A 51,879-nucleotide genomic window follows, 5' to 3' on the forward strand; every position below is an offset into this window, starting at 1 on the left:
CACAGCGGGCCACACCGGATTCACCGGCACCTCGATCGTCCTCGACCCGACGACCGACTCCTTCCTCATCGTGCTCGGCAACTCCGTGCACCCGGTACGCAGTTGGCGATCCGGCTCCGCTCCCCGGGTCGCCGCGGGGAACAACATGGCGCGCGCCGTCGCGGTGCGCCCCGCGCACGGCCGCACCGCCTGGTTCTCCGGCACGACGAGCGCCGCCACGGCCACCCTGACCCTGCCGGACCTGCGTCTCGCCTCGCCCGGCGCCCGGCTGACGTGCGCCCTGTGGTGGGACACCGAACCCCACTCCGACCTCCTCTTCCTGGAGGTCTCGACGGACGGCGGTTCGACCTGGAAGGCGCTCCCCTTCACCACGGACCGGACCGAGGAGCACCCGACGGGCGCGGTGGACGGCTACGCCGGCCGCGTCTGGCACCGCCTCACCGCGGACCTCGGCGGCTTCGGGACGGCCCTCACCCGCGTACGTTGGCGGTACACGACGGACCAGTTGTACGTGGGCCGCGGGGTCTACGTGGACGGCGTACGGGTCACCGACGGCCACCGGGTCGTCTTCGACGAGGCCCGCCCGGCCGACTCGTCCCGCATCGAGGCGGTGGGCTGGACGGCGTCCCGGGACTGAGAGCCTGTCCCGTCCGGGGGCGGGGTCAGCGGCCGAGCACCGCCATCGCCGCGTTGTGCCCGGGGATGCCGCTGACCCCGCCGCCGCGCACCGCTCCGGCGCCGCAGAGCGACACGTTGGCGTGCGCGGTCTCCACGCCCCAGCGGCCGGCGCCGTCCTCGGCGTAGGGGAAGGCGAGGGGGCGGTGGAAGATGTTGCCGCCCGGCAGCCCCAGATCGCGCTCCAGGTCGAGCGGGGTCCTCGCCTCGACGCAGGGGCGGCCGTCGGCGTCCTCGGCGAGGCAGTCCGCGAGCGGCTCGGCGAGATGGGCGTCGAGTTGCGCCAGGGTGGCCGCCAGGAGGTCGGCGCGGGCGGTGTCGTTGTCCGCGGTGAACAGGCGCGCGGGTGTGTGCAGTCCGAAGAGGGTGAGGGTCTGGCAGCCGCGTGCCGCGAGGTCCGGGGCGAGGATCGTCGGGTCGGTCAGGGAGTGGCAGTAGAGCTCGGAGGGTGGCGCGCTCGGCAGGGAGCCGGCGGCGGCCTCGGCGTACGCGGCCGCCAACTGCCCGTACCCCTCGGCGACATGGAACGTCCCGGCGAACGCCTCGCGCGGATCGACGGACGTGTCCTTCAGCCGCGGCAACCGGTCGAGCAGCATGTTGACCTTGAACTGGGCGCCCTCGGCGGGAGCGGGCCCGGGCTCGCCGAGGAGCCGGGCGAGCTCCTGCGGGGAAGCGTTGACGAGGACGTTCCGGGCGGCGACGGTGCCGTCGCCGTCCTCGGTCCTGTACGTCACCTCCGCGCGCTCCCCGTCGGTCTCGATCCGGGTCGCCTCGTGCCCGGTGACGAGGTCGGCGCCGGCCGCGCGGGCCGCCGCCGCGAGGGCGTCGGTGAGCGCGCCCATGCCTCCGACGGGTACGTCCCAGTCGCCCGTGCCGTTGCCGATCACGTGGTAGAGGAAGCAGCGGTTCTGGGCGAGCGAGGGGTCGTGGGCGTCGGCGAACGTGCCGATCAGCGCGTCGGTGAGGACGACACCGCGCACCAGATCGTCCGCGAAGCACTCCTCGACGGCGACGCCGATGGGCTCCTCGAAGAGCAGCCGCCAGGCCGCGTCGTCCCCGACGCGCTCCCGCAGCGCGGCTCGGGTCGGCAGCGGTTCGGTGAGTGTGGGGAAGACGCGTTCGGCGGCGTGCCGCGTGGTCGCGTAGAACCGGCTCCACGCCTCGTACTCGCGCTCGCTCCCCGTCAGCCGGGCGAACGCCTCGCGGGTGCGGGCGGCCCCGCCGCCGACCAGCAGCCCCGTCGGGCGGCCGGCCCGGACGGTCGGCGTGTACGAGGACACGGTCCGCCGCCGCACGGTGAAGTCGAGCCCCAGCTCGGCCACGATCTTCCGGGGGAGGAGGCTGACCAGGTACGAGTACCGGGACAGGCGCGCGTCCACGCCGGGGAACGGCCGGCTGGAGACGGCGGCGCCGCCGGTCGTCCCGAGGCGTTCGAGCACGGCGACGGTGCGGCCGGCGCGGGCGAGGTAGGCGGCGGCGACGAGACCGTTGTGGCCACCGCCGACGATGACGACGTCGTACTGATCCTTCACGGGCATGCCCCTTCGTAGCACCTCCGGCACCTGGTGGCACCCCCCGCACCGGGATCCGGCCCGAGCGGGTCCGCCGCCTCAGCCCCGCCGCCGCACCGCGGCCACGTGCCGGTACAGCCGCACCGCCTCCGCCCCGCGCCCCAACTGCTCCAGGCAGTGCGCCTCGTCGTTGTGGCTGGCCAGTGTGGAGGGGTGGGTCTCGCCGAGCACGCGCTGCCGGGCGGCGGCCACCGCGCGGTACTCGCCCAGCGCGTCCTCCCATCGCCCCAGCCAGCCGAGGCCGACCGCGACCTCGCGGCGGCTGATGAGGGTGTCGAGGTGGTCGGCGCCCAGGACCCGCCCCCGGATCGCGCACACGTCGCGGGCCTCGGCGAGGGCCTCCTCCCAGCGGCCCATGCGGCCGAGGTTGACGCCGAGGCCGTGCCGGGCGCGGAGCGTCTCGGGGTCGGTGGGGCCGCTGACCCGGGCGCGGTCGTCGATCAGGTCGCGGTAGAGCGTGAGCGCTTCGGCGCTGCGGCCGAGCCGGCCCAGGCTGATGCCCACCTCGTAACGTGCGGCGAGGGTGTCCGGGTGGTCGGGCCCCAGCGCCTGTGTCCTCGCCCCGGCCACTTCACGGTAGGTGCGCAGCGCCTCGCTCCAGCGCCCCAACTGGCCCAGCGTGTAGCCGACTTCGCATTGGGTGACGAGCGTGTCGGGGTGGTCGGGGCCGAGGACGCGGGCACGCGCGTCGGCGACCTCGCTCGCCATGCGGTGGGAGTCCTCAAGGCGGCCGAGGCGGCTCAGGTTGAAGGCGAGGTTGTGGCGGCAGCGCAGGGTGTCGGGGTGCTCGGGTCCCATGGCGCGCTCACGGTCGGCGAGGACCGCGGTGTAGACCTGGTGCGCTTCGAGGTGACGGCCCAACTTGCCCAGGACGTACGCCACTTCCTGGCGCGCTCCGAGTGTTTCGGGGTGGTCGGCGCCGAGCGCGCGTGCACGCCCCTCGACGACACGCCGGTACTCTCGCAGCGCGTCGGCGGCGCGCCCGGTGCGGCTCAGCGATAACGCGACCTCGTAGCGGCTGGCCAGTGTGTCGGGGTGGTCGGGGCCGAGCGTGTGCTCCCGTTCGGCCACGACCGCGCGGTGCACCTCGCCCGCCTCGGCCCAGCGCCCCAGCCGGCCGAGGCTGAGGCCCGCCTCGTGCCGGGAGCCGAGCGTGGCCGGCAACTCCGGTGCGGGCCACGTCCGTTCGGTCCTCTCGGCTGGTGTCGGCCGCGCTTCGGTGGGCCGCGGGACCCACTCGCCGGACAGCCCGGCTCCGGCGGCGGGCGGGGTCAGGCGCAGCCCCGGCCCGCCGGCGGCCTTGTGCCCCGTGGTCATGCCGTGCGTCCAGGACGGCAGGCGCGGCTCGCGCGAGAGGGGCTGTTCGGCGACGACCTGGGTACCGGTGCGGGGCACGATCCGCTGGGCCCGCACCGTGGGTACGTACGCCCCGCGGGCGGAGCGTCCGGCGGCGATGCGGCGCCCCAGCTCGGCCGCGTCGCGCGGCCGCTGCTCCGGGTCCTTGGCGAGCAGGTCGAGGATGATCCGCTCGACGTACGCGGGCAGTTCGGGGCGGTGGCTGCGCGGCGGCTCGGGCAGGGTGTCCCGGTGTCCGACGAGCACGGCCCAGGCGTCGTCGAGGTCGAAGGGCGGTGCGCCCGTGGCGATCTCGTACAGCACGCAGCCGAGCGAGTAGAGGTCGCTGCGCTGGTCGACGTCGGTGCCGCCGATCTGCTCGGGCGACATGTAGTGCGGGGTGCCCATGGCGATGCCGGTGCCGGTGAGCCGGGCGGTGAAACCGATGTCGTGGCCGAGCCGGGCGATGCCGAAGTCGCAGATCTTCGCCGTGCCGTCGGCCAGCCGCACGATGTTGGCGGGCTTCAGATCGCGGTGCACGATGCCCTGTTCGTGGGTGTAAGCGAGGGCGGCGGCGATCTGCTCGGCCATGTCGATGATGTCGTCCACGGGCAGCGGATGGCGCCGGTTGTCCTCCAGGAGCTCGCTGAGGTTCCTGCCCTCCAGGAGCTCCATCACCAGGTAGAGGACGCCTTCGTGCTCGCCGAAGTCGTGCACGACGGTGATGCCGCGGTGCTGGAGCGCCGCCGCGACCCGCGCCTCCCGGCGGAAGCGCTCGCGCAGCACCCGGGTGAACGACTGGTCGCGCTGCGGTCCGAGCGGCTTGAGGCACTTCACGGCGACGTGCCGCCCGAGCGATTCGTCGCGGGCGCGCCACACCTCGCCCATGCCTCCGCGGCCGATCTGTTCGAGCAGTCGGTACCGGCCGTGGATCAGTCCGTTGTTCCGGGTCTCCCCCGACTCCGACATGTTCCCCCGTCGCCCCCGTCGCCTCGCCGCGCCCTCCCCTGGCCCAGTATGGCTACCCGGCTGCCGAGTTTGTACGGTGCGGGGCGGGCGTCGGGACCGAGTCGTGCCATGGCGCGCAGGACGTGTTTCGGGGGCAGTTGCCAGCGCACACGGGCGGGGACGCAGCGCAGCGCGGTGCCCGTGACCCGCAGGCGGCGGGTGACGACGGCCGGGGCCGGAGCGCTCCGGCCGTACAGGTCGCGGGCGTACGGCGGCAGCGAGGCGTACGCCAGATCGGCCACGCGCCGCCACAGTGCCGCGCGCGCCGGGACCAACAGGGGATGGGTGGGCGGCCGTTGGAGGAAGTCGTCGACGAGTCGGGCTTCGGCTCCCGCGGCCAGCTCGGGCCGCACCGACTCGAAGTACCCCGCCAACTCGGCCTGACTGCCCGGGACTTCGGCCGGGTCGAGTCCGACGAGGCGGGCGCTGGTGCGGTGCTCGGCGATGTACCGGTCGGCCAGCGCGTCGGTGAGGCGGAAGCCCGACCGGCGCGCGACGTGCAGGTAGGAGCCGATCTCGGCGCAGTGCACCCACAGCAACAGGCCGGGCTCGTCGACTCCGTACCGCTCGCCCGTGTCCGGGTCGGTGGCCGTCAGACGGCGGTGGATCCCGCGGACCCGGGCGCCCGCCTTCTCGGCCGCCTCCACGGTGCCGTACGTCGTCGTCCCGACGAAGCTCGCGGTGCGCATCAGCCGGCCCCACGCGTCGCGCCGGAAGTCGGAGTTCTGCATGACGCCGCGGACCGCGCGCGGGTGGAGCGCCTGGAGGTACAGGGCTCGTATGCCGGCCACCCACATCATGGGATCGGCGTGCATCTGCCAGGTCACCGAGTCGGGCCCGAAGAGCCCCGGGTCCGCGACATCCTCCCGCGCCATGTGCGCCTCCCGCCCTCGCTCCGGCCGACCTCACCAGCTTACGCAGCCGTCAGGGAGCTGCTAACGGCGTACCCGCGGCATCCCGAGCCCGATCCAGGAGATGATCTCGCGCTGGATCTCGTTGTTGCCGCCGCCGAAGGTGAAGATGACGGCGGAGCGGTAGCCGCGCTCCAGTTCGCCGTGGAGCACGGCCCCGGCGCTGCCCTCCTTCAACGCGCCCGCCGCGGCGACGATCTCCATCAGCCACGCGTACGCGTCGCGGCGGGCCTCGGAGCCGTAGACCTTCACGGCGGAGGCGTCCTGCGGCAGCAGCGTGCCTTCCTGGACGGCGTCGATCATCTGCCAGTTGAGGAGCTTCATCGCGTCGAGCCTGGTGTGGGTGCGGGCGAGCCGCTTCCTGACCCAGTCGAGGTCGATGACGCGGCGGCCGTCGGTGAGCTTGGTCTCCATGGCCCAGCGCTGCACGTCGTGCAGGGCGCGGATCGCCATGGTGCCGTGCGCGGCGAGAGTGACGCGTTCATGGTTGAGCTGGTTGGTGATCAGGCGCCACCCCTTGTTCTCCTCGCCGACGCGGCGCGAGACGGGGACGCGGATGTTCTCGTAGTAGCTCGCCGTGGTGTCGTGCGAGGCGAGGGTGTTGATGACGGTGCAGGAGTAGCCGGGGTCCGTGGTCGGCACGAGCAGCATCGTGATGCCCTTGTGGGGCGGGGCGTCCGGGTCGGTGCGGACGGCGAGCCAGACCCAGTCGGCGGTGTCGCCGTTGGTCGTCCAGATCTTCTGCCCGTTCACGACGTAGTCGTCGCCGTCCCGGACGGCGCGGGTCTTCAGGGCCGCGAGGTCGGTGCCCGCGTCGGGTTCGCTGTAGCCGATCGCGAAGTCGAGCTCGCCGGAGAGGATCTTCGGCAGGAAGAACTCCTTCTGTTCGTCCGTGCCGAACCGCATGATCGTGGGGCCGACCGTGTTGAGCGCCATCAGCGGTAGGGGGACGCCCGCCTGGGCGGCCTCGTCGAAGAAGATGAACTGTTCCATCGGGGTCAGGCCGCGGCCGCCGTACTCCTTCGGCCAGCCGACGCCGAGCCAGCCGTCGGTGCCCAGGCGGCGGACGGTCTCGCGGTAGAAGCGCTTCTGTGCGGCCGGTTCCTCGTAGCGGGCGTACGCGTGGTCGGGCACGAGCTCGGCGAAGTAGGCGCGCAGCTCGGTGCGCAACTGCTGGTGCTCAGGTGTGTATGCGAGGTGCACGGCCCCTCCTGGCGGTCAACTGGGCGGCGTCGGCGCGGGCTTGACGGCGCACACAGTAGAACTCGTTCCAGAAATAGGGAATGCCCAGGAGGTGATGGCGACGGTGACGGCTCGGCCGTACCGGCGTGGGCCACCGGACCTGGACCACCGGCCGTGACGCGGGCGTCAGTCGAGGATCGCGAGGAAATCCGTACAGGCCCGTGCGCAGGCGCGGCACTGCTCGGCGCAGTCCGCGGCCTCCGGAACACCGTCACAGGCGCGCGCGCACTCCAGGGCGACGGCGCGGCACCACTCGACCTGGAGCCGCAGCCCGTACTCGTCCTGGAGGCCGTCCTCCGACAGCAGTCGGCAGGTCGCGTCGCAGACCTCCACGCAGAGCAGCAGCGAGCGCCGCAGGCCGTGCCGCATACCGTCCCGCTCGGCGTCGACGGCCGGTGTGCGGCGCACGGGGCCGTGCAGCGGCGGGGCGGCGGGGCCGGGCTCCAGGGCGCTGACGCGCACGGCACCGGCGCGGGCGCACTCGGTGCAGGCCTGGGCGCAGGCGAAGCGTGCCTCGAGGAAACGGACGAGAGCATCCTTCGGCGGCTCGGTCATCAGGGCGGGCGCGGCGGCCTCGGTGGTCTCGGCGCGGAGATGAGGGTGCTTCGCCAGGGGGGTCACCGGCCCGGCTCCTTTCCACGGAACGGTCTGCTTGCGGCTCGGGTAGCCGCATCGCCGACGGCCAAACCGGCGCGACAGCGCGAGGCCGCTCGATTCCGCGCCGGCAGGCGGCGCACGGGTTCACTTCCGGCGCATCCGGCGCATGCGCGCGCCCCCGGGCCCCGGTCCGGCTCCGTGCCGGGCGCCCGGCCGCGGGGTTTACGGCGCCGCCGGGCCGGTTACTCAGAATCCTTGGTCAGCGCGCGCCCGCGACCGCCTTCCAGCGGCTTCGGCGTCGTCGCGCGTCCTTCTCATCCTTTCCGTGATTGCCCTTCACACATTGCGAGTTGCTACGTGGCCAAACCCGAGAAGTCCGGTACGCGAGAGGACCGCAAGACCCGTCTGACGGTCTTGGTGGCCCTTTCCGCGAATCTGCTCATCGCCGTGGCGAAGGCGATCGGCGGCCTCATCGCCGGATCACCCGCGCTGCTGTCGGAGGCGGCACACTCGGTGGCCGACAGCCTCAACGAGGTGTTCCTCCTCGCGGCGCTGCACCGCAGCCGCCGCCCCGCGGACCGGCAGCACCCCTTCGGATACGGCAAGGAACGGTTCTTCTGGTCGCTGCTCGCCGCGGTCGGCATCTTCGTGATGGGCGGCTGCTTCTCGTTCTTCCAGGGCTTCGAGGCGCTGACGGGCCCCGCCACCAAGGAGACGCAGACGGGATACGTCGTCGGCCTGGTGGTCCTCGGGGTCGCGCTGCTGGCGGAGGGCGCCTCCCTGGTCCGCGCCGTCCTCCAGGTCCGCGCCCAGCCCGGCAAGGGCATCGGCTCCGATCCGGCGCTGCGCACGGTCCTCGCCGAGGACAGCACGGCGGTGCTCGGTGTGCTGCTCGCAGCGGGCGGCATGGTGCTGCACATGGTGACCGGCGACATAGTGTGGGAGGCCTCGGCCTCCCTGGCGATCGGCGCGCTCCTCGTCTTCGTCGCGTACCGCCTCGGCAAGGCCGCCCGCGAACAGCTGATCGGCGAGGCCGTCGATCCGGAGCTGCGCGACGAGATCCTCGAACTCCTGGACTCCCAGACGGAGATCGACTACGTGGCGGCGCTGTACACCATGCGTCTCGGCATGGACTCGACGCTCGTCGCGGCCCGCGTCGACCTCACCCCCGGCATCGACAGCGAGGCCCTGGAGCTGGTCAGCGAGCGCATCAAGAAGGCCATCCAGAAAGCCTGGCCCGAGGCCGACCAGATCTTCCTGGACGTGGTGGAGGTGCCGGTCCGCGTGCGCGAGTGACGGGTCCGGCCGGGTGGTTCGCGGGTGCGGACCCGGGTACTCGCGGACCCAGGTGATCCGGCCACCGGGGCCGGCGAGGGAGGTCCGATGAGCCACGTGAACGCGGCGGTGCTGGTTCTCGACTGTGCGGAACCGGAGGAGCTCTGCGAGTTCTACCGGGTACTCCTCGACGGGGAGGTTCAGCCGCCGGACGGTGGCGGCCTGATCGAGCTCGTCGGGGCCGGCGGCACCCGGCTGGCGTTCCGCCGTGATCTCAACGCGGTGCCCGCGAGCTGGCCCCGTCCCGACGACTCCCAGCAGGCGCATCTGGACCTGCTGGTGGCGGCGGACCACCTGGACGAGGTGGAGCGGCAGATCGTCGGCCTCGGCGCCAGGCCGCTGGAGACGCGCGGCAAAGGCCGTACCGAGTCCCGGCTGTACGCCGATCCGGCCGGACATCCGTTCTCGCTGCGCAGCACGGAGGAGTTCGTGAAGCCGAAGGCGAGCTGACCGGGGCGCGTCACGAGGACTCACGAGGACCGTGCGGGGTACTCGACGTCGTACGGCCGGCGGCCCGGTGCCGGGGAGGCAGTGGCTCCAACCTGGCGGCGACAGCCGCCACTTGGTGTTTTCTGCGCATCCGCGACCGCTCGTGGAACCCGCGGGCCGACCGGATGGCTGTCCACGAGCCGCATCAGCCCGCATCTGTCCGAAAAGAGGTCCGATCATGAACGCCAGTCTGCGTGCCCCGCACCCCGCGGAGACCAAGCACGAGGTCAGAGGCCGTGTCCGCACCTGCCGCCCGGCTCGCCCCGACGGACGCGAGCTCGGCGAGCCCGACGCCGAGCGGGATCCTGACTGGAATCTGGTGCGCGGGGAGGATTAGAGCCTCGTCCGCCACCGACGTCCGGGCATATGCTGTGGTGCCGACGAGGGGAGGCACACGGCGATGCCCACCGCTGCACGGCCCAGGATCCTGGTCGTCGACGACCGCGAGGACACCCTCTTCGCGATGGAGAGCGCCCTCGCCCCGCTCGGCTACCCGGTGGACCGGGCGAGCACCGGGGACGACGCCCTCAAGGCGGTGCTGCGCGGCGGCATAGCGGTGGTCCTCCTCGATGTGCTGATGCCCGACGTCAGCGGCTTCGAAGTGGCCCACTACATGGCGCGCCTGGAGCAGACCCAGGACATACCGATCATGATGATCACCGGCGCGGGGCAGGACCCCGCGCTCGCCGTCCGGGCCTTCGAACTCGGCGTCGCGGACTATGTCGTCAAGCCCGTCGAACCATGGGTGATGCGGACGAAGGTCCGCTTTCTGTACGAGACGAGCATGCGCATGCGTGCACTGCGCGAGCGCCTGCGAACGTACGAGAGCGACGACGCGGACCCTACCCTCCCCGCGCCGTCCGCCTTCGAGGACCACTCACTGCCGCGTCCGGCCTGACGCTCCCCCTCCCCCGTGTCCGGGCTCACACCCGCTCGGCGCCGCACCCCGCCCATGTGGTTGTACAGTACAACTTGGTTAAGAGTTGTATAAGCCAACCCATGGAGGTCCTGCCCATGCCCGCCGACCACAGAGCCCACCGCTCCGAAGGGGCCGGTGCCGTACGCGGCGTGGTACGCGGTGCGGCGAACGGCGCGCACAATCCGGCGCTGCGCCACGTCCTGACCCATCTGCTCACCCCGCTGCTGATGTGCGTGGGCATGGGCCTCGCCTACCTCGGGGCCTTCGCCGCGCCCGAGCCGCACCATCTGCCGGTGGCGGTCGTCGGGTCGGGCGCCGAGGCGAAGGTCTTCGCCCAGACCGTGAAGGACAAGGCGGGCGACGCCCTGGACGTGCGGACGCTCGACACCCGCGGCACGGCGATCCACCAGCTGAAGACGCGGGACATCGACGGCGCGTACGTGCTCGACGGCAAGGCGCCCGAGCTGATCGTGGCCTCGGCGGGCTCCGACACCACGGTCTCCGTCGTGCAGAAGATCTTCACACCGGTCGCCGCGCAGCAGGGGGAACCGCTCAAGGTGACGGATGTGGCGCCGCCGGTGTCCGACGACCCCACGGGCCAGGGCCTGTTCTTCCTGCTCGTCGCGTTGAGCATCGGCTCGTACGCCTCGGTGGCCGTCCTCGGCGGCGCGGGCGGCGCGCTGCGGATGCGGACGCGGGCGCTGCTCGTGGCCGGCGTCTCCGGCGTGGTCAGTCTGATCGGCGCGGCGTTCGCGGGCCCGGTCTTCCACCTCGCGCACGCCGGCCTGTGGGGTCTGTGGGGCATGGCGTGGGTGTACTCCGCGGGGATCCTGCTGATCGGCGTCGGTCTGCACACGTTCCTGAAGCGGTGGACGACGCTCGCCGTGATGGTGCTCTTCGTAATGCTCAACTTCACAAGCTCGGGCGGTATCTTCCGCCCCGAGCTGCAGAACGGGTTCTTCGGCAGCCTGCACGCCTTCTGGAACGGCGCCGGTTTCGTCGAGGGAGCCCGCAGCCTCCTCTACTTCGACCACTACGACCTGGGCCGTTACGTGTGGACGCTGGTGGCGTGGCTCGCGGTGGGCGCGGTCGTCCTCGCGGTCGCGGCGACGGCCGAACGCCGGCAGCGGCGGGCCCTCGCGACCGGCGCGGGCCCGGCCGAGGACGACGGTCCGGCCAGGGACACGGCCCCGGTCCCGTCCTCGGCCGAGCACGACGAGGACGTGGAGGAGGAGCTGGAGGAGACGGTCGGCGTCTGACCCGCCGCTCCCCCGTGACGCGACCGGCCCCGCACTGGCGAGACAGTGCGGGGCCGATCGCGTTGCGGCTGCGAGGACAGTTCTCAGACGCCGTGCGGCAGTCTCCTGGCCCGGCCGCGCAGCATGAACGCCTCGACGATCTCCACGACGCCCATCGCCACCAGCCAGCAGCCGCCGACCAGGGTGAGGACGGCGACCGACCTGAACGGGGAGACGATGAGCACGATGCCGGCCAGGGCGCTGACGATCCCGAGGAAGATCTGCCAACCGCGCGCGGGCATCGCGGCGTCGGACGCGGCCGCGGCGGTCTGGGTGATGCCGCGGAACAGCCAGCCGATCCCGATCCACAGGCCGAGCAGCAGGATCGACTGCATCGAGCCGCGGAAACAGAACAGGCCGAGCAGGATCGAGACGGTGCCGCTGATGAACGCCATCACGCGCAGCCCCGCCGTCACATGGGTACCGAACGCCGTGACCAGCTGGAAGACGCCGCTGACCACGAGGTAGACGCCGAACAGGACGCCGGCGGCCCACAGGGAGGCGCCGGGCCACACGAGAACGAGCACCCCGAGGATCAGCGCGGCGACACCCGCGAGCAGGACCGCCTGCCACGCGACATCGGCGAGTCTGCCGAGCGGGCCCTGTGGATCGCGCGGCGGCGCGTCCCGTTCGGTGCTCCGGTGCGGACTCTGCGGTTCGTGCGGTGCTTGGGTCATGTCCGACTGTTCGCACCGGCGCCCGCCGCACGCCAGCGGGGTTGGGCCGAACGGGTGACCTCCGCGACGGCCGCCGCGCTCCGTGCGAGCCCCGCCCGCGGCGCCGGCACCGAAGCGGCGCCTCACCCCGTACACAAAGCGGCGGAAAGCAGCACAATGAAGCCATGACCGCCAATGCAGCGCCCGGCCCCTTCCCGGTCCGCCGCGTCTACGATCCGGCCGCTCCGTCCGACGGCACCCGTCTGCTGGTCGACCGCCTGTGGCCGCGCGGCATCTCCAAGGAGCGGGCGGCGGTCGACGCCTGGCCGAAGGAGATCGCGCCGTCCAGGGAGTTGCGCGCCTGGTACCACGAGGACCGCGACGGGCGGTACGAGGCGTTCGCCGAGCGCTACGGCGCGGAGCTGGCCGAGCCGGTCCGCGCCGCCCTCGTCGAGCATGTACGCGCCCTGGCCCGGCAGGGCCCCGTCACCCTGGTGACCTCGGTGAAGGACATCGAGCACAGCCACGTACCCGTGCTCGTACGCCACCTCGCCCGCCCCGGTGACCATCCCGCCGCGGGGCCCGCCGGGCCGTCCTGAGCCGGGTCAGGCGGCCAGGCACATCGTGCCGCGCCCGCGCGAGCCGCCCGCGCTCCCGCCGAGCGTCGTGACGGCGGCGACGGAGACCGGCCTCGGGAGCTGGGCGGCCCGCGCCAACTCGCCCTGCGCGAGAGCCAGTACGTCGACGAGTCCGAGACCGAGCGCGCCCGCCGCGGCGGCGAGCATCTCGGACGACGCCTCCTTGCGGCCGCGCTCCACCTCGGAGAGGTAGGGCATGGAGATCCCCGCCACGTCGGCGACATCCTGCAAGGTCCGCCCCTGCGCCCGGCGGCGGCGGCGCAGCACGTCTCCGACGACATGGCGCCACAGCGGCTCCTGAGCGGGGGCGGAACGGGGCCTGCGGGTCTCGTGGTTGCTCATCGGGCCAGGTTACGGCGGGGAGCCGGTGCGGTGGCCGGGCTTCGCCCAGGGCGATACCGGTCAGGATGCGCCCGGGCGCTCCTCGTGGCAACCGAGCACCGGGGCGGGCCACTTACCGGGTTCGGCCATGTCCCGGGTTCGGTCATGGCGCGCCGGGCCGCGGTCACGTCTCCGTCCTCGCGCACGCTTCACCCTCGGGGCCACCCCCGGAAACCCCCGCGTCGGCCGGCTTCAGGTCACCGTGTCCGGGGCCCGGTCCGCCGTGCGCGAGGCCCGGCGCTCCAGGACGTCGAGGACGCGCCGCCCCCAGCGCAGGTACTCCTCCTCCAGCGCGATGCCGCCCATCAGCGTGAGATAGGGGCCGACACGCTCCCCGTCGGCGAGGAACTCCTCCTCGCCGAGGCCGCCGAGCAGATGCCCGCGCACTCGCTCGTAGCGGGCGAGTTTGCCGTGTGCCCAGGCCATTCGCTCCTCGACGTGCTCACGTACCGCGTCGAGGTCGCCGACGTCGACGGCCTGCACCTTCACCATCAGTTCGTCGCGCATCGCCATCGGCTTCGGCTGCTTCGCCGTGAACGCGGCGAGGTCGGCGCGGCCGGCTTCGGACAGCGTGAACATCCGCTTGTTCGGCCTGCGCTCCTGCGGCACGACCCGCGCGTCGATCAGCCCCTCACCGGCCAGCCGGTCCAGCTCGCGGTAGAGCTGCTGCGGTGTCGCGGCCCAGAAGTTCGACACCGAGACGTCGAAGATCTTCGCCAGGTCGTATCCGGACGCCTCACCCTCCAACAGCGCGGCCAGGACGGCGTACTTGAGAGACATATGGACACCATACAGCGAGACGATTATTCTCTCCCGCACCTATTCAAATAATTGCCTATCAGGCTGAGAGAGATGAGGTGGCGCTCGTGCATCCCTTCCGCGCGGCGGTGGAGAAGGGCGACCTGGCGGCCGTCGAGGCCATGCTGGCCGAGAACGTGCTCTTCACCAGCCCGGTCGTGTTCAAGCCGTACCCGGGCAAGAAGATCACCGCGGCGATCCTGCGCGGCGTCACCCGGGTCTTCGAGGACCTGCGCTACGTACGGGAGATCGGCAGCGCCGACGGACGTGATCACGCGCTGGTCTTCGAGGCGCGGGTCGGCGACCGGCAGATCACCGGCTGCGACTTCCTGCACTTCGACGAGGACGGTCTGATCGACGACTTCATGGTGATGGTCCGCCCCCTGTCGGCGGCGCAGGCGCTGGCCGAGGCGATGGGCGCGCAGTTCGACCGGATCAACCAGGAGGCGGCCGACGCGTGAGGCACACGGAGACGCGGGGAGGCCGGGCCCCGGCCGGCCACTGCGCCTCCGTGCAGGACGGCGTCCCCGGGCCCGCCGCGCCGCCTGCCGTCCTGGGCTTCGCGTACCGGCCCGGCGGGCAGCGGCAGCCTCAGCGCCGGACGCCGCCCGCGGCCGCGTCGACGAGCTCGAAGACGACCTCCCCGCAGTCGGGGTCGGCGTGGGCACCTCGCGCGGCGCGCACCGTGGCCCCCACCCACACCATGTGCGGGGCCGTGCCCACGATCCGGCAGGGCACCACGAAATCCTCGGGGAAACGGACGAGCGCCTCGTTGCGCGCCACCCCCGTGCCGCGGTGGACGACCCGGCTCTGCACCACGATGCCGGGCCCCGCGCTGTACTCCGTCTCCAGCTCGCTCGACGCGCAGACCGGACACAACAATCGCCGGAACGACGCGGTGCCGCACCACCGGCACCGCTGATGGGCGAAGCCCGTTCCGCCCTCCGTGGCCGGCGTCATGACGCCGATACCGCCCCTGAACGTCCCGGTTGTCGCTGACATCACTCGGTCTCCCCGCGCTCGTCCGCCGCGCGCCGGGCTGCGGCCGCGGCACGTCGGCAGCGTATGACACTCAGTGCCGCTCGGTAAAGATACCGAGTACCCCTCAAGTACGGCTCAGTCGTTCCTCAGCGCCGATTCCACCTGCTGGATGACGCGCCACATGGGGGCGCCCTTGGCGGCGACCATGACGACGACCTCCTCGTCGGCGGCCGTCGGCGCCGGGGTCGCGGCGGCCGTACCCCACACCTGCCGGACGAGGTCGAGGGCCCGGTCCACGGACCGGTCGGCGTCGCCCTCGCCACCCGAACGCAGCCAGGTGCGCAGCGCGTTGTTGTGCGCGGCGACGACGGAGGCCGCCACGACCTCGGCCCGCAGCGCGCCGTCCGGGACGCCCTCCCAGCGTCGGCGCAGATACCCGGCGAGCGTGCGCTCATAGCGCCGCACCACGGAGAGTTCGTAGGTCCGAAGGCCCGGCACCTCGCGGGTCAGCCGGTAGCGCTGGACGGAGAATTCGGGGTTGGCGGCGTACATCCGCAGGACGAGCCGCGCGCCGCCGCACACCACGTCGACGGCGTCCCGGTCGCCCCCTGCGGCGTCGAGGAAGGCGGTCATGTCGGCCAGGCAGCTCTCGTGGTCGGGGAAGACCGCGTCCTCCTTGGACGGGAAGTACCGGAAGAACGAACGCCGCCCGACGCCGGCCCGCGCCACGATGTCGTCCACGGTCGTCCGTTCGAAGCCGCGCTCCAGGAACAGCTGGAACGCCGCCTCGGCCAGCACCTCCCGCATGGGTGCCTTCTTCTGTGCCCCGCCTGCCTCGCGCGCCTCGCTCATGCCGGGAACGTAACACTGCGCGGACCGCTTTGGCACTACGTACCTTCACCCAGGGAACTGAGTGCCATACGTCGGTGACAGGAACGCTCCGGGGACGCTCCAAACGCGACGGTCAGAGATGCCCGTGCATCCGATGGGCCTCGACCAGCTGCATACGAGCCGACTCCAGCCGGTGCGCCATCACCTCGGCCACCCCGTGCAGCAGGGTCATGCCGAGGGCCGGCTCCAGATCGCAGAGGCCGCGCACCGCGCCGGCGTCGAACTCGTAGGCGCGTACCGGGCTGAACGCCTCGGCGCCGAAGTCCCATTCGTAGGGCGCGAACAGCCACGACCAGCCGAGCAGGTCGCCCGGTTCGAGCGGGTCGATGGGGAGCGTGGTGCGATCGGAGATCCGCGCGTCGAGCGTGACCATGCCGGTCCTGATGATCCAGAACCGGTCGGCCCGGTCCCCTTCCTCGAAGATCCGGGTGTCCTGGGCGAAGGAGACCTCCTCGGCCAGGGCCATCAGCCGGTCGCGGTAGGCGCGTGGAAGCCGGTTCAGCAGTCGTGTCCGAGCCGTCATGGCGCAGCACCTCCACCGTCGTGTCGTTCCCGCGTACGTACGCCGCGACCAGGGCCTGGACGGCGAACCGTCGCCCGAAAAGAGTAGTTCCTTCCCCCTGTCCCGCGCACCTGGACCACATGGCGTAAGCGGAGCGCGAGCCGACGATCACGCCCCTACGTTTCCGGCATGGCGAAAATCTTCCGCTTTTCCCCTGCCGCCACCAAGGCGTGCGTGGTGTCAGGGTGGTGCGCGGCGGTCACCGTCGGCGCCTTCGCCGGTCCCGCCGGGGCCGCCGCCCCCGCCCCGGCCCCGCCCGCCGCGCCCGCCGTGTCGGCGCTGTCCTGGGAGGTCATGGACGCGCGCTCCGGGCAGGTACTGGCGGCGAAGGCGCCCCACCGCCGGCTGCCCCCGGCGAGCACGCTGAAGACCTTGTTCGCGGTGGCGCTGCTGCCGAAGCTGCGACAGGAGACCGTCCACCAGGCCACCCACGCCGATCTGGCCGAGGTCGCCGAGGGCAGCAGCCTGGTCGGCGTCGACGAGGGAAGCCGGTACACGGTCGGCGACCTGTGGCGCGGAGTCTTCCTGAGTTCGGGCAACGACGCGGTGCACACCCTCGCGCGGATGAACGGCGGTCTGCCGCGCACCCTCGCCCAGATGCAGGCCACGGCCCGCCGCATCGGCGCCGACGACACGCAGGTACGTTCACCGGACGGCTTCGACACCCCCGGCCAGCACTCCTGCGCGCACGACCTGGCGCTCATCGCCAGGGAAGGGTTCAAGAACCCCGACTTCCGGCGCTACATGGGCACCAAGTGGGCCCGCTTCCCGGCCTCCGGCGGCCCGAAGGCGTTCGGGATCCAGAACACCAACCGGCTGCTGGTGGGATCGCACGGGGTGCAGCCCTACCCGGGGCTGATCGGCGTCAAGAACGGTTACACGTCGCAGGCCGGCAGCACCCTCGTCACCGCCGCCACCCGCGCGGACCGCACGATCCTGGTCACCGTGATGAACCCCCAGCAGGGGTCGTTCAACGCGGTCTACGAGGAGGCGCGGGCGCTGCTCGACTGGGGCTTCGTCGCGGCACCGGCACACCCGGCGCACAACGCGGGCCCGCAACACGCCCCCGCAGCACACAAGTCGGCGTCCGTGGCCGCAGCGCCGGCCGCACCGGCGCAGCCCTCGGACTCCGGGCCGGGACTCGTCCGGCACCTCGGCGCCGCGTCCGCGCTCCTCGTCCTGACCTGTGCTCCCCTGCTCGTCCACCGGCGGCTGCGGAAACGGCGCGTGCTGCACTGATGCGTTGCTCCATCGATGTGCTGTTCCGCTGTTCCATCGACCGGCGCGGCCGTCCTGTGCCGACGACCGCGCACTCCCCGGTCCCGAGCGGGATCGGTCAGCGATGCACGTTGACGTAGACGACCGGCGAGACGGCTCCGCCGCCGACGATGCGCAGCGAGTTGCGCCCGATCAGGCCGAGCTTGACGCGCAGGTTGTAGTTGCCGGTGCGGTTGGTCGTCATGGTGACGGGCAGCGACACCCACTTCTTGTTCTTGCCCTGCATCTGCTGGAGCGTCACGCGGGTGCCCGCCCGCAGGTGCTCGGTCTTCCCGTAGATCCGGAACTCCTGCCACGCCCGTACGCTGCCAACGGTCGCCTTCGCGCTGACCGACGGGCGCGGGGCCCGGACGGCCGCGGTGTGCGGAGCCGAGGTCGCTTCGGCCACGGGCCCGGCCAGCACCGCCAGCGCCGAGAGGGCGGCGGCTGACGCGTACTTCATGCGGTTCATATTCAACTCGCTCTTCTTTTGCGGGAGTTGCGTGCGCTGGATGATGCGCACCCACGATATGCAAATCGGCAAGTCGGACCGGGCGGCAACACGCGCCCCCTGGAAACGCATTTTCCTTTTCTTCCCAACATCGCCCGTTCGGCCCAACAAAATGGTCGGTCCGGGCGCGCCCTCATAACGTCGGACGGGTCACCTATTCTCCGGAGGGCTCGTATGCGTTCCCTATCCGTGGTCTCGGCCGCGCTCGTCTCTCTCGCCACGGTCGGCCTGGTCACCCCGGTCGCCGGGGCGGACAACGAGGGCACGGAGTCCGACGTCACGTCCTTCGGATTCACCGTCTCGCCGACCACGGTCGCGGCCGGTGGCACAGTCACCCTCAAAACCACGGAATGCGAAGTCCCCACCGTGCGCGTGACGGCGCTGGTCTTCGACGATGTCGAACTCAATGAGGGGGATTCCGGAACCGCACGGATCTATCCGGACGCCAAACCGGGCGCCGAGTACGAGGTCACTTTCGACTGCGACGGCGAAAAGGGCACGGCGCGCCTCACCATCGCGACGGACAGCACGCATTCCGGTTCCAATGTCCATCACGGTGTGAAGGCCGGGGTCGGCGGCGGCTCGGGCGGCACCGACCCCGTGCTGGTGGCCGGGGGCGGCCTGCTGATCGCGGGCGCGCTCGGCGCGGGATATCTGCGGCTGCGCAAGCGCCGCACCGACGGCTGACGGCCGGGCCGTCGCCCATGCCCCCGGCCTCCGCATCGGGGACCCGCCGCCCGCCCTGGGCGCTGCTGGCCGTGATCCTGCTGGCCGGCGTGGTGCTCGTGCACCACGGCGCGTCCAGCGCCGACGGTCCGCCGCAGCCCGACCCGGGCGCCGCGAAGCTCGGCACCACGACGCCGCCCGCCGATCCGCTCCCCGCCGCCGTGCCCGTACGGGTCCGTATCCCGCAGATCGGGGTGGACGCACCGCTGACCCGCGTCGGTCGTGACGCACGGGGCTGGCTGGAGGCACCGCCGCCCGGGAACGCCAACGTGGCGGGCTGGTTCACCGGCGCGGTCAGCCCCGGCGAGCTCGGCACCTCCGTCATCGACGGCCATGTCGACAACGCGGACGGCCCCGCCGTCTTCTACGGTCTCGGCTCCCTGAAGAAGGGTCAGCACATCGAGGTCGACCGGGCCGACGGCAGAACGGCCGTCTTCGAGATCCACGGCATCGACGTCGTCGACAAGACCCGCTTCCCCGAGCGCCGCGTCTACGGCGGCACGGGGCTGCCCGAGCTACGCGTCATCACCTGCGGCGGCACGTACAGCGAACGCACCGGCTACACGGGCAACGTCGTCCTGTACGGGTTGCTCACCGGGGTCCACCAGCGGCCCTGAGTCCGGGCGGGCCGTATCCGGCGCACTCGTGAGACGCCGTGTCCTGCTGCTCTGCCGTTCTGTCTGGTGTCCTGCTGTTCTGCTGCCCTGCTGTTCTGCTGCCCTGTCCGTTCATCCCCGTCGCCGGAGCGGACCGTGGCGCTGCCGTACACCCGCCGGTTCCTGACGGGGTGTCACGGCAGCGCCGTCGGGTCAGACACGGCCCCCGGTCAGCCGGGTCAGCGGCCCCTGGCTGCCGCGTTCCGCGCGGCGTCCGGCCGCGAAGGAGGCCGCGGTCAGGGCGGTCGCGCCGACGGTGGCGCCCGCCGCGATCAGCTTGCGGTTCTTCAGGACGGTCCAGGCGGTCGTGGCCGCGGAGGCCACCTGACCTGCCGCCGCCGTCACACCCTCACGGGCGGTGTTCAGGGCGGCGCCGGTGGTCTGCGCGGCGCGGCCCGCGGCCTCGCCCGCGCCGGCCGCGGCACGCGCGGCGCCGGAACCGGCCGACTCCGCGACCTTCCCGGCCGCGTCCCCGGCGTCCTTCGCCTTCGCGGCCGTGCCGGCCGCCGCTCCGGTCACCGTCTTCTGTGTGGTCTTCGTCCTGTTCTCGTTGTCTCGTTGAGTTGCCATGGTCTGCGATTAGCCGTATTCGGCGCGCACAAACAGGCGAACTCTCAACGGCCGGCGAGCAGTTCCAGCGTGTCGATGACCCGGTTGGAGAAACCCCATTCGTTGTCGTACCAGGCGACCACCTTGATGTGCCGGCCATCGACCCGGGTGAGCTCCGAGTCGAAGATCGCCGACGCCGGGTTGCCCGTGATGTCGGAGGAGACGAGCGCGTCCTCGGAGTACTCGAGGATGCCGGCCATCGGGCCCTGAGCCGCGGCGCGGTAGGCCGCCAGTACGTCGTCACGCGTCACATCGCGCGCGACGGTCGTGTTGAGTTCGACGATCGAGCCGACTGGTACCGGCACCCGGATCGAGTCGCCCGACAGCTTCCCGTCGAGGTTCGGCAGGACGTGGCCGATCGCCTTGGCGGCGCCCGTGGTGGTCGGCGCGATGTTGACGGCGGCGGCGCGGGCCCGGCGGGCGTCGCGGTGCGGGCCGTCCTGGAGGTTCTGCTCCTGCGTGTAGGCGTGCACCGTCGTCATGAACCCGTGCTCGATCCCGGCGAGTTCGTCCAGGACGGCGGCGAGCGGGGCGAGCGCGTTGGTCGTGCAGGAGGCGTTGGAGACGATCGTGTGCAGGGCCGGGTCGTACGCGTCGGTGTTGACGCCGTAGGCCAGCGTGACGTCGGCGCCGTCCGACGGCGCGGAGACCAGCACCTTCCGCGCACCCGCGTCGAGGTGGGCGCGGGCGGCCTTGGCGGAGGTGAAGCGGCCCGTCGACTCAAGGACGAGGTCAACACCCAGGTCCGCCCAGGGCAGTTGGGCCGGTTCCCGCTCGGCGAGCACGGTGATGCGGTGGCCGTCGACCACGAGGGCGTCCCCGTCGGCGCTCACCGGGCGGCCGAGCCGTCCGGCCGTCGAGTCGAAGGCGAGCAGCCGCGCGAGAGCGGCGGGCTCGGTGAGGTCGTTGACGGCGACGATTTCCAGCGCGGTGTCGCGTTCGAGCAGGGCGCGCAGCACGTTGCGTCCGATGCGGCCGAAACCGTTGATGGCGATGCGAGTCATGAGTGAGGTCCCTTCTCTCTTCGCCCCCAGACTCGCGCGCGGCGACCACCGGCGACAGCGGCATGATCGCCATGGTCCGCAAGGATCCCGCCATGGCGACAACTGCCTAGTCGCGCCGGGCGAACGTGCGCCGGTACTCGCTCGGTGTGGTGCCGAGGATGCGCTGGAAGTGCAGGCGCAGATTGGCGCCGGTGCCGAGGCCGACGTCCGCGGCGATCTGCTCGACGGCGAGCTGGGAACGTTCGAGGAGTTCGCGGGCCACGTCGATCCGGGCCCGCATCACCCACTGCATCGGCGTGTAGCCGGTGTCGTCGACGAAGCGCCGCGAGAAGGTGCGCGGTGACACCGCCGCGTGCTCGGCGAGCACTTCCAGGGTGAGCGGTTCGCCGAGCCGGCGCAGCGCCCACTCGCGGGTGGCCGCGAACCGTTCGCCGAGCGGTTCGGGCACGCTGCGCGGCACGTACTGCGCCTGGCCGCCGCTGCGGTACGGGGCCGCGACCAGCCGTCGGGCCGCGTGGTTCGCCGCGGCCACGCCCAGGTCGCCGCGCAGGATGTGCAGGCACAGGTCGATGCCGGAGGCGGCGCCGGCCGAGGTCAGCACGGAGCCCTCGTCGACGAAGAGGACGTTCTCGTCGAGGCGTACCCGCGGATGTCTGGCGGCGAGCGCCTTCGTGTAGTGCCAGTGCGTGGTGGCCCGCTTCCCGTCGAGCAGGCCGGTGGCGGCGAGCGCGAAGGCCCCCGTCGAGATGGCGGCGAGCCGCGCGCCCCGCTCGTGGGCCGCGGACAGCGCGTCGATGACGGCGGGCGGTGGATCGTCGCGGTCCGGGAACCGGTAGCCGGGGACGAAGACGATGTCGGCCCACGCGAGCGCCTCCAGGCCGTGGGCGACGACGTACGACAGTCCGTCGCCGCCGGTCACCGGGCCGGGCGCCGCACCGCACACCCGTACCTCGTACGGCATGCTCGCGCGGGTCGTGAAGACCTGGGCAGGGATGCCGACGTCGAGCGGCTTGGCACCCTCGCTGACAAGGACGGCGACGCGATGCAGGCGGGAGGGGGCGGGCACGGGCACGAGCGTACGCGGAGCCGGCGGCGCGCTCCTGCGGGGGCGGCTCCGGACGGGCGGTCCAGCGCGGGCGGCCCGGCGGGGGCTGCTGCGGGCGGATGGTCCGGCGGGCGGCGCGCCCAAGTGGTGAAGACAGACGGGCGGCGGCGTGGCCGGTGACCACACGGCGTCGCGCCGGAGACCTCGGCAAGCACGCCAGGCGTATCCGGGAAACACTCGTGGCGCCACGGAGACGAAGACGCTCAGGGGCGTCCCAGTCGCGTGGCGGCGATCCGCCAGGCGTCCGTGACCGCGGTGTGCGCCCGGCGCGTTCGGGCGGCGCGGTCGCCGGTCAGGGTGAGCGGTGCCCCCACGTGGACGTGCAGGGCCGGGCGCCGCACCGGCGCGGTCAGCACCCCGGCCACCTGTTTGGCGACGCCACCCGAGCTGATGCGCCGCGCCCCGGCCTGGCCGACGGGCACGACGGGCGCGCCGGTGCGTTCGACGAGCCGGGCGACCCCGCTGCGGAACGCGCGCGGTGCGGCTTCCGTCGCGTCGGCGCGGGCCGGTATCCCGCCCTCGGCGTAGACGAGCAGCAGCCGCCCCTCCCCCAGTGCCGCGGCGGCGAGGTCCAGGGCGCGGGCGGCGCGGCGGTCCCCGCGGTGCACGGGAATGTACCCCTCGCGGGCGAGAGCGCGGCCGAGCAACGGGGCGCGCCACAGCCCCGCGGCGGCCATGACCACGGGCCGGGCGCCGAGGCGTCGCAGCGCCGCCAGTACGACGGCGGGGTCCGTGACCGAGGTGTGGTTGGCGACGAGCAGGCTGCCCGGCGCAAGGAGGACCCCCTCGTCGGCGGTCACGGTCAACCGGCCGACGGTCGGCACCAGCAGGGCGGCGAGACGACTGAGCAAGGTGACTCCCGGTGGCGGCGACGGTGACGCCATCGTCGGCCGGGACGGCCCTCCGGGGCCTGAGTGCGCGTACTCAATTCGCGGCTGGGCCCCGCCGCCGTGCGGATCAGGTGACCGGGATTTAACGCGGCAGCCTCTTGTGCAACGCCCGGCGGCTACCTAAAGTCCCGCCGTCTCTCAAAGAAAGACGGTGTCATGCATAGTGTGACAGGCGCCGCGACGCCGAAGCCCGCCCGACCGGCCACCCCTCCGCTGACCACTGTCGTGAAGATCCTCGGTCTGCTCGACACCCTGGCCGACACGACGGAACCCGTCCGGGTCTCGGCCCTGGCCCGGACGCTGGGCACCTCACGGGCCGAGACCCACCGCCAGCTCGTCACGCTGGAGGCCGCGGGCTGGATGGAGCAACTCCCGGACGGTTCCTACCAGTTGACGTTGCGCCCGGCGCATCTGGGACACGCGGCGCTGCGCCAGGCGGGCATCGGCGAACGCACGGCACCGCTGCTGGAACGCGCCGCCCGGCAGGCCGGCGAGGTCGTCAGCATCGCCGTGCTCGACACGGACACGGCCCGGGTCGTGCAGCGCGCCGACCCGGGACGGTCGCTGCACGCCACGCTGCTCCTCGGCGACCGGCTCAGTCTGACCTCCAGCGCCTCCGGCCGGCTGCTCGCGGCACTGTGCTCGCCGGAGATCACCGGGCCGCTCGGCGAACGCGGTGTCGCCATGCCCGGCGCCGACGAACTCGCCGTCATCAACGGCACCCGGTGGGCGACGTCCACCGACGACGACGAGGACGGCATCGCGGCGCTCGCCGTCCCGCTGACCCGGCACGACGGCCAGGTCGTCGCCGCCCTCAGCGTGCACGGGCCGCGCGAGCGCATCACGACGGGCGACGCTCTCGCCGTGCTGCGGCCCGCCGCGCACGAGATCGAGCAGCTGCTCCGTCTCGACACGGGCGGCGCCTTCGGCCTGCACGGCTGACCCGGCGCCCGCACCGCGGGTCCACGGCCGCCCCGCCCCGCCCCCCTCACCACGTATGCGCCGTGCCCCCCTACCTCTCCCACCTCCACCCCCGCGCCCCTCTTCCGCCCCCCGTATCCCTCTCCGATCAGGATTGATTGCGCATGAACGTGCCCTCCGCCGTCGTCGGACCCACCCGGCGTACCCCGGCCCAACTGCTGCGCCCCGAACGCCTCGCCCAGTTGCCACCCACCCGGCTCAGCGCCGGCCGGGCGCTGATCAACCGCATGATCGCGGAGCGATGGGAGGTCGAGCTGCTCGAGTTCGCCGTCGACGACGAGGCCCGGGGCCGCGTCCGCTACCGCGTCCGCACGCCGGACGGCCCCCTGGACTTCGTCGCCTTCTCCTTCCGGCCCCGGCTGGAGGGCCGCACCAGCCGCATCGTCGGCACCGACTGGGACATGACCGGTGCGCTCTTCGACGGCACCGCCGACGAGAGCGACCTCGCGCACACCGAGCGCGAGATGCCGAAGCTGTACGAGGGTCGGGCCACCGCGCACACGCTGGTGTGGTGCCGCTCCAACCGCAGCCTGCGTCTGTTCGAGCACGTCGTCAGCAGTCTCGCGGACGGGCGGCAGCCGGATGCCGACCGGCTGTGGAACGTCGGCTACCTGATGCGCAACACGGGCCTGGACGGGAACGGCACCTTCGGCACCCGGTCCTTCGCCGCTCTGCCCGACCGGCATCCCCTGGCCGCTCCGTTGCACGCCCAGATGCTCGCCGCCTACCTGATGCGCGAGTTCGCCGCCGACCTCGCCGAACACCTCGCCCGCCACCGCGACCCGCGGGCCGCCGCGCTCTCCCCGGAGCTGCGGCGCTGCCTGGGGCTCGGCAACGCCTCCGCGCTCGGTCTTGTCTTCTTCGCCAACAATCACCCGCGCCTCGTCGACCGCTGGCTCACCCTGCGCGAACAGGCGCTGGCACAGGCCCTGGACGCGCGCCGCGGCGCGCCTCACCTGGCCGCCGTCCGCGCCCTGATCCACCGCACCGCGCGCTTCTACGAGCAGGACCCGACCGTCTACGACCAGTTCGACCCGCCGGCCGCGCTCGTCCCCTCCCTGCGCCGGGCGCTGGCCCTGCTCGACGCGGTGGAGCGGCCGCAGGACAACGACGCGCTGCCGCGCCTGTGGGAGCGGTGGAACGCGGAACTGGACGAGCGGGCCGTCGAAGCGCTCGCCGGCGTGCTCATCGACAGCGTCCCCGATCTCACGGATCCGCTCGTGGACCGGCAGCGGGTGGACGAGACGCTCGACGCCGCTCCGCAGCAGACGGCCGGCGCCCTCCTGGACCACCTCGGCGAGGCGTACCGCTGGGCCCTCGACATGGATCTGACCGCACCCGGCGCCCTGCGCCACGTCTGGTACAAGTCCCGTGCCGCGGAGGAGCCGCGCCGCGGACCGCGCGAGGAGGTCACCGAGGGGCTGGACTGGCAGCTCAACGTGGTGCGGTCGGTGCAGTCCCTCCACGAGGACCTGGCGGCGGCCGACCGGCGCGAGACCGTGGGCGTGTTCTGCGTACGCCACCCCCAGCACCGGGACACGGTCGCCCGGGTGCAGGCGCTCGCGGATCTCGCCCTGCACAGCCCGCACATGAACATCGCCGACGACGCGTTCGTGCCCGCGTACATCGTGCGGTTCCTCAACTCCGCGGTCCACGGACTGGACAAGACCGCCGACTCGGCGGGCCGCAACGTCCTGGGACTGCTCTTCCACGGCGCGCCGACGCGCCACGACCTCCGCCCGGACCAGGGCGACGACTGGACGCTGCCCGCGCGTCCGGCCGCGACCGCCACCACCACCGCGACGGCCACCGCTACCACCACCGCGACCGCCGCCACCTCCACCCGCACCGAGGAGACCGCGTGACCCTTCCTCCTGCCCACCCTGTCCACCCCACCCCCGCCGAACTGCGTGTGTCGGTCCGCGAACTGCGGCTGATGATCGGACGGGCGCTGCTGACCACCGCGATCCCGTTCGGCAGCGTGGCGGCGACCCGTTCCGTCGTGGTCGCCGCGGAGACCCACGGGCTGAACGGCCTCGCCTCCCTACTCGACGCGCTGCCCGCCCTGCGCGCGCGGCATCTGCGGCCCGAGTTCGGCGGCGCCGGCGTGCGGTTCCCCGCGCCGGACGAGCAGCCCCCGCTCGCCACGGCCGCCGACCTGCTCGACCTCGCGATCGCCGGCACGCTGACCGAGGGCCACGCCACCTTCACCGCCCCGGGCCACGACTGGGCCGTCCGCGCCCTGCCCCCGCTGGCCCGCCGCCGGGGCGTCGAACTCACCCTCAGCGCCTCGGCCCTGGCCGCCCGCCCCTCCCCGCGGGGCCCGCGCCCCGGGCCCGACGCCGCCGACCTGCGCGCCCTCTCCTACGGCATCCCGGTCGCCGCGGCGCTGTGGCAGCGCGTGGTCGCCGAGGCGGAGGCGGCGCTGACCCCGGACAGCCCCCTCTCGCGCACCCATGCCGGCGACTCCCTCTTCGGCCCCGGTGGCGAGATCCTCGCCGAGGTCGGCGAGGACGAACCGGTGGAGCTGGCCTCATGACCGGCGCCGCGCCGCTCCTCATCGACGGACTGCAATGCGGCCCCTACGACCGTGAGGTCTTCCTCCAGCTCCGCGCCGGCGGTGTGACCTGCGCGACGGCCACCGTCGCGTTCTGGGAGGACGCGGTGGAGACCATGGACGCGCTGGCCGCCTGGCACGACCTGCTCGCCGCCAACGCCGACCTCGTCCTGGCCGCCAGAACCGCCGCCGACATCGAGCGGGCGAGCCGACAGGGCCGTACGGCGATCCTCCTGGGCGCCCAGAACGCCAGCCCGCTCCAGGGCCGGCTCGGCTTCGTCAGGCACTTCCATGCCATGGGGCTGCGGGTGATGCAGCTGACGTACAACAACAACAACGAGTTCGGGGGCTCCTGCTACGAGGAGTCGGACCCGGGGCTCACCCGTTTCGGCCGTGAGATCGTCCGGGAGATGAACGCGGCCGGCATGCTGGTCGACCTCTCGCACTCGGGCGAGCGCACCCGCAGGGACGCGATCGAGCACTCCGCGACGCCGGTGGCGCTCACCCACGCCAACCCCCGGTCCCTCTACGACCACCCGCGCAACGCCGACGACGCCACGCTGAAGGCGCTGGCCGAGCGGGACGGTGTGGTGGGGCTCGCCACGTACCGGTCCATCAGCGGCCGGTACGCGGACACCCTGGACGACTGGTGCGAGATGGTGGCGCGCACGGTGGAGCTGGTCGGTGTGCGGCACGTCGCCATCGGCACCGACCTCAGCCCCAAGGCCGGGTCCGCCGAGTTCGCGTGGATGCGCAAGGGCCGCTGGACCCGCAGCGAGCAGCGCGGTGCCGATCTCGGCTCCTCGCCCGCCTCCGACGCTGTCCCCGAGGAGTGGCTCACGGACGCCTCGGGTCTTGCGCGGGTCACCGGCCGGCTCGTCGCGCACGGCTTCGCCCCCGAGGAGGCGCACGCCGTCGTCGGCGGCAACTGGCTACGCCTCTACTCGGCCGTCCTCACGGCGGACGACGGCAGTTGAGCACCTGGTCGGGCGGCCCGTTGCCGCGGGCCGCCCGACCGGCACCACGCCCACCTGGGACGGCCCCTGTGCCAGCGCTACGGACCGGGCCGCCCTCCAACCGAAAGGCCGACGGGCCATGACATCCGAGCAGACCGAGAACAGGCTGCGCAAACCCGTGCCCGGCCCGACGGGCCCCGCACCGTCCCCCGAGGACCGGAACCGACGGGCCGCCCTGCTCACCGCACGCATCGACCGGCTCCCCATGACATGGGTGCAGGGCCGCATCCTCACGCAGGGCGGGCTCAGCACCACCCTGGACGGCCTCGACCTGGGCATCATGTCCTTCCTGCTGCCCCTGATCACCACGGCGTTCGCGCTCACCGGCACCGAGCAGGGCATGATCGCCAGCGCGACCCTCGCGGGCGCGTTCGTCGGCGACCTCAGCCTCGCGCTCCTGGGCAACCGGGTGGGCCGCAAGCCCCTGCTCCTGTGGTCCCTCGTCCTGTACAGCGGCTGCACCTTGCTGTCCGCGGTCTCACCGGACTACGGGACCTTGCTGGCCCTGCGCTTCCTCGCCGGGATCGGCGTCGGCGTCAACGTCAACATCGTGATCCCGTACCTGGCCGAGTTCGCGCCCCGCGACAACCGGGCCGCGTACGTCGGTTCCCTCTCCGGCTTCTTCGGTCTCGGCTACGTACTGGCCGCGCTGGTGGGCACGTTCGTCGTCGCCAGGGTCGAGCACGGATGGCGCTGGGGCCTGGTCCTCGTCGGGCTTCCCGTACTGCTCGCCCTGTGGTGGCGCCGCAACCTGCCGGAATCGCCGCGCTACCTGCTGCTCAAGGGGCGCGACGACGAGGCCGAGGCCGTCGTCGTCCAGCTGGAGGAGAAGGTACGCGCGCGTACCGGCACGCCGCTGCCGGCTCCTGCGCCGCCCGAGGCGTCGGAGCGCGACACCGACCTGGGCGTCGCCGCGCAGTTCGCCGGCCTGTGGCGTGGACCGTATCTGCGGCAGACCGTCGTGGTGTGGAGCATGTTCTTCGTCGCCAGCTTCGCCTACTACGGGTTCCTGACGTTCCTGCCCAGCATGCTCCTCGACCGGGGCATGAGCATCACCGACAGCTTCCGGTACGCGCTGCTGGTCGAGGTGGCGCAGGTGCTCGGCTACTACCCCGCCGCCTGGCTCGCCGACAGGACCGACCGCAAGTGGTCCATCGTCACCTGTCTCGCGGCGTCGACGGTCTGCGCCTTTCTTGTCTCACAGGCCCACACGGACCTGCTCGTCCTCGTCCTCAGCCTGCTGCTGGGCTTCTTCCTCAACGGTCTCTACGCGCCCCTGTATACGTATCTGCCGGAGGTGTACCCGACCCGGCTGCGGTCCATGGCCGCCGCCACCTCGGACGCCTTCAGCCGGGTCGGCGGCATCGTCGCCCCCATGATCATCGGCACGATGTACGCGTCCCTCAGGTTCACCGGGGTGTTCAGCCTCATCTGCGGCGTCCTCGCCGCCGGCTGCGTCCTCACCCTCACGCTGTCCACCGCCACCAAGGGGCGGTCACTGGAGACCCTGTCCCGTCCCACGACGGAGGACGAGTCCCCTGCGGTCGACCGCCCCGGCCCCTGACCAGCCAGCCGGCCGGTCACGTCTCGTCCATGCGCCGCCTGTCCCGCTCGTCCCACGCGCGCGTGTCACGGGGTTCGGTGTACGGCTCGGCCTCCGGCGGGTGGCCGCCCGCGACGGCCCGCTGGCGGGCCGTCTCCGCGTCGAACTCCAGGCCCAGGAGAATGGCGAGGTTGCTGACCCACAGCCACACCAGGAAGACGATGACGCCGGCCATCGTCCCGTAGGTCTTGTTGTACGAGGCGAAGTTGGCGACGTAGAAGGCGAACCCGGCGGAGGCGAGCAGCCAGATCACCAGGGCCAGCACACTGCCCGGCGTGATCCACCTGAAGCCCCTGACCTTGGCGTTCGGTGTGGCCCAGTACAGGAGCGCGATCATGACCGTGACCAGGACGACGAGGACCGGCCACTTGGCGATCGACCACACGGCCAGGGCGCTGTCCCCGACGCCCAGCAGGTCGCCGGCCTGACGGGCGATGCCGCCGGTGAACACCACGATCAGCGCGCTCATCGTGGCCAGCACCATCAGGACCACGGTGACGCCGACGCGTACGGGCAGGACCTTCCAGATGGGGCGGCCCTCGGGCATGTCGTAGACGGCGTTGGCGGAGCGGATGAACGCGGCCACGTAACCGGAGGCCGACCACACCGCCAGCACCAGGCTGAAGATCGCGACCAGGGAGCCGGTGCCCGCGTTGCCCTGCAACTGCTCCACGGCCCGCGTGATGATGTCCCGCGCCGAACCGGGTGCCAGGTTCTTGAGGTTGGACAGCACCTTGTCGGAGGTCGACTTGCCCGTGACGCCCAGCAGGGAGACCAGTACCAGCAGCGCGGGGAACAGGGACAGCACCCCGTAGTACGTCAGAGCCGCGGCGCGGTCGGTGAGCTCGTCGTCCTGGAACTCCCGCAGGCTGCCTTTGAACACCGCTCCCCATGAGCGTTTCGGCAGGCCGGTGGGTGAGTCGGGGGCCCGCTCCTCGACCTGTTCGGCCGGGCCGAACCGGTCGTCGCCGCTCCGCTCGTCGTACGCGTCGTGCTCGTCGCCGAGATCCGTTCGCTTGCTCATGGGCTGCGAGTATCCACTCTGCCCGCGGCCACGCCTGCCAACGACGCGGCCCGCGTCGCACCGGCCCCCGCGAGCGTGGAGGCGCAGGGTTCCCACTGCGTGCCCGCGGGGGCCGATGCAGGAGTCAGTACCCACCGATCCGTCCGATACGCCCGGTCAGGACGGAACGGCCACGCCTGCGCCCATGACGATCTCCGGAGCCCCCAGGAAAAGGGTCTGCCGGTCCGATCGCCGTTCCTCCGGCACGCCGCCCGGCGGCGCTCTCAGCGCGGCAACAGCGGTCCCAGGGGCCCGAGGTCGATGTTGAGGTCCTCGGGCGCCAGGTCGTACCGCTCGCGCAGTTCCGCCATCCGGTCCTCGAGCAGCATCAGGGTGAGACCGATGCGGTCCTCCTGCTCCTCCGACAGGTCACCCGTGTCGAAGCGGCGCAGAGCCTGGCGTTCCATCAGCTGCCGCAGCAGTTCGACGATGGTCAGGACGAGCTTCATCAGGTCCCGTTCGACCGTGTCGGGCTCGATCTGGATGCGGCCGCGCCCCTTCTCGACGTTCCCCGGCGGCTCCGCGGGGGTCACCGGCGCCGCGGAGGCCGCTGCCGGTTCGCCGGGGACCGGCCCGCCGCAGGCAGAGCAGGTGGCGCGGCCGGTGTGCTCCGGTTGCCCGCCGTCGCGGTGCGCGTCGTCGTGCGGGGTCACAGCAGATCCTCGAACGGGGACGGAACGTTCTCGTTCACCGAACTGATCAGGGCCTTCAGGTCGATACGGACCAGGTCCACGTCCGCGATCCGCAGCGTGATGTCCCCGGCGAGCACCACGCCGCCGGCGAGCAGCCGGTCCAGCAGGTCCACGAGGGCCACCTCGCGGCGTTCGATGACGGTCATGCGGAGTCACCTCCCGACAGCCCCGACGTGTCGGCCCGCTCCGCGTCCGCGCGCTCCTCGGGGGGTGCGGAGAAGGAGTACGCGGCCCACGGTCCGGTCAGCTCCACGCGCAGGCCCGGCTCCCCGTCCTTGGTCGCGTCGACGAGCTCCACGAACGCCTCCGACGTGGAACGGGGCACGAGGTAGGCGCCGTTGAGGATGTTGCGCCCCGTGGTTCTGGCCAGCTCCGGGTTCTGCGGCGGGTGGATCCGCGTCTCCACGCTGTGCTCCGAGAGCTGCTCGTGCAGGCGCTGGGCGAACGTCTCCGCCTGCTGCCAGACCTGGTCGCGGCCCTCCCGTTCGGCCCGGCGACGGCGCAGGTAGTCACGGCCCGAACCGCTGCCGAGCGACTGCGCGGAGATCCGCTCCCGCCTCTCGGGCCCCGAGCCGGCGCCCGGGGCGGCGGCTGCCTCCGCCGGCTGGTCCTCCACGAAGACCTTCACGCCCCACTCGACACGGTCCTCGATCCGCGCCAGCGAGGTGCGGAAACGCTCGGCCTGCTCCTCCAGCGTGGCGCGTACGCCGCTGTCGTCACGGAACACCGTCGCCAGCCGGAGCGGCAGCGGACTGGTGAGCGAGGTGAGCGCCGCGATGACCGCCTGGTGGGCGCGCGCGGTGTCGGAGAGCCAGTCGAGGTTCTCCAGGTTGCGGCGCAGAGCGCCCTCGGAGAACTGATCGGCCGGCACATGACTGACGACGGCCGTCAGACCGGCGTGGCCGATCAGACGCGGAGCGCCGCCGCCGACGCCCGTCAGCTCCGCGGGGAGCGGGGCGTCGAGAGCACCGCAGACCGCGTAGACGTACCGCAGATCAGTCATGGTGCGGTTCCTCCTTGCGCGCCGCGTCGAGCTCCTCGGTGGCGCCACCGCCCTCCAGAGCCGCCAGTCGCTCCCGCAACTCGGCGTTCTCCCGGGCGAGTTCCTTGCGCCGGGCACCCGACGACAGGGACGGATCGTCCTCCCACCAGTCGATACCCATCTCCTTCGCCTTGTCGACCGACGCGACGATGAGACGCAGCTTGATGGTGAGCAGTTCGATGTCGAGCAGATTGATGCGGATGTCACCCGCGATGACGATGCCCTTGTCCAGCACCCGCTCCAGGATGTCGGCGAGGTTGGCCCCCGAACTCCCCCCACCCAAGGGGGAGTCGGGAAAACGGCTTGCGGTCGTCATCAGTGGCTCCGGGCGGACGCGTGCTCACGCCGGTCGGACTCGTCGGCCGGGGCGTCCTCGTCCGCGTACTCCGCGTCCTCGTCCTCGGCGTCCTCGGCGTCCTCGGCGGGCTCGGCGTCCTCGTCGACCTCCTCGTCGGCCTCCGGAGCCTCGTCGACGTACTCGTCGTCCTCGTCGGCGTCCTCGTACTCGGGCTCGTCCTCGTCCTCGTACTCCGCCTCGTCGGCGTACTCCGCGTCCTCGTCCTCGTCCGGCTCGGCGGCCTCCTCGTCGTCGTAGGCGCCGTCGGGCCGGTCCTCGTCCTGCTCCTCGCCCTGCTCCTGGTCGCGCTCCTCCTCCTCCTCGGCCACCGCGTCGTCGTGGCTGCGGACCACCTCGCCGTCGCGGATCTCGCCGCGCCAGCCGTCGGTCGCCTCGCCCTTGAACGAGATGAAGCGCGCGAAGTGCTTGAGATCCAGCCGGGCACGCCGGCCCTGGGCCCGCCAGATGTTGCCGGTCTTCTCGAAGAGGCCCTTGGGGTAGTACTCGATGAGCAGCAGGACCCGGGTGAGGTTCTCCCCCAGCTCGTGGAAGGTGACGACACCCTTCGTGGTGCCCTTGGCGCCTTCGGAGCTCCAGCTGATGCGCTGGTCGGGCACCTGTTCCGTGGTGTGCGCCTTCCAGCTGCGGGTGGACCAGAAGATCTTCATCTGCCAGTCGGAGGTGACGTCGTCCGCGCGGTTGGCGTTCTTCACGCCTCGCGCGAAGGTGGAGAACTCCTGGTACTGGGTCCACTGGTCGTACGCGGTGCGGAGGTCCACGCCGACGTCGATGCTCTCCAGGATGACCGTCGGCTTCTGGCCGCCGCCGGACTTGGACTTGCCCTTGCCGCCCTTGTTGAACAACCCCTTCACCCCTCCGACCAGGTTGTCCTTGAGGTGGCCCGCGCCCGACTCGACGGCCGAGCGCACCGGGCCCTTGCCCTCGGCGAGCTTGCGGCCGCCCTCCAGGGCGAGCTTGCCGAAACCGGGGCTGTTCCCGTCGGCTATGTCGTTGAGCCGGGTCGTGGCCTGGCCGAGTTTGCGGCCGACCCCCGTCAGCAGACTGGTCGCCTGCGCGGTGAGGTAGTCCTGCGCCTCGGTCTTCAGGCGGTCGGCCGCCTGGCTCTGCGCGAGGCCCTTGAGCGGGTTCGCCTTGGGTGTCTCAGCCATTGTCCTGTCCCCCCTTCGCGCCGCTGCGCGGGGCCCGCCGAGCAGTCCCGGTGGCCCTCTTGGCACCGGCCGAGGACGTCTTCTTGGCGGTCGTCCCGCGACTGCGGGTACCCTGCTCCGCCTTGCGCCGGCCCGACTGGGCGGCCTTCTTGGCGGGGGCACGCTTGCGGGGAGCCGGGCGGTCGCCGTCCTCCTCGGCCGACGCGTCGCGGTCGTCCCTGTCACGGGAGTCGTTCGCGTCGGCCGAACCGTCTGCGTCATCGGCGTCGTCGGCGTCGTCTGCGTTCTCGGCCTCGCGGGACCCGTCGGACTCCTCGGAGCCGTCGTCCGGGGTCACGCCCTGGAGCCGGTCCCGCACCCCGGCCGTGCTGTTGTGCAGCCTGCCGGCCAGGCCCTCCATCTGCCGTTCGAGGATCGCGCCGGTAGCGGCCTTGCCGACACCGCGGAAGTCGTCGCGCAGCTGCCCGCCGAGCTCCTGGAACTGCGGGTTCTTGTCCAGCTGGGTGCGGACCATGTCCACGACGGCCTTGGGGCTCAGCTGCAACTTCTTACCGGCCACCATCGTGCCGACGGCGAAGGCCAGCTTCATCTTCTTGGTACGCCCGAGGAGGTACCCGGCTCCTACCGCGAGGCCGACTGCTGTTCGGTTCATGGTCTGTCCGTCCTGCACGTATCGCTTCACGCGCCTAGTGGTGACTCGGCGTCACGCGCCTGTCTGTCTGGTCCGGCTGGCCTCGAGGCGGTCGAGGAGTTCGTCCTCCAGGCGGTCGAAGGTCTCGTCGTCGATCTCGCCCGCCTCCAACTGCTTTTCGAGGGCCGCCAGTTGGGCCTGGATGGCCGAGGGGTCGTAGTACTGGTTCTCCGCTTCCGCGACCACCTGGTCGAGGACCCACATGGAGCCCCGTACGGGCGCCAGCGGCAGCAGGAGCACCTCACTCAGAAGCCCCATGAGTGCCTCATCCCGTGGCGGAGGCCTCGGGAGTCGCCTCCACGAAGCTGTAGGGCGGCAGCGGGCCGTTGACCCGGAACACGAGGTGGGGGGAGGCCTTGCGGATCTCCTCGATCGCGCCGAGCAGGCGCTCGGAGGAGGTGCGGTCCACGAGGAAGGAGAGGTTGGTGATCCAGCCGGTGCTCCCGGGGCCCGCGCTGACGGCGTCCGCCTGCGGCTCCAGCGCGGTGTGCACCATCTCGGCGTCCTGTGCCTCACGGGCCTGCACGGCCTTCGCGACGGCCTCGCCCAGCTGCAACTTCTCCTCGTGGCTTCCGCCACCGCCGGCCCGGTTGCGCTCCGCCATCGACCGCACGTCGGCGTTCTCCGCCATGACAGTGCGCAGCACGGCCTCTTCGTCGTGCTGGACCTTGACGTTGTACTCCACGCGGTCGCGCAGGGCGGCGAGGCGCTCCTGGTAGTGCGTCACCCGCTCCTCCAGGGCCGCCGCGACGGCCGCGTCGTCCTCCGCGACGCTGCCGAAGCGCATGGGCAGGACGGTGCCGCCGCCACCCGCCTCGGAGAGGACGTTCTGGTGGGCGAGGAGGTCGCGCCGCTTGGGCCGCAGGTTGTCGGGGGCGTCACTGACGAGCGCGGCGAGGCCGCCGCCCTTGACGATCCGGACGGTCAGTGCCGGGCTTCCGATGCCCTCCATGCCGTCGGGCAGACTCGGGTGGTCGGCATCGGCGATGCCGTAGACGTACGTGCTCACTCCTGCTCCTCCTTGCGGCGGCTCGACGTGGTGCGGCGCTGACGCGGCCGGGACTCGCTCTTGCCCTCGTCACGGGCCTGCGAGAACGCGTCCGATATGGTCTCCGCCGCGCCGGAGAGCGCGCCCTTGGTCTTGCCCCGCGCGCCGGACTCCACGGTGTCGCCCATGATGTCCGTCAGGCCCGAGGGCTTCTTGCTGCCGGTCTCCAGGTCGAGGCGGTTGCACGCCTCCGCGAAGCGCAGATACGTGTCCACGCTGGCGACCACGACGCGAATGTCGATCTTCAGGATCTCGATACCGACCAGGGAGACGCGGACGAACGCGTCGATCACCAGGCCGCGGTCGAGGACCAGTTCCAGCACGTCGTAGAGGCCGCTGGTCCCGCCGCCGCCTCCGCCGCCCTGCTGGGTCGTTGCGACTGTCATGTGCAGTTCCTTCCTGTGGTTCGCCTTTCACAGCGCCGTCGGCCCGCTGCCGCCCGCTCGTCGGGGGCGGCCGGCTCAGGCCGGTCAGCGGCGGTCGTCGGAGCGCCCGCGCTCGTACCGCCTGAGCCGCCGGTAGCCGGTGAGGGTCCCCTCGTCGTCCAGGGCGACCTCGTAACTGGCGAGCAGGCTCATCGTGTCGGGGACCCTGGACAGTTCCAGGACCTCCACCTCGAGCAGCCATCCGTCCTCGGTGGCTCGGAACGAGGACACCGAGTCGACCTCTTTACCGGTCAGCTCCATCAACTGCTCACGTGCCTCGCGAAGCGCCTCGGTCGGACGGAGGCTCTTGCTGCGACGCGGCCTCTCGGCCGCGGCGCGTTTCCTTGTGCCGCTTCCCTTCTTTGCGGCTTCCCCGGATGTGTCGTCGGACTCGTCGTCTGAAGCATGAGATGTGTTGGTCATGGCGATCTCCTCCCCGCGTGCCCTTGAATCTCTGGCCAAACCTTCACGGTTCTATCGATTTTCGGGAGTGGGAACCGCGTCCCCCCGTCTCGGCGAACGAATGCCCCGCGGACGCCGTGTTACGTCTCACACGACCGGCAAGTGGGCTTACGGCGTGGGCGAGTTGGCCCGGGCACGGCAGCGAACTTGTTGATCATGGAATGCCACGGCGGGGGCAGATGTCGCTCGACGAGATTCGCGACGACGCGCAGGAGACCCAGTGCTGATACGGAAAACCACGAGCGCCGCGGGCCAACCCCGGGCCACGGACCGGCTGTCGGGGCCGCTCGTCGCCCTCGGCCTGATCGGCGCCCTGCTCTGCGCCGTCGTCCTGCTCTTCATGCGCTTCGCCGACTGGGCCGCCGCGCACCCCCTGGCGGCGGGTCTCCTCGCCCTGCTCGCCGTGCCCGTCCTCTATGTCCTGTTCCGCGCCATGCCGCGCACCCGCGAACTGCGCCGCGCCGCCCGCGCCGGAATGACCCAGGCCGACCGGGAGCTCGCCGAGGCCGCCGCCGAGCACCCGCCAGCGCCGGTCACCGAGGACCGCGACACCCTCCGCCTCCGGACCTCCCCGGACCCCGCGCAGGACGGTTTCACCACCGTCCTGCCCGGCCCCGCCGCCGACTTCACGGCCCTCGACCCCGACGGTTTCGAGGCGGCCGTCGCCGCGCTCTGCGAACGGGACGGCTGCACGGAGGTCGAGGTCGTGGGCGGCGCGGGTGACCTCGGCGCCGATGTCCTCGCGACCGCACCGGACGGCCGGCGCGTCGTCCTGCAGTGCAAACAGTACGGGCCCACGAACAAGGTCGGCTCCCAGGACCTTCAGCGCTTCGGCGGCACCTGCTGGACGGTGCACGGAGCCCAGCTGGCGGCCGTGGTGACCACCAGCGCGTTCACCGCGCCGGCCGAGGAGTACGCCGCGGCGTGCGGCATCCACTGCATCGACGGCGACGCGCTCGACGCCTGGGCGGCGGGTTCCGGGCCGGCGCCCTGGGGCCCCATGTCGGCGGACAGGCTCTGACCCCTCCCCCGGCCGCCGGACCTCACGGCCCGCACCGCCCGTGACGTGCAGGTCTGAATCCCCGTACGGCGGACATCCGGAACGCATGCCAGAACAGCGGAGCAACCTCGAACAGCGCGGCGCCGAAGCAGCAGACATACCGCACACCTCGTCCGGCCCGGACGATACGGACGGCCCGGCAGGTACGGACGGTCCGGAGAATACGGACGGCCCGGAGCGTTCGGACCGTTCCGACACGGGCGAGGCAGCCGACTTCGGCCCGACCCCCGAGGTGGAGAAGGCCGCCGCCGACAACCCGGCCCAGCTCTCCGGGCACGCCTGGGGCCAGGTGCTGCGAGGCAGCCTCCGCGAGTTCCAGAAGGAGGAACTGGCGGACCGGGCCGCCGCGTTGACGTACTACGCGGTCCTCTCCCTGTTCCCCGCCCTGCTGGTCCTGGTGGCACTGCTCGGCGTGATCGGCGAGTCCGCCACCCAGAAGGTGCTGGACAGCGTGGAGGCACTGGCCCCCGGCGCCGCGCGGGAGATCCTCACCCGCGCGGTCGAGCAGTTGCAGGGTCGCGCGGGCACCGGCTCGGTGATGGCCGTGGTCGGCATCGTGCTCGCCGTGTGGTCGGCGTCGAGTTACGTCGGGGCGTTCATGCGCACGGCGAACCAGATCTACCACGTGCCGGAAGGGCGGCCGCTGTGGAAGGTCGTGCCGCTGCGTCTCGGCATCACGCTGGCCCTGATGCTGCTCGCCGCGCTCAGCGCCCTCGTCGTCGTCTTCACCGGCGGGGTCGCCCGGCGGGTCGGCTCCGTGTTCGGCGTGGGAGACACCGCGCTCACCGTGTGGTCCGTGGCCAAGTGGCCGCTGCTCGCGGTCCTGTTGGTGCTGATGATCGCCCTGCTGTACTGGGCGGCCCCCAACGTCAAGGGACGCGGCTGGCTCTGGGTCACACCGGGCGGCTGTCTCGCCCTGCTCGTCTGGCTCGTGGCGTCGGCCGGGTTCACCCTGTACGCGGCCGGGTTCGCGTCCTACAACAAGACGTACGGCACCATGGCGGGCGTCATCGTCTTCCTCGTCTGGCTCTGGCTGAGCAGCCTGGCCATCCTGCTGGGGCTCGAGTTCGACGCCGAGATCGCCCGGCAGCGCGCGATCAGCGGCGGCCATCCGGACGAGGAGGAACTCTTCGTCGAGCCCCGGGACACCAGCGCCTGGGACGAGGCGGACCTTCAGCAGGTGCGGCAGTCCTCCTGACCGCCGCCGGCGCGGAACGCCGCAAGAGGACGTCCTTCGGCCGTGTTCCGGCCCGCTTCACGGGTAGCCGCAACACAAGCCGCGACGCACCGTCGCGGACCGTACCGAACGGCACCGTGGAGGCGTCATGGCCGGCATCCTCAACCGGATCAAGCAGTACGGCCGCAGTCCGCAGGGGCGGCGGAACATCGCGACGGCGCGCCGCACCGCGGCGGACCCGCGCAGGCGGGCCCAGGCCCGCCAGTGGCTCGGCCGGCTGCGTCGCCGTTGATCAAGGAGTGGCCTGGCTCACGGGCGTCGGCGGCGGTATCCGGGGCATCCGGAAGAAGCCGTACCGGACGCACCGGACGGCACACCGACGGCCGATGAGCGAGGAACACAGATGAGAGTCCGCAGCCAGGAACACCCCTGCGACGCCCTGTACGCCTGGGACTCCCTGGGTCTCCTGGACGCGGAAGCCGAATTGGAGGCCGCCTGCTGTTCGGTGTGGTTCGTCTCGCGCAGCGCGGCACACGAGGCCGCGTGCGTGGCACAGCCCACCCGCAGCAGCGCGGCCTGATCTGTGCGCGCAAGCGGTGAGCATGTCCGTGGAATTTCCGGGCATTCGATGTTCCGTCGATCCCAGCCGCCGGACAACAGAACAGGGAGCGTCTCGTGCTGAACCCCGACCCGAAGTTCATCCGGACCCTGCTGAGCCGCTACGCCGACGTGCAGTTGCGGTTCTCGGAGCGTCCGACGCAGGAACTGCAGTGGCAGCTCGACGACGTCACCTACACGCTGTGCACCAGCACCGGGACCCGGACCGTGCGCGACGCCCTGATGGCGGCCGATCGTGTGCTGGAGCGTGCCGCCGCGGCCCGTTCGGGCGGTGAGTCAACGGCTGCCTGACCTGTTCGGCGCCCCCGCCCGGGTCACGCGGGACCCGGGTGGGCGTGCAGTTCCAGCAGTGCCGTGACCGTCTTGCCGCGGGGCCCCACATCGACCGACACATGCGAGCTGAGCCGTTCGATCACCAGCCAGCCGAACCCGCCCGGCTCGCTCGGCTCCGAGACGACCCGGCGAGGCACCTCCGCGCTGCGATCACTCACGCACATCCAGAGAGAGTCGCCCTGCAGGCCGGCTTCGAAGGCCGTCGTTCCCCCTGCGTGCCGAATCGCGTTGGCCGTCAGCTCGGTGGCCACGAGAAGCGCGTCGTCGTGCAGACGCCGCGCCTCCCGCAGGGGAAGACCGCAGCACACTTCCATGAGAACCCAGCTGACTTCCGCCCGGGCCTGCGCACATGTCGTGCGCTCCGGAGCAGGTGTCTCGGGAACACTCATCAAGACGTGATCCTCTCTGTACACGTGCAAACACCGCACTTCATCGTCGCTTTCCACCCGCTTTCCCAGCGCTGCTATCCGCACACCCGCACGGACGGCCAACTCGCCCGGCTCGCGTTCACACTCGTGAAAACCGGCTCGGACCTGGCCTTTTAGCAGACAATCGGGGATCGAAGAACACCGCGGTCCCGTACCTGAGAGGCCCTGGCATATGACAGGGTCGGGGCATGGTCCCTGACAGCGAGAACATCGAGTTCACCCGGCGGGACCGGGTGGCGGTCGTCATGCTGCGCCATGACATCGACATCGAGGACGGTGACGAGGTGACCGCGGTCTTCGAGCGCGCACGCACCGACGCCGGCACCGACGCGACCCTGCTGGACCTCGGCGTACTCGATTTCGCCGACAGCACCCTGCTCAACCTTATCCTGCGGGCGAAGGCCCAGCACGATCAGGAGCGGCGGCCCTTCGTCCTCGCCGTCACCGAGGGCAGCGCGGTCCGGCGCCTCCTCGACATCACCGGCGTCTCCGAGATCCTGGGTCTGACCGGCGGCCGCGACGAGGCGCTGCGCCGCATCGACGAGCTGCTTGATCGTCCTACGGACGGGTAACCGAGCGGCATGTCCACCGAAATCGCCCCGCCTCCGAGCGGTTACGCGCAACCCGTCGTCGACGTCCCGGCTCTCACCGGGCTGCTCGACGGGGAGTACGCCGACATCCGTGACCTGGTCCGCACCAACCTGGTCAGGTCCGCCTCCGTCCTCGTCGACGCCGAGGAGCTCGGTCTCGACGAGTACCGGGAACGCGTGCGCGCGCTCGTCGTCGAGATGGCGGCCACGGGCCAGACCGGGATGGGCTTCCCGAAGGAGTACGGCGGAGGCGGCTCCATCGGCGCCTCGATCGCCGCGTTCGAGACCCTCGCCTACGGTGACCTGTCGGTGCTCGTGAAGGTCGGCGTGCAGTTCGGGCTCTTCGGCGGCGCTCTCCTGCAACTGGGCACCGAGCGCCATCACAAGGCCTACCTCCCGGACCTGATCACCGGGAAGCTGATGGGCTGTTTCGCGATGACCGAGACCGGCCACGGCTCCAACGTCCAGGCGCTCGGCACCGTCGCCACGTACGACGCGACGAGCCAGGAGTTCGTCATCACCACCGGAGGTGACCATGCGCGCAAGGACTACATCGGCAACGCCGCCCGCCACGCCGAACTGGCCGTCGTCTTCGCCCAGTTGGAGGTCGGCGGGAAGTCGGAGGGCGTGCACGCCTTCGTCGTCCCGATCCGGGTCGACGGTGAGGTCGCGCCGGGCGTACGGATCGAGGACGACGGCCGCAAGATGGGCCTCAACGGCGTGGACAACGGCCGCATCCGGTTCGACGGCGTGCGGGTACCGCGGGAGGCGCTGCTCAACCGGTTCGCCGACGTCACCGAGGACGGCGTCTACGAGAGCCCGATCGACAACCCCGGTCGTCGCTTCTTCACCATGCTCGGCACGCTCGTCCAGGGCCGGGTCAGCGTGGGCGGCGGCGCGATCAACGCCGCCAAGGTCGCGCTCGCCGTCGCCACGAAGTACGCGGAGCGGCGCCGCCAGTTCAAGGCGGACTCCGAGGCGCAGGAGCAGGTGCTCCTCGACTACGGTCTGCACCAGCGCCGCCTGCTGCCCCTCCTGGCGCACACCTACGCGCTGCACTTCGCCCAGGACGTCGTCCGTACGGAGTTGCACGAGGTCTTCTCCGGCGTCAAGGACGACGAACAGAGCAGGCGGGAGCTGGAGTCACGGGCCGCGGGCACCAAGGCGCTCGGCACCTGGCACGCCACACGTGTGATCCAGGAGTGCCGCGAGGCGTGCGGCGGCGCCGGCTACCTCGCCGTCAACCGTTTCGCCGCGCTCAAGGCGGACAGCGACATCTTCACGACGTTCGAGGGCGACAACCACGTACTGCTCCAGCTCGTGGCGAAGGGGCTGCTCACCGGCTACGCCAGCGAGTTCGGGGACATGGACCAGCTCGACATGGTCCGGTACGTCACCGGTCTCGCCGTCGAGACGGTCATCGAGAAGACGTCCGCGCACAAGCTGCTCGAACGGGTACGTGACCTGCTGCCCGGCGGCGACCGGTGGGACCAGGAGGCGGGGCTGCTCGACTCGGAGTACCACCTCGCCATGCTCCGCTTCCGTGAGGAGCACATGTTGGCCGGCGCGGCCCGCCGGCTCAAGCGCGGCATCGACCGGAAGGCCAGTCCGGGCGCGGTCTTCTCGGAGGTGCAGGACCACGTCATCGCCGTGGCCCGCGCGCACGTCGAACGGCTGGTCCTGGAGGCGTTCGTGGAGAAGGTGCGGGCGGTGCCCGACGGCGACAACAAGGTGGCGCTGGGGCTGCTGTGCGACCTCTTCGCCCTGACGACGATCGAGTCGGACCGGGCCTGGTTCATGGAGCACGGCAGGCTCTCCGCCCAGCGGTCCAAGGCGATCAGCCGTGAGGTGAACGATCTCTGCCGCAAGGTCCGGCCGATCGCCACCGACCTCGTCGACGCCTGGGGCATCCCGCCGGAGATGCTGCGCGCACCGGACCTGGTGGGCTGACCCAGCCGTCGAAGGGAGGGCGGGCGCGCCGCCTCGGCAGCAGGAGCTAGCCGAGGTAGTGCGCCCGCCCTTCGTCGTCGAGTCCGACGGAGCCTTCGGGGATGACGCAGAACTCGTTGCCCTCGGGGTCCGCCATCACGAGGAAGCCCCCGTCGTCGTACTCCGTGAGCCTGCGCCCGCCCAGTTCCTCGATGCGGGCCTGTTCGGCGGCGGGGTCGGGGGCGGCGATGTCGAGGTGCAGCCGGTTCTTGCCGGTCTTGGGCTCCGCGCCGCGCTGGAAGCCCATTCCCACACCGTTCTCGCGCCGCAGCCACACATAGGGCCCGGTGCGGCCCACGACGGGCCTGCCGAGCACCTCGGACCAGAAGGCGGCGAGCCGCTCGGGGTCGGCGGCGTCGAGGATAAGGCAGTTGATCTGCATACGTGCCAGGTCCTCCGTTCAGCCCGCTCCGGGCAGACACACGGCGAGCACGCCGTCCGGTTCGATCCGGGTCTCGAAACACGGCTGCGGCGCGGTCGCCGGGCCCCGGGCGACGGAACCGTCGGCGAGCCGGAACACGCTCCCGTGCCAGGGGCACGTGATGCAGCCGTCGGCGACCTCGCCCTCCGACAGCGGGCCCGAGAGATGGCTGCACCGGTCGGCCAGCACGTCGACGGCGCCGTCCTCACCGCGCACCACCACGATCGGCACCTCCCCGAGCAGTCGGCGCACCGGCTTCCCGGGCGTCAGCTCGGCGACCGGGCCGAGCCGGTGCCAGCCGGGCTCGACGAGATGGGGGACGGGCTCCGTCTTGTTGGCCCCGGCGGCCTGCCGGTAGGCGAGGTGCCCGCCGATGTAGCCGCCGACGCCCGCACAGGCCAGCCCGCCCAGCCCGAGCGCCCGGCCGAGCAGCGGGTGGCGTCCCCGCGCGACGAACGACGCGCCGTACAGGGAGACGGCGGCGATGTTGGCGGTGGCGTGCACCAGGCCGGTGCGCATCTGCTGCTCGTGCTGCTCGGCCCAGTCCGCCCAGCCGGCCAGCGCGGCGGGCAGCGCCGCCACGGTTCCGAGGCCGACGAGGACGCGGGCCGGCCGGCGCGCGCCGGGCACGACGTCGAGGACGGCGGACGAGATCCAGGCGCCCATCGGCACCTGCACCGCGACGGGATGGAGTGGGTGGCCGAGCTGGCGGCCGTGGAGCACGTCGCGCAGGGAGCCGAGCGGCAGTGCCCGGACGGCCTTCTGCACGGGCGTCACGACGCGGTCGAGTGCCTCGGCGTTCTCGACGCGGTCGAGCGCGTCGAGACAGGAACGCAGCAGACGGGGTACGAAGACGCCGGCGCGGGCGGTCGGAGTGGTCATGGCTGGCGATTCTCCTGGTCCGGTCGGAACAAACACGGCATCGGGGCGGCCGCGCGGGCGCGTTCCCCGCAACGGCCCACAGCATGCGGAAGGGGGCACGACCGGTGATCGGTCGTGCCCCCTTCCGCGAGTGCGAGGCTGAGCCGCGCGCGGCGTCACGCCGACTTCGCGGCCTCCTTCTCGGTGGTGGCATCAGCGGTGGTGAGCGTGCCGCCCGCGGTCTCCAGGTGGGCGCGGACGAACCACTGGAACTGCTCCAGGTCCCGCAGCTGGCCGATCAGCAGGTCCTCGGTGGCCGGGTCGATCTCCCCGACGGTCTTGACCGCGGCACGCAGGTCCTCGACGAGGCCCGTGTACACGATGTCGAGGGCGCCGAGGTGGGAGATGGCGTCGGCGCGGCCCACGCTGTAGTCCTCCCACGTGCGGGCGGCGACCAGGGAGCCGGGGGTGCCCTGCGCGACTCCGCCCAGGGCGGCCAGGCGCTCGGCGACGTCGTCCGCCATGTCGCGGACCTTGTCGACCTGCGGGTCGAGCATCTCGTGCACCGCGATGAAGTGCGGGCCGACCACGTTCCAGTGGACGTGCTTCAGCGTCAGGTGCAGGTCGTTGAGGCTGTGCAGCCGCTGCTGCAGCACCTCGATGACCGAGGCGGCGTCCTGCACCGTGATGCCGGGGACGGTGTAGCGGGGGGTGGTGGCCTTGGCCTTGGAAGTCAACGTACAGCCTCCTGTCTCATACCGGTTTGCGATGTTTCGGTACCCCGTTTCAGCAGCTCTACCCACTCGCCCCCGGTCTGTCACAGACCGGGGGCGAGGAGGGGGCCGGACCGGTCGGGGCGGTCAGTCGGTCGTCAGCAGACCGGCGCGCAGCTTGCCCAGCACACGGGTGATCAGCCGGGAGACGTGCATCTGCGAGTAACCCAGCTCGTCGGCGATCTGCTGCTGGGTCCGCTCCTCGACGAAGCGCAGATGGATGATCCTGCGCTCACGCTCGTCGAGGTCGGCGATGAGCGGGGCGAGCGCGTGGAAGTTCTCGACCAGCTCGAAGCGGCTCTCGTCGAAGCCGATGAAGTCGGCGAGGATCGTGTCGGCCTCGTCGTCCTTGCCGCTCACCGCGGCGTCCAGGGAGACGCTGTTGTAGCCGTTGGACGCCATCTGGGCCTGCGCGACCTCCGAGGGCTCCAACTGCATCAGCTCGGCGAGCTCCGCGGTCGAGGGGGAGCGCCCGAGCCGCGTACGCAGCTCCTCGGTGGCCCTGGACAGTTCCAGGCGCGCTTCCTGGAGCCGGCGCGGCACGTGTACGGCCCAGGAGGTGTCGCGGAAGAACCGCTTGATCTCACCGGTGATGTAAGGGACGGCGAAAGAGGTGAACTCGACCTCGCGCGTCAGCTCGAACCGGTCGATCGCCTTGATCAGGCCGATCGTGCCGACCTGGACGATGTCCTCCATCTCCTGGACGCCGCGGTGCCTGAACCTCGACGCCGCGTACCGCACGAGCGACAGATTCATCTCGATCAGGCAGTTGCGCACGTACTGGTACTCGTGCGTGCCCTCCTCCAGCTCGGTGAGCCGGTCGAAGAACCGCCTGCCGACCTCTCGCGCGTCCTTCGGCGCGAGCGAGGCCGGGTCCGCATAGGCGCGTTCGAACAGGTCCTGCTCCGCCTGTGGGGCCGGTACCTGTGTCTGGTCCTGCGCCGTCACGGTGGTCATGTGTCCGCCCCTTCTCATTCTTCTTCTCGCCCGCCGCTCTCGTGCCGCCGGCGGTGCCATGGTTCTCAGTGGTGACCGTTCGCACTGGCAGAGGCGCCGCCGAAGAGTCGCGCGACTGCGCGGAAGGGGAGCGTGACGACGGTGGCGATGGCGCCGCCGATCGCGCGCAGCACATCAGCTATGGCCTTGAACATGACGGGTCCTCTCTCTCAGTGGGAAGCCCGGACTCGAACAGATCTTCCGTTCGTCGCCGGGCGGCCACTGCACTGGGTGTCCTGCGAGTGACTTCTCAAACCCGTTCGGCCCAGCTCACCGCAGAGAAAGCCCCTCCCACCAGCGACTCCGGCACGGCGGTGCGCCGATTCCCGGCCGGACTTAAGGTGACTCCAAGGCCGGATGAACCCGCTCGCCGGGCGCTCAGCGACCACCGGATTGCCCGTGCGACCTATGGGTACTCAGCGCAGAAGGCGACGGTCGGGGACGGGACGGCGGCCCCCGCCCCCTCGACCGGGGCCCCGCGTTGCGGGCGGCCCCGCCGGACCGTTGTTTGCCCTCCGTTATTTGCTCCTCCTCATAACTTTCCCCTCCCCTCGAAGAAGACAGGGAGTTGTCCTCCATGCCGGCATCGCTGCCCCCGCACCCGTCCGGGCCCCTGCACGGCCTCTGCGCCGTGGTCACCGGCGGCTCGCGCGGACTGGGCCTGCTCGTCGCGGACCAACTGCTGCGCCGCGGCTGCTCCGTCACACTCGCCGCCCGGGACGCGGCCGAGCTGAAGCGCGCCGCCGACCTGCTCCAGGAGCGGCGCCCCGGGGCCGCCGTGCGCACCACCGTGACCGACGTGCGCGACCGGGAGAGCGTCGCCGACCTGTTCCGGCAGACGGCCGAGGCCTGCGGGGGCGTGGACGTGGTCGTCGCCAACGCCGGGATCATCCAGGTCGCCCCGGCCGAGACCGTCGGCGCGGACGGCTTCGACGACGCGATGAGCACCATCTTCGACGGCGCCCTCCACACGAGCCTCGAAGCCCTCCCCCACCTGCGGGAGAGCCGGGCCGGCGGGCGGCTGGCCCTGATCGGCTCCGTGGGCGGGCTGCTCGCGGTGCCACATCTGCTGCCGTACTCCTGCGCCAAGGCGGCGGTGGGCGCCCTGGCCGAGGGGCTGCACGTGGAGGCGGCGCGCGACGGTGTCTCCGTGACCGCCGTGCACCCCGGTCTCATGCGCACCGGCTCGCACCTGCACGCCGTGTTCGGCGGTGACCGGCGCCGCGAGTTCGCCTGGTTCTCCGCGCTCGCCGGCACCCCGCTGGTCTCGATGGACGCCCAGCGCGCGGCCGACCGCATCGTCGCCGCCGTGCAGCGCCGGCGGGTCCGCCTCGTCCTCACCCCCGCCGCCCGCGCCGCCGACAAGGCGCACGGCCTCGCCCCGGTCCTCACCGCGCGGCTCAGCCATGCCGTGAACGCGCTGCTGCCCTCGGCGGTGGACGAGCCCGGACTGCGGCCGGGGATCGACGTCGAACCGGCCGCCCCGCGCACGCTCGGGGAACGGCTGCGTTCGCTGGGCAGCGCCCTGAACGACCGGTCGGCCCGCGCCTACAACGAACGTCACCGCACTGCTCAAGAGGGGCCCCGGCCCTGACGACCCGGGCCCTGCCCCCTTCCCCCCTGATGAGAGGAGCCACCATGACGCACCACCACGACGACCACGCCCCCCGCCCGGCCCAGACCGCGACGGAGGAGGTCCTGGAGGAGTTCGAGGAGGCCGAGACCGATCCGGGTCACCGGAAGAGGAAGGACCGGGAGCGCGGGGAGAGCGCCGACGCCATCACGCCCAACCCTGTCGCCCAGGAGGACGCGGAGGGCGAATGACCGCAGGGCCGGCGCGGTCCACCCCTGTGACCCCCGCGCGCTCCCGTGTCCCACGACGCAGGCATGCATGAAACGCGCGTGGCGGGACACTCGGGGAGCGAGTTGCTTTGACAAAAAGGAGCCTCTCGGAATGATCACTCCCCACCCGCAGATGCTGAGCGCGCTGCTCTCCCGCTACGCGAAGGCGCGCCTCCAGCTGGTCGAGGACGACACAGTCGCGAACCGGCGCCTCCTGGAGGACGTCTCCTACACGCTGTGCGTCACCACCGCCACCCGCGAGATCGAGGACGCTCTCGCCACCGCGGAACGCCTCCTGGCCGTCGACCTGTCGGACACAGAGGCTCACCCGGCCATGGCAGGCCAGGAACAGGCCGACCAGACCCTGGTCGCCTGACCCGGGCCACAACCCGTTCTGTCTCACCCCAGCGGCGCGGCCCTCCGGCCGCGCCGCCGTCAGAGTTGCAGAGGAAACGTTCCCGGGAGCGGCGCAGAGCCCCCGGACGAGTGGCAAGGACATCACCACGCATGACGGACAGTGTGTTGGCCCCTGACATGTCGGCGGGCAGCGAGCCGGGCGCCGGGGACCGCGACGGCATCGCGCCGGACGAGGCCCGGCGGCAGAGCGCCGCGCGGTTCGCCTCCGTGGTCGACCTCATCGACCGGGGGAAGCTGGAGTTCCCGCTGCCCGGCTCCGGACGTACCGCGGAGCGGCTGGCCGCCCTGCAGTCCGTCGCCGAGGAGGATCTCTGTCTGGCCCGCCTGGTCGAGGGGCATGTGGACGCGCTCGCCATCCTCGCCGAACTCGGCGGCCCGCCCGTCCGGCCCGGCCGGCGCTGGGGCGTCTGGGCCGCCGAACCGCCGGGCACCACGCTCGAAGCGACCCGCTCCGGCGACGGCTGGGTCCTGAACGGGGCGAAGCCGTACTGTTCGGGCGCCCACAGCTGCACCGACGCGCTGGTCACGGCGCGGACGGCGGAGGGCAGGCGGCTCTTCGCCGCGGCCGTCGACGGGGAGAACTGCGCACCAGTCGCCGGCAGCTGGCAGGCCGTGGGCATGGCAGGCAGCGACACCCCTGACGTGCGCTTCGACCAGGTGCCCGCCGTCGCCGTCGGGGATGTGGAGTCCTACGTGGACCGGCCGGGTTTCCAGCACGGCGGGATCGGGGTGGCCGCCTGCTGGTACGGCGGCGCGGTCGCGGTCGCCCGCACCCTGCGCCGCGCGGCGGCCCAGCGGTCCGACCCGCACGCGGACGCCCACCTCGGAGCGGTGGACGTACAGCTGCACGCGGCCGGCACGGTCCTGCGGCAGGCGGCGGCGGAGATCGACGCGGACCCCACGGACAGCAGCGGGCAGGCCCGCGTACGCGGGCTGCGGGTCCGCGCCCTCGTGGAGTCCGTCTGCTCCGAGGTGCTGACCCGGGTCGGCCGCGCCACCGGGGCGGGCCCGCTCTGTCACGACCCGCTCCACGCCCGCGCCGTGGCGGACCTGACCGTCTACGTGCGCCAGCACCACGGCGAGCGCAATCTCGCCGAACTCGGCGCCCTCCTCGCCCGCCCGCAGGAGACCGCGTGACGCGGCCCGCCGTGAGCGCGGGACGGGCCGGCCGCACGGACGAACCGGTGGAGACCGGCCCCGCCGACCCGATCCAGGCGCCCGGCACCGACGAGGCGGTCTGGCGCGGCTGGAGCGGGTGGGAGGCGATGCCTCCGGCGCTGCTGCCGGAGCGCGGCCACGTCATGGTGGTGGCCGCGCACCCCGACGACGAAGTGCTCGGCCTCGGCGGCACGATGGCCGTCCTGGCGGAGCGCGGTGTGCGGCTGACGGTCGTCTCGATCACCGACGGCGAGGGCTCGCACCCCGACAGCCGGATCGTGACTCCGGCCTCCCTGGCCCGGCTGCGCGCCCAGGAGCTGCGCGCCGCCCTCGCCGAACTCGGCGCCGGCCGGGCGGAGATCGTCCGTCTCGCGATACCGGACACCGGTGTGGCCGACCACGAGGAGCGGCTCGGAGACGTCCTCGCGCCTCTGGTCGACGGCGCGGACCTGGTCGCCGCGCCGTGGACCGGCGATGTGCACGGCGACCACGAGGCGGCCGGCCGGGCGGCGCGCACGGCCGCGCGCCGTACCGGCACCCCTTGCTCGCTGTACCCGGTCTGGATGTGGCACTGGGCGACACCGGACGATCCGAGGGTGCCGTGGCACCGGGCCCGGCGCGTGGATCTCCCCGCGCGCGTGCAGGCGTCGAAACGAGCGGCGATCGACCGGTTCACCACCCAGATCCACCCGCTGGGACCCGGCCCCGAGGAGGCGGCGGTGCTGCCGCCCGAGGAGCTCGCCCATCACCTGCGCCCCACGGAGGTCCTGTTCCAGTGAGCACCCCGCCCTCGTACTTCGAGGACATGTACCGCGCCGCGCCCGACCCCTGGCATCTGGCCGAGCGCTGGTACGAGCGGCGCAAGTACGACCTCACGCTCGCCGCGCTCCCCCGCCCCCGCTTCCGCCGCGCCTTCGAGCCGGCCTGCTCGGTGGGCGAACTCACCGTGCGCCTCGCGGAGCGCTGCGACTCGCTCCTGGCCTGCGACCGGGTCCGCTCCGCGGTCGACACGGCGGCGCGCAGGACCCGGGACCTGCCGCACGTCGAGGTACGCCATCTCACTCTGCCGGAGCAATGGCCCGCCGGGACCTTCGATCTCGTCGTGCTGTCCGAGCTGTTGTACTACTTCGACCCGGCCGAACTGGCCGTCCTGCTCAAGCGCACGGTCGACGCCCTGGAGCCGGGCGGCACCCTCGTGACCGTGCACTGGAACCACCCGGTGGCCGAGCACCTGTGCACCGGCGACGAACTGGCGGGCGTCCTCGCGTCCCTCCCCGAACTCGCCCCGGCCGCCGAACACCGCGAGGTGGACTTCGTCCTCCAGACGTTCGGCCGCCGCCTCGACGACGGCACGGCGCCCCCCTCCCCCGCCGCCGCGGAGGGCCTGGTGTGAGACCCCGCGCTCTCGCCGTCCTCGTCCCGGCCCACAACGAGGAGGCGTTGCTCCCCGGCGCGCTGGACGCGATCCGTACCGCCGCCCGCCACCCCGCGCTGCGCCGGGTCCGGGTGGTGACGGTGGTCGCCGCGGACAGTTGCTCGGACGGCACGGTCGCGGCGGCGCTGCGCGCGGGCGCCCAGGTGGTGCGGGTCTCGTGCCGCACCGTGGGGCTGGCCCGCGCGGCGGCGGCCGACCGCGCCCTGGAGCTCCTCGGCGGCCCGGAGGGCGTCTGGTTCGCCTCGACGGACGCCGACAGCACCGTGCCGCCCCACTGGCTCGCGTTCCAGCACGCGCGCGCCGCCGAAGGGTGGGAGGCGGTCGTCGGCACCGTCGACGTCACCCGCTGGCCGCGGCACGTGCCCGGCCTGGCCGCCCGGCACCAGCTGCACTACCTCGCCTCCCGTCCGGCGCACGGCCCCTGGCACCACCCCCACGTGCACGGCGCGAACCTGGGGGTCCGCGCCGACGCCTACCTGGCCGTCGGCGGTTTCCCGCCCGTGCCGGTGAGCGAGGACCACGGTCTCGTCACCGCGCTCACCGCGGCGGGCCGTCGCATCCTGCGCACGGCCGACTGCCCGGTCGCCACCTCGGGCCGCCTGGCCCCGCGCGCCCGCGGCGGGTTCGGTGACCATCTCGCCGGGCTCGCTCTCGAGGAGAGCCCCACGCCGTAAGGCGTCCTGCCCTCAGGGTCCTTGAGCCGGCCGGCCGGGCCGGCCATCCGAGCGGTTCCTCCCTGCCCGCCGCTTCCCCGGTGCCGCCCATCGGGTGGCTCTCCCAAGATGCGGCGCGCCCCACAGTGACAACACTGGTTGGCATGGCAGAGCAACGTTCAGCACGAGCCGGTGGCTCCCCAACGGCGACCCGGAGACGAGCCGCGCCCAAGAAGGGGCCCTCCCACGCCGCCCGTGCGGCCTGCCAGAGCCTGGAAGGGCTGATCGGCCACCGCACCGAGGGTGTTTCCGCGGTACGGCGCTGCGACGACGACGGCTGGTGCGTCGTCGTGGACGTCCTCGAAGTGGCCCGCATCCCGGACACGACGAGCCTGCTCGCCTCCTACGAGGTGCTGCTCGATCCGGACGGCGAACTCCTGGAGTACCGCCGGCTCCGCCGGTACCGGCGCGGCGCCGCCGACGAGTGACCCAGTTCGTACGACGAGGGGAAGGACCCTGATGACGACCACGACCTACGCCGACGAGACCGTTCCCTGTGCTCCGCGCGCCGGCACGCTCTACGACGTGCTGGAACTCATCCTCGACCGGGGCATGGTGATCGACGTGTTCGTGCGGGTCTCCCTGGTCGGCATCGAGATCCTCAAGATCGACGCACGCATAGTCGTGGCGAGCGTGGACACCTATCTGCGCTTCGCGGAGGCGTGCAACCGCCTCGACCTGGAACGGGACTCCGGCAGCACGACCGTCCCCGAACTCATCGGCGGCGGTGCCGCCAAGAAGATCGGCAAGCGCAAGGTCCGCGATGCCGCCGAGTCCGTCGGTGACACCGTGCGCAAGGTGGTCGGAGGCGGCGACGACCGCGACCAGGACGAAGCCGACGACGGGGACGACGAGCAGTACGAGCGTCCGCGCAAGCGTCGCGCCCCCGCCCGCAGCGGCAGCGGCGGCACGGCCCGGCGCCGCAGAGCGGAGGCAT

General features: G+C 72.2%; 65 protein-coding genes (2 of these 65 running past the window's edge). 32 read left to right on the forward strand and 33 right to left on the reverse strand.

The window, feature by feature from the left end:
- Positions 1-637, forward strand: the final stretch of a protein-coding gene (locus ACZ45E_RS01280) for a serine hydrolase domain-containing protein (protein ID WP_468215029.1). Its footprint begins 1,142 nt before the window's first position; the window shows 637 of its 1,779 coding nt (coding positions 1,143-1,779); its start codon lies off the left edge, out of view; the stop codon is at positions 635-637.
- A gap of 25 nt (positions 638-662) precedes the next feature.
- Here ACZ45E_RS01280 and ACZ45E_RS01285 read toward each other — a convergent pair whose 3' ends face one another.
- From ACZ45E_RS01285 to ACZ45E_RS01305, 5 genes are all read right to left on the reverse strand, one after another.
- On the reverse strand, positions 663-2,213 hold the full coding sequence (locus ACZ45E_RS01285; protein WP_468215031.1) for a phytoene desaturase family protein: 1,551 nt from the start codon (positions 2,211-2,213) through the stop codon (positions 663-665).
- Between the two features lie 72 nt (positions 2,214-2,285).
- A complete protein-coding gene (locus ACZ45E_RS01290; protein ID WP_468215033.1) occupies positions 2,286-4,550 on the reverse strand; it encodes a serine/threonine-protein kinase in 2,265 nt (754 codons plus the stop codon).
- Positions 4,514-5,464 carry an oxygenase MpaB family protein gene (locus ACZ45E_RS01295; protein ID WP_468215035.1) on the reverse strand — a complete coding sequence of 317 codons (951 nt, stop codon included), beginning with the start codon at positions 5,462-5,464 and terminating at the stop codon, positions 4,514-4,516. The genes ACZ45E_RS01290 and ACZ45E_RS01295 overlap by 37 nt, the downstream gene beginning before the upstream one ends.
- 60 nt (positions 5,465-5,524) lie before the next feature.
- Positions 5,525-6,703 carry an acyl-CoA dehydrogenase family protein gene (locus ACZ45E_RS01300; protein ID WP_468215037.1) on the reverse strand — a complete coding sequence of 393 codons (1,179 nt, stop codon included), beginning with the start codon at positions 6,701-6,703 and terminating at the stop codon, positions 5,525-5,527.
- A 165-nt stretch (positions 6,704-6,868) separates the two neighbouring features.
- Positions 6,869-7,297 carry a four-helix bundle copper-binding protein gene (locus ACZ45E_RS01305; RefSeq protein WP_468215986.1) on the reverse strand — a complete coding sequence of 143 codons (429 nt, stop codon included), beginning with the start codon at positions 7,295-7,297 and terminating at the stop codon, positions 6,869-6,871.
- 399 nt (positions 7,298-7,696) lie between these two features.
- Between ACZ45E_RS01305 and ACZ45E_RS01310 the strand changes: the two genes are divergently transcribed.
- The 5 genes from ACZ45E_RS01310 to ACZ45E_RS01330 all read left to right on the forward strand — a co-directional run bounded on the left by ACZ45E_RS01310 (position 7,697) and on the right by ACZ45E_RS01330 (position 11,341).
- Entirely contained in the window at positions 7,697-8,635 is a 939-nt protein-coding gene (locus ACZ45E_RS01310; protein WP_468215038.1) for a cation diffusion facilitator family transporter, read from the forward strand.
- Positions 8,636-8,722: 87 nt separating this feature from the next.
- On the forward strand, positions 8,723-9,124 hold the full coding sequence (locus tag ACZ45E_RS01315; protein WP_468215040.1) for a VOC family protein: 402 nt from the start codon (positions 8,723-8,725) through the stop codon (positions 9,122-9,124).
- Between the two features lie 217 nt (positions 9,125-9,341).
- Positions 9,342-9,500, forward strand: a complete 159-nt coding sequence (locus ACZ45E_RS01320) for a hypothetical protein (RefSeq protein ID WP_468215043.1) — start codon at positions 9,342-9,344, stop codon at positions 9,498-9,500.
- A gap of 63 nt (positions 9,501-9,563) precedes the next feature.
- A complete protein-coding gene (locus ACZ45E_RS01325; RefSeq protein WP_468215045.1) occupies positions 9,564-10,061 on the forward strand; it encodes a response regulator in 498 nt (165 codons plus the stop codon).
- Positions 10,062-10,309: 248 nt separating this feature from the next.
- A complete protein-coding gene (locus ACZ45E_RS01330; RefSeq protein WP_468215989.1) occupies positions 10,310-11,341 on the forward strand; it encodes a hypothetical protein in 1,032 nt (343 codons plus the stop codon).
- 83 nt (positions 11,342-11,424) lie between these two features.
- Here the strand turns inward: ACZ45E_RS01330 and ACZ45E_RS01335 are convergent, their stop codons facing one another.
- Entirely contained in the window at positions 11,425-12,057 is a 633-nt protein-coding gene (locus ACZ45E_RS01335) for an HdeD family acid-resistance protein (protein ID WP_468215048.1), read from the reverse strand.
- A 164-nt stretch (positions 12,058-12,221) separates the two neighbouring features.
- Between ACZ45E_RS01335 and ACZ45E_RS01340 the strand changes: the two genes are divergently transcribed.
- A complete protein-coding gene (locus ACZ45E_RS01340) occupies positions 12,222-12,635 on the forward strand; it encodes a DUF488 domain-containing protein (RefSeq protein ID WP_468215050.1) in 414 nt (137 codons plus the stop codon).
- Between the two features lie 6 nt (positions 12,636-12,641).
- Here ACZ45E_RS01340 and ACZ45E_RS01345 read toward each other — a convergent pair whose 3' ends face one another.
- Together ACZ45E_RS01345 and ACZ45E_RS01350 are read right to left on the reverse strand one after the other, a co-directional pair.
- Complete coding sequence (locus ACZ45E_RS01345) at positions 12,642-13,016, reverse strand: helix-turn-helix domain-containing protein (protein WP_468215053.1); 375 nt, start codon at positions 13,014-13,016, stop codon at positions 12,642-12,644.
- Between the two features lie 231 nt (positions 13,017-13,247).
- The gene (locus ACZ45E_RS01350; protein ID WP_468215055.1) at positions 13,248-13,835 is read right to left on the reverse strand and encodes a PadR family transcriptional regulator; all 588 of its coding nucleotides are present in this window, start codon (positions 13,833-13,835) and stop codon (positions 13,248-13,250) included.
- Positions 13,836-13,921: 86 nt separating this feature from the next.
- Here ACZ45E_RS01350 and ACZ45E_RS01355 point away from each other — a divergent pair, with 86 nt between their 5' ends.
- Entirely contained in the window at positions 13,922-14,314 is a 393-nt protein-coding gene (locus ACZ45E_RS01355; RefSeq protein ID WP_468215058.1) for a nuclear transport factor 2 family protein, read from the forward strand.
- A 130-nt stretch (positions 14,315-14,444) separates the two neighbouring features.
- On the opposite strand, the gene ACZ45E_RS01360 is transcribed toward ACZ45E_RS01355, so the two are convergent.
- The 3 genes from ACZ45E_RS01360 to ACZ45E_RS01370 all read right to left on the reverse strand — a co-directional run bounded on the left by ACZ45E_RS01360 (position 14,445) and on the right by ACZ45E_RS01370 (position 16,248).
- On the reverse strand, positions 14,445-14,855 hold the full coding sequence (locus ACZ45E_RS01360) for a Zn-ribbon domain-containing OB-fold protein (RefSeq protein WP_468215060.1): 411 nt from the start codon (positions 14,853-14,855) through the stop codon (positions 14,445-14,447).
- 114 nt (positions 14,856-14,969) lie between these two features.
- The gene (locus ACZ45E_RS01365) at positions 14,970-15,641 is read right to left on the reverse strand and encodes a TetR family transcriptional regulator (RefSeq protein ID WP_468215991.1); all 672 of its coding nucleotides are present in this window, start codon (positions 15,639-15,641) and stop codon (positions 14,970-14,972) included.
- Between the two features lie 157 nt (positions 15,642-15,798).
- On the reverse strand, positions 15,799-16,248 hold the full coding sequence (locus ACZ45E_RS01370) for a cyclic nucleotide-binding domain-containing protein (RefSeq protein WP_468215063.1): 450 nt from the start codon (positions 16,246-16,248) through the stop codon (positions 15,799-15,801).
- A gap of 168 nt (positions 16,249-16,416) precedes the next feature.
- Here ACZ45E_RS01370 and ACZ45E_RS01375 point away from each other — a divergent pair, with 168 nt between their 5' ends.
- Complete coding sequence (locus tag ACZ45E_RS01375) at positions 16,417-17,526, forward strand: D-alanyl-D-alanine carboxypeptidase family protein (RefSeq protein ID WP_468215065.1); 1,110 nt, start codon at positions 16,417-16,419, stop codon at positions 17,524-17,526.
- Positions 17,527-17,623: 97 nt separating this feature from the next.
- Here ACZ45E_RS01375 and ACZ45E_RS01380 read toward each other — a convergent pair whose 3' ends face one another.
- Positions 17,624-18,007 carry a hypothetical protein gene (locus ACZ45E_RS01380; RefSeq protein ID WP_468215067.1) on the reverse strand — a complete coding sequence of 128 codons (384 nt, stop codon included), beginning with the start codon at positions 18,005-18,007 and terminating at the stop codon, positions 17,624-17,626.
- A 222-nt stretch (positions 18,008-18,229) separates the two neighbouring features.
- Here ACZ45E_RS01380 and ACZ45E_RS01385 point away from each other — a divergent pair, with 222 nt between their 5' ends.
- Positions 18,230-18,742 (forward strand): hypothetical protein, encoded by a 513-nt coding sequence (locus tag ACZ45E_RS01385; RefSeq protein WP_468215070.1) that lies wholly within the window; start codon positions 18,230-18,232, stop codon positions 18,740-18,742.
- Between the two features lie 17 nt (positions 18,743-18,759).
- Positions 18,760-19,398, forward strand: a complete 639-nt coding sequence (locus ACZ45E_RS01390) for a class F sortase (RefSeq protein ID WP_468215071.1) — start codon at positions 18,760-18,762, stop codon at positions 19,396-19,398.
- A 192-nt stretch (positions 19,399-19,590) separates the two neighbouring features.
- Here ACZ45E_RS01390 and ACZ45E_RS01395 read toward each other — a convergent pair whose 3' ends face one another.
- From ACZ45E_RS01395 to ACZ45E_RS01410, 4 genes are all read right to left on the reverse strand, one after another.
- Positions 19,591-20,007 carry a hypothetical protein gene (locus tag ACZ45E_RS01395; RefSeq protein ID WP_468215074.1) on the reverse strand — a complete coding sequence of 139 codons (417 nt, stop codon included), beginning with the start codon at positions 20,005-20,007 and terminating at the stop codon, positions 19,591-19,593.
- Between the two features lie 44 nt (positions 20,008-20,051).
- On the reverse strand, positions 20,052-21,050 hold the full coding sequence (gap, locus tag ACZ45E_RS01400) for a type I glyceraldehyde-3-phosphate dehydrogenase (protein ID WP_468215076.1): 999 nt from the start codon (positions 21,048-21,050) through the stop codon (positions 20,052-20,054).
- 106 nt (positions 21,051-21,156) lie between these two features.
- Positions 21,157-22,116, reverse strand: coding sequence for a GlxA family transcriptional regulator (locus tag ACZ45E_RS01405; protein ID WP_468215079.1), 960 nt, complete (start codon positions 22,114-22,116; stop codon positions 21,157-21,159).
- A gap of 242 nt (positions 22,117-22,358) precedes the next feature.
- Positions 22,359-23,006 carry a lysophospholipid acyltransferase family protein gene (locus tag ACZ45E_RS01410; RefSeq protein ID WP_468215081.1) on the reverse strand — a complete coding sequence of 216 codons (648 nt, stop codon included), beginning with the start codon at positions 23,004-23,006 and terminating at the stop codon, positions 22,359-22,361.
- 195 nt (positions 23,007-23,201) lie between these two features.
- Here ACZ45E_RS01410 and ACZ45E_RS01415 point away from each other — a divergent pair, with 195 nt between their 5' ends.
- The 5 genes from ACZ45E_RS01415 (at position 23,202) to ACZ45E_RS01435 (ending at position 29,163) form a co-directional block, all read left to right on the forward strand.
- Positions 23,202-23,987 (forward strand): IclR family transcriptional regulator, encoded by a 786-nt coding sequence (locus ACZ45E_RS01415; RefSeq protein WP_468215082.1) that lies wholly within the window; start codon positions 23,202-23,204, stop codon positions 23,985-23,987.
- Positions 23,988-24,130: 143 nt separating this feature from the next.
- Complete coding sequence (locus tag ACZ45E_RS01420) at positions 24,131-25,891, forward strand: hypothetical protein (RefSeq protein ID WP_468215084.1); 1,761 nt, start codon at positions 24,131-24,133, stop codon at positions 25,889-25,891.
- Positions 25,888-26,565, forward strand: coding sequence for a hypothetical protein (locus ACZ45E_RS01425; protein WP_468215086.1), 678 nt, complete (start codon positions 25,888-25,890; stop codon positions 26,563-26,565). Before ACZ45E_RS01420 ends, ACZ45E_RS01425 begins: the two co-directional genes overlap by 4 nt.
- The gene (locus ACZ45E_RS01430; protein ID WP_468215087.1) at positions 26,562-27,560 is read left to right on the forward strand and encodes a dipeptidase; all 999 of its coding nucleotides are present in this window, start codon (positions 26,562-26,564) and stop codon (positions 27,558-27,560) included. Before ACZ45E_RS01425 ends, ACZ45E_RS01430 begins: the two co-directional genes overlap by 4 nt.
- Positions 27,561-27,678: 118 nt before the next feature.
- Positions 27,679-29,163, forward strand: a complete 1,485-nt coding sequence (locus ACZ45E_RS01435) for an MFS transporter (protein WP_468215090.1) — start codon at positions 27,679-27,681, stop codon at positions 29,161-29,163.
- Between the two features lie 16 nt (positions 29,164-29,179).
- Here the strand turns inward: ACZ45E_RS01435 and ACZ45E_RS01440 are convergent, their stop codons facing one another.
- The 11 genes from ACZ45E_RS01440 to ACZ45E_RS01490 all read right to left on the reverse strand — a co-directional run bounded on the left by ACZ45E_RS01440 (position 29,180) and on the right by ACZ45E_RS01490 (position 36,092).
- Complete coding sequence (locus ACZ45E_RS01440; RefSeq protein WP_468215092.1) at positions 29,180-30,226, reverse strand: YihY/virulence factor BrkB family protein; 1,047 nt, start codon at positions 30,224-30,226, stop codon at positions 29,180-29,182.
- Positions 30,227-30,489: 263 nt separating this feature from the next.
- Positions 30,490-30,798, reverse strand: coding sequence for a gas vesicle protein K (locus ACZ45E_RS01445; RefSeq protein WP_468215992.1), 309 nt, complete (start codon positions 30,796-30,798; stop codon positions 30,490-30,492).
- 116 nt (positions 30,799-30,914) lie between these two features.
- Positions 30,915-31,103, reverse strand: a complete 189-nt coding sequence (locus ACZ45E_RS01450; RefSeq protein ID WP_468215093.1) for a gas vesicle protein — start codon at positions 31,101-31,103, stop codon at positions 30,915-30,917.
- A complete protein-coding gene (locus ACZ45E_RS01455; RefSeq protein WP_468215096.1) occupies positions 31,100-31,960 on the reverse strand; it encodes a GvpL/GvpF family gas vesicle protein in 861 nt (286 codons plus the stop codon). Before ACZ45E_RS01455 ends, ACZ45E_RS01450 begins: the two co-directional genes overlap by 4 nt.
- Positions 31,953-32,315, reverse strand: a complete 363-nt coding sequence (locus tag ACZ45E_RS01460; RefSeq protein ID WP_468215097.1) for a gas vesicle protein — start codon at positions 32,313-32,315, stop codon at positions 31,953-31,955. Before ACZ45E_RS01460 ends, ACZ45E_RS01455 begins: the two co-directional genes overlap by 8 nt.
- Positions 32,315-33,505, reverse strand: a complete 1,191-nt coding sequence (locus tag ACZ45E_RS01465; RefSeq protein ID WP_468215100.1) for an SRPBCC family protein — start codon at positions 33,503-33,505, stop codon at positions 32,315-32,317. Before ACZ45E_RS01465 ends, ACZ45E_RS01460 begins: the two co-directional genes overlap by 1 nt.
- Positions 33,498-34,157, reverse strand: coding sequence for a DNA primase (locus ACZ45E_RS01470; protein WP_468215102.1), 660 nt, complete (start codon positions 34,155-34,157; stop codon positions 33,498-33,500). The genes ACZ45E_RS01465 and ACZ45E_RS01470 overlap by 8 nt, the downstream gene beginning before the upstream one ends.
- 51 nt (positions 34,158-34,208) lie before the next feature.
- The gene (locus ACZ45E_RS01475) at positions 34,209-34,454 is read right to left on the reverse strand and encodes a gas vesicle protein GvpG (protein ID WP_468215104.1); all 246 of its coding nucleotides are present in this window, start codon (positions 34,452-34,454) and stop codon (positions 34,209-34,211) included.
- 7 nt (positions 34,455-34,461) lie between these two features.
- Positions 34,462-35,205: a GvpL/GvpF family gas vesicle protein gene (locus ACZ45E_RS01480; RefSeq protein ID WP_468215105.1), complete on the reverse strand. Its 744-nt coding sequence runs from the start codon at positions 35,203-35,205 to the stop codon at positions 34,462-34,464.
- A complete protein-coding gene (locus ACZ45E_RS01485) occupies positions 35,202-35,630 on the reverse strand; it encodes a gas vesicle structural protein GvpA (RefSeq protein WP_468215107.1) in 429 nt (142 codons plus the stop codon). The genes ACZ45E_RS01480 and ACZ45E_RS01485 overlap by 4 nt, the downstream gene beginning before the upstream one ends.
- 84 nt (positions 35,631-35,714) lie before the next feature.
- Entirely contained in the window at positions 35,715-36,092 is a 378-nt protein-coding gene (locus tag ACZ45E_RS01490) for a gas vesicle protein GvpO (protein WP_468215109.1), read from the reverse strand.
- Positions 36,093-36,351: 259 nt separating this feature from the next.
- Between ACZ45E_RS01490 and ACZ45E_RS01495 the strand changes: the two genes are divergently transcribed.
- The 5 genes from ACZ45E_RS01495 (at position 36,352) to ACZ45E_RS01515 (ending at position 39,277) form a co-directional block, all read left to right on the forward strand.
- Positions 36,352-37,152: a restriction endonuclease gene (locus ACZ45E_RS01495; protein WP_468215112.1), complete on the forward strand. Its 801-nt coding sequence runs from the start codon at positions 36,352-36,354 to the stop codon at positions 37,150-37,152.
- 85 nt (positions 37,153-37,237) lie between these two features.
- Positions 37,238-38,389: a YihY/virulence factor BrkB family protein gene (locus ACZ45E_RS01500; protein WP_468215114.1), complete on the forward strand. Its 1,152-nt coding sequence runs from the start codon at positions 37,238-37,240 to the stop codon at positions 38,387-38,389.
- Positions 38,390-38,516: 127 nt separating this feature from the next.
- On the forward strand, positions 38,517-38,660 hold the full coding sequence (locus ACZ45E_RS01505) for a hypothetical protein (RefSeq protein WP_468215116.1): 144 nt from the start codon (positions 38,517-38,519) through the stop codon (positions 38,658-38,660).
- Positions 38,661-38,771: 111 nt separating this feature from the next.
- Positions 38,772-38,948, forward strand: coding sequence for a hypothetical protein (locus ACZ45E_RS01510; protein WP_468215119.1), 177 nt, complete (start codon positions 38,772-38,774; stop codon positions 38,946-38,948).
- A gap of 95 nt (positions 38,949-39,043) precedes the next feature.
- On the forward strand, positions 39,044-39,277 hold the full coding sequence (locus tag ACZ45E_RS01515) for a DUF5133 domain-containing protein (RefSeq protein ID WP_468215120.1): 234 nt from the start codon (positions 39,044-39,046) through the stop codon (positions 39,275-39,277).
- Between the two features lie 23 nt (positions 39,278-39,300).
- Here ACZ45E_RS01515 and ACZ45E_RS01520 read toward each other — a convergent pair whose 3' ends face one another.
- Positions 39,301-39,708, reverse strand: a complete 408-nt coding sequence (locus ACZ45E_RS01520; RefSeq protein ID WP_468215122.1) for an ATP-binding protein — start codon at positions 39,706-39,708, stop codon at positions 39,301-39,303.
- A gap of 227 nt (positions 39,709-39,935) precedes the next feature.
- Between ACZ45E_RS01520 and ACZ45E_RS01525 the strand changes: the two genes are divergently transcribed.
- Both ACZ45E_RS01525 and ACZ45E_RS01530 read left to right on the forward strand, forming a co-directional pair.
- Positions 39,936-40,319, forward strand: coding sequence for an STAS domain-containing protein (locus ACZ45E_RS01525; protein WP_468215124.1), 384 nt, complete (start codon positions 39,936-39,938; stop codon positions 40,317-40,319).
- 9 nt (positions 40,320-40,328) lie between these two features.
- The gene (locus tag ACZ45E_RS01530; protein WP_468215125.1) at positions 40,329-42,287 is read left to right on the forward strand and encodes an acyl-CoA dehydrogenase family protein; all 1,959 of its coding nucleotides are present in this window, start codon (positions 40,329-40,331) and stop codon (positions 42,285-42,287) included.
- A gap of 46 nt (positions 42,288-42,333) precedes the next feature.
- Here the strand turns inward: ACZ45E_RS01530 and ACZ45E_RS01535 are convergent, their stop codons facing one another.
- The 5 genes from ACZ45E_RS01535 to ACZ45E_RS01555 form a co-directional block, all read right to left on the reverse strand.
- Positions 42,334-42,708: a VOC family protein gene (locus tag ACZ45E_RS01535; protein WP_468215126.1), complete on the reverse strand. Its 375-nt coding sequence runs from the start codon at positions 42,706-42,708 to the stop codon at positions 42,334-42,336.
- Between the two features lie 18 nt (positions 42,709-42,726).
- Complete coding sequence (locus ACZ45E_RS01540; protein WP_468215129.1) at positions 42,727-43,629, reverse strand: Rieske (2Fe-2S) protein; 903 nt, start codon at positions 43,627-43,629, stop codon at positions 42,727-42,729.
- Positions 43,630-43,784: 155 nt separating this feature from the next.
- Positions 43,785-44,345: a DNA starvation/stationary phase protection protein Dps gene (gene dps, locus ACZ45E_RS01545; RefSeq protein WP_468215130.1), complete on the reverse strand. Its 561-nt coding sequence runs from the start codon at positions 44,343-44,345 to the stop codon at positions 43,785-43,787.
- Between the two features lie 123 nt (positions 44,346-44,468).
- Positions 44,469-45,338, reverse strand: a complete 870-nt coding sequence (locus ACZ45E_RS01550) for a SigB/SigF/SigG family RNA polymerase sigma factor (protein WP_468215133.1) — start codon at positions 45,336-45,338, stop codon at positions 44,469-44,471.
- A 65-nt stretch (positions 45,339-45,403) separates the two neighbouring features.
- Entirely contained in the window at positions 45,404-45,532 is a 129-nt protein-coding gene (locus ACZ45E_RS01555; RefSeq protein ID WP_468215134.1) for an LPFR motif small protein, read from the reverse strand.
- 422 nt (positions 45,533-45,954) lie between these two features.
- On the opposite strand from ACZ45E_RS01555, the gene ACZ45E_RS01560 reads away from it, so the two are divergent.
- The 9 genes from ACZ45E_RS01560 to gvpJ form a co-directional block, all read left to right on the forward strand.
- The gene (locus tag ACZ45E_RS01560; protein WP_468215136.1) at positions 45,955-46,971 is read left to right on the forward strand and encodes an SDR family NAD(P)-dependent oxidoreductase; all 1,017 of its coding nucleotides are present in this window, start codon (positions 45,955-45,957) and stop codon (positions 46,969-46,971) included.
- A gap of 44 nt (positions 46,972-47,015) precedes the next feature.
- Entirely contained in the window at positions 47,016-47,201 is a 186-nt protein-coding gene (locus ACZ45E_RS01565; protein ID WP_468215139.1) for a hypothetical protein, read from the forward strand.
- Positions 47,202-47,331: 130 nt separating this feature from the next.
- Positions 47,332-47,595: a DUF5133 domain-containing protein gene (locus ACZ45E_RS01570; RefSeq protein WP_468215141.1), complete on the forward strand. Its 264-nt coding sequence runs from the start codon at positions 47,332-47,334 to the stop codon at positions 47,593-47,595.
- A gap of 158 nt (positions 47,596-47,753) precedes the next feature.
- Entirely contained in the window at positions 47,754-48,773 is a 1,020-nt protein-coding gene (locus ACZ45E_RS01575; RefSeq protein WP_468215995.1) for an acyl-CoA dehydrogenase family protein, read from the forward strand.
- Complete coding sequence (locus ACZ45E_RS01580; protein ID WP_468215143.1) at positions 48,770-49,573, forward strand: PIG-L deacetylase family protein; 804 nt, start codon at positions 48,770-48,772, stop codon at positions 49,571-49,573. Before ACZ45E_RS01575 ends, ACZ45E_RS01580 begins: the two co-directional genes overlap by 4 nt.
- On the forward strand, positions 49,570-50,187 hold the full coding sequence (locus ACZ45E_RS01585; RefSeq protein ID WP_468215147.1) for a class I SAM-dependent methyltransferase: 618 nt from the start codon (positions 49,570-49,572) through the stop codon (positions 50,185-50,187). The genes ACZ45E_RS01580 and ACZ45E_RS01585 overlap by 4 nt, the downstream gene beginning before the upstream one ends.
- A complete protein-coding gene (locus ACZ45E_RS01590; protein ID WP_468215149.1) occupies positions 50,184-50,903 on the forward strand; it encodes a glycosyltransferase family 2 protein in 720 nt (239 codons plus the stop codon). The genes ACZ45E_RS01585 and ACZ45E_RS01590 overlap by 4 nt, the downstream gene beginning before the upstream one ends.
- Before the next feature lie 143 nt (positions 50,904-51,046).
- Positions 51,047-51,370: a gas vesicle protein GvpO gene (locus ACZ45E_RS01595; RefSeq protein ID WP_468215150.1), complete on the forward strand. Its 324-nt coding sequence runs from the start codon at positions 51,047-51,049 to the stop codon at positions 51,368-51,370.
- A 31-nt stretch (positions 51,371-51,401) separates the two neighbouring features.
- On the forward strand, positions 51,402-51,879 hold the 5' portion of the coding sequence (gene gvpJ / locus ACZ45E_RS01600) for a gas vesicle protein GvpJ (protein ID WP_468215152.1). Its footprint extends 2 nt past the window's final position; only the first 478 of its 480 coding nucleotides appear in the window; it begins with the start codon at positions 51,402-51,404; the stop codon is cut by the window's right edge — 1 of its three bases falls inside, at position 51,879.

It is taken from the genome of Streptomyces sp. NPDC030991 (assembly GCF_055571235.1).

What these genes read in the sequence shown, in the direction of transcription:
- ACZ45E_RS01335 (WP_468215048.1), bottom strand. Translation starts at nt 12,057, where the DNA reads ATGACCCAAGCACCGCACGAACCGCAGAGTCCGCACCGGAGCACCGAA.
- ACZ45E_RS01345 (WP_468215053.1), bottom strand. Translation starts at nt 13,016, where the DNA reads ATGAGCAACCACGAGACCCGCAGGCCCCGTTCCGCCCCCGCTCAGGAG.
- ACZ45E_RS01375 (WP_468215065.1), top strand. Translation starts at nt 16,417, where the DNA reads ATGGCGAAAATCTTCCGCTTTTCCCCTGCCGCCACCAAGGCGTGCGTG.
- ACZ45E_RS01485 (WP_468215107.1), bottom strand. Translation starts at nt 35,630, where the DNA reads ATGACAGTCGCAACGACCCAGCAGGGCGGCGGAGGCGGCGGCGGGACC.
- ACZ45E_RS01315 (WP_468215040.1), top strand. Translation starts at nt 8,723, where the DNA reads ATGAGCCACGTGAACGCGGCGGTGCTGGTTCTCGACTGTGCGGAACCG.
- ACZ45E_RS01575 (WP_468215995.1), top strand. Translation starts at nt 47,754, where the DNA reads ATGTCGGCGGGCAGCGAGCCGGGCGCCGGGGACCGCGACGGCATCGCG.
- ACZ45E_RS01475 (WP_468215104.1), bottom strand. Translation starts at nt 34,454, where the DNA reads ATGGGGCTTCTGAGTGAGGTGCTCCTGCTGCCGCTGGCGCCCGTACGG.
- ACZ45E_RS01595 (WP_468215150.1), top strand. Translation starts at nt 51,047, where the DNA reads ATGGCAGAGCAACGTTCAGCACGAGCCGGTGGCTCCCCAACGGCGACC.
- ACZ45E_RS01390 (WP_468215071.1), top strand. Translation starts at nt 18,760, where the DNA reads ATGCCCCCGGCCTCCGCATCGGGGACCCGCCGCCCGCCCTGGGCGCTG.
- ACZ45E_RS01385 (WP_468215070.1), top strand. Translation starts at nt 18,230, where the DNA reads ATGCGTTCCCTATCCGTGGTCTCGGCCGCGCTCGTCTCTCTCGCCACG.
- ACZ45E_RS01525 (WP_468215124.1), top strand. Translation starts at nt 39,936, where the DNA reads ATGGTCCCTGACAGCGAGAACATCGAGTTCACCCGGCGGGACCGGGTG.
- ACZ45E_RS01360 (WP_468215060.1), bottom strand. Translation starts at nt 14,855, where the DNA reads ATGTCAGCGACAACCGGGACGTTCAGGGGCGGTATCGGCGTCATGACG.
- ACZ45E_RS01340 (WP_468215050.1), top strand. Translation starts at nt 12,222, where the DNA reads ATGACCGCCAATGCAGCGCCCGGCCCCTTCCCGGTCCGCCGCGTCTAC.
- ACZ45E_RS01535 (WP_468215126.1), bottom strand. Translation starts at nt 42,708, where the DNA reads ATGCAGATCAACTGCCTTATCCTCGACGCCGCCGACCCCGAGCGGCTC.
- ACZ45E_RS01540 (WP_468215129.1), bottom strand. Translation starts at nt 43,629, where the DNA reads ATGACCACTCCGACCGCCCGCGCCGGCGTCTTCGTACCCCGTCTGCTG.
- ACZ45E_RS01290 (WP_468215033.1), bottom strand. Translation starts at nt 4,550, where the DNA reads ATGTCGGAGTCGGGGGAGACCCGGAACAACGGACTGATCCACGGCCGG.
- ACZ45E_RS01430 (WP_468215087.1), top strand. Translation starts at nt 26,562, where the DNA reads ATGACCGGCGCCGCGCCGCTCCTCATCGACGGACTGCAATGCGGCCCC.
- ACZ45E_RS01450 (WP_468215093.1), bottom strand. Translation starts at nt 31,103, where the DNA reads ATGACCGTCATCGAACGCCGCGAGGTGGCCCTCGTGGACCTGCTGGAC.
- ACZ45E_RS01505 (WP_468215116.1), top strand. Translation starts at nt 38,517, where the DNA reads ATGGCCGGCATCCTCAACCGGATCAAGCAGTACGGCCGCAGTCCGCAG.
- ACZ45E_RS01465 (WP_468215100.1), bottom strand. Translation starts at nt 33,505, where the DNA reads ATGGCTGAGACACCCAAGGCGAACCCGCTCAAGGGCCTCGCGCAGAGC.
- ACZ45E_RS01455 (WP_468215096.1), bottom strand. Translation starts at nt 31,960, where the DNA reads ATGACTGATCTGCGGTACGTCTACGCGGTCTGCGGTGCTCTCGACGCC.
- ACZ45E_RS01305 (WP_468215986.1), bottom strand. Translation starts at nt 7,297, where the DNA reads ATGACCGAGCCGCCGAAGGATGCTCTCGTCCGTTTCCTCGAGGCACGC.
- ACZ45E_RS01350 (WP_468215055.1), bottom strand. Translation starts at nt 13,835, where the DNA reads ATGTCTCTCAAGTACGCCGTCCTGGCCGCGCTGTTGGAGGGTGAGGCG.
- ACZ45E_RS01555 (WP_468215134.1), bottom strand. Translation starts at nt 45,532, where the DNA reads ATGTTCAAGGCCATAGCTGATGTGCTGCGCGCGATCGGCGGCGCCATC.
- ACZ45E_RS01285 (WP_468215031.1), bottom strand. Translation starts at nt 2,213, where the DNA reads ATGCCCGTGAAGGATCAGTACGACGTCGTCATCGTCGGCGGTGGCCAC.
- ACZ45E_RS01530 (WP_468215125.1), top strand. Translation starts at nt 40,329, where the DNA reads ATGTCCACCGAAATCGCCCCGCCTCCGAGCGGTTACGCGCAACCCGTC.
- ACZ45E_RS01500 (WP_468215114.1), top strand. Translation starts at nt 37,238, where the DNA reads ATGCCAGAACAGCGGAGCAACCTCGAACAGCGCGGCGCCGAAGCAGCA.
- ACZ45E_RS01380 (WP_468215067.1), bottom strand. Translation starts at nt 18,007, where the DNA reads ATGAAGTACGCGTCAGCCGCCGCCCTCTCGGCGCTGGCGGTGCTGGCC.
- ACZ45E_RS01325 (WP_468215045.1), top strand. Translation starts at nt 9,564, where the DNA reads ATGCCCACCGCTGCACGGCCCAGGATCCTGGTCGTCGACGACCGCGAG.
- ACZ45E_RS01420 (WP_468215084.1), top strand. Translation starts at nt 24,131, where the DNA reads ATGAACGTGCCCTCCGCCGTCGTCGGACCCACCCGGCGTACCCCGGCC.
- ACZ45E_RS01470 (WP_468215102.1), bottom strand. Translation starts at nt 34,157, where the DNA reads ATGAACCGAACAGCAGTCGGCCTCGCGGTAGGAGCCGGGTACCTCCTC.
- ACZ45E_RS01550 (WP_468215133.1), bottom strand. Translation starts at nt 45,338, where the DNA reads ATGACCACCGTGACGGCGCAGGACCAGACACAGGTACCGGCCCCACAG.
- ACZ45E_RS01435 (WP_468215090.1), top strand. Translation starts at nt 27,679, where the DNA reads ATGACATCCGAGCAGACCGAGAACAGGCTGCGCAAACCCGTGCCCGGC.
- ACZ45E_RS01365 (WP_468215991.1), bottom strand. Translation starts at nt 15,641, where the DNA reads ATGCGGGAGGTGCTGGCCGAGGCGGCGTTCCAGCTGTTCCTGGAGCGC.
- ACZ45E_RS01395 (WP_468215074.1), bottom strand. Translation starts at nt 20,007, where the DNA reads ATGGCAACTCAACGAGACAACGAGAACAGGACGAAGACCACACAGAAG.
- ACZ45E_RS01440 (WP_468215092.1), bottom strand. Translation starts at nt 30,226, where the DNA reads ATGAGCAAGCGAACGGATCTCGGCGACGAGCACGACGCGTACGACGAG.
- ACZ45E_RS01460 (WP_468215097.1), bottom strand. Translation starts at nt 32,315, where the DNA reads ATGACGACCGCAAGCCGTTTTCCCGACTCCCCCTTGGGTGGGGGGAGT.
- ACZ45E_RS01570 (WP_468215141.1), top strand. Translation starts at nt 47,332, where the DNA reads ATGATCACTCCCCACCCGCAGATGCTGAGCGCGCTGCTCTCCCGCTAC.
- ACZ45E_RS01370 (WP_468215063.1), bottom strand. Translation starts at nt 16,248, where the DNA reads ATGACGGCTCGGACACGACTGCTGAACCGGCTTCCACGCGCCTACCGC.
- ACZ45E_RS01565 (WP_468215139.1), top strand. Translation starts at nt 47,016, where the DNA reads ATGACGCACCACCACGACGACCACGCCCCCCGCCCGGCCCAGACCGCG.
- ACZ45E_RS01510 (WP_468215119.1), top strand. Translation starts at nt 38,772, where the DNA reads ATGAGAGTCCGCAGCCAGGAACACCCCTGCGACGCCCTGTACGCCTGG.
- ACZ45E_RS01415 (WP_468215082.1), top strand. Translation starts at nt 23,202, where the DNA reads ATGCATAGTGTGACAGGCGCCGCGACGCCGAAGCCCGCCCGACCGGCC.
- ACZ45E_RS01330 (WP_468215989.1), top strand. Translation starts at nt 10,310, where the DNA reads ATGTGCGTGGGCATGGGCCTCGCCTACCTCGGGGCCTTCGCCGCGCCC.
- ACZ45E_RS01490 (WP_468215109.1), bottom strand. Translation starts at nt 36,092, where the DNA reads ATGACCAACACATCTCATGCTTCAGACGACGAGTCCGACGACACATCC.
- ACZ45E_RS01320 (WP_468215043.1), top strand. Translation starts at nt 9,342, where the DNA reads ATGAACGCCAGTCTGCGTGCCCCGCACCCCGCGGAGACCAAGCACGAG.
- ACZ45E_RS01520 (WP_468215122.1), bottom strand. Translation starts at nt 39,708, where the DNA reads ATGAGTGTTCCCGAGACACCTGCTCCGGAGCGCACGACATGTGCGCAG.
- gap (WP_468215076.1), bottom strand. Translation starts at nt 21,050, where the DNA reads ATGACTCGCATCGCCATCAACGGTTTCGGCCGCATCGGACGCAACGTG.
- ACZ45E_RS01560 (WP_468215136.1), top strand. Translation starts at nt 45,955, where the DNA reads ATGCCGGCATCGCTGCCCCCGCACCCGTCCGGGCCCCTGCACGGCCTC.
- ACZ45E_RS01295 (WP_468215035.1), bottom strand. Translation starts at nt 5,464, where the DNA reads ATGGCGCGGGAGGATGTCGCGGACCCGGGGCTCTTCGGGCCCGACTCG.